Annotated in this window: 50 protein-coding genes, 1 tRNA gene, 1 pseudogene and 1 riboswitch; of the genes and pseudogenes, 26 read left to right on the plus strand and 26 right to left on the minus strand. The window is 71.2% G+C overall.

Annotated elements, in window-relative coordinates; translation table 11 throughout:
* Positions 1 to 178 precede the first annotated feature (178 nt).
* Positions 179 to 1,012, minus strand: coding sequence for a helix-turn-helix transcriptional regulator (locus tag ACZ6S4_RS08790; RefSeq protein ID WP_465474325.1), 834 nt, complete (start codon positions 1,010 to 1,012; stop codon positions 179 to 181).
* 84 nt (positions 1,013 to 1,096) lie between these two features.
* Between ACZ6S4_RS08790 and ACZ6S4_RS08795 the strand changes: the two genes are divergently transcribed.
* Positions 1,097 to 2,713, plus strand: a complete 1,617-nt coding sequence (locus ACZ6S4_RS08795; RefSeq protein WP_465474326.1) for an AMP-binding protein — start codon at positions 1,097 to 1,099, stop codon at positions 2,711 to 2,713.
* A 61-nt stretch (positions 2,714 to 2,774) separates the two neighbouring features.
* Here the strand turns inward: ACZ6S4_RS08795 and ACZ6S4_RS08800 are convergent, their stop codons facing one another.
* The 4 genes from ACZ6S4_RS08800 to ACZ6S4_RS08815 all read right to left on the minus strand — a co-directional run bounded on the left by ACZ6S4_RS08800 (position 2,775) and on the right by ACZ6S4_RS08815 (position 7,585).
* Complete coding sequence (locus tag ACZ6S4_RS08800; RefSeq protein WP_465474327.1) at positions 2,775 to 4,463, minus strand: AMP-binding protein; 1,689 nt, start codon at positions 4,461 to 4,463, stop codon at positions 2,775 to 2,777.
* Between the two features lie 81 nt (positions 4,464 to 4,544).
* Positions 4,545 to 6,047, minus strand: a complete 1,503-nt coding sequence (locus tag ACZ6S4_RS08805) for an alpha/beta hydrolase (RefSeq protein WP_465474328.1) — start codon at positions 6,045 to 6,047, stop codon at positions 4,545 to 4,547.
* 45 nt (positions 6,048 to 6,092) lie between these two features.
* Entirely contained in the window at positions 6,093 to 6,845 is a 753-nt protein-coding gene (locus tag ACZ6S4_RS08810; RefSeq protein ID WP_465474329.1) for an ABC transporter permease, read from the minus strand.
* Positions 6,842 to 7,585, minus strand: coding sequence for an ABC transporter ATP-binding protein (locus ACZ6S4_RS08815; RefSeq protein ID WP_465474330.1), 744 nt, complete (start codon positions 7,583 to 7,585; stop codon positions 6,842 to 6,844). The genes ACZ6S4_RS08810 and ACZ6S4_RS08815 overlap by 4 nt, the downstream gene beginning before the upstream one ends.
* A 13-nt stretch (positions 7,586 to 7,598) precedes the next feature.
* Between ACZ6S4_RS08815 and ACZ6S4_RS08820 the strand changes: the two genes are divergently transcribed.
* The 3 genes from ACZ6S4_RS08820 to ACZ6S4_RS08830 are packed head-to-tail and all read left to right on the plus strand — an operon-like array spanning position 7,599 to position 10,426.
* Entirely contained in the window at positions 7,599 to 8,834 is a 1,236-nt protein-coding gene (locus tag ACZ6S4_RS08820; protein WP_465474331.1) for a sensor histidine kinase, read from the plus strand.
* Complete coding sequence (locus tag ACZ6S4_RS08825) at positions 8,825 to 9,469, plus strand: response regulator transcription factor (protein ID WP_465474332.1); 645 nt, start codon at positions 8,825 to 8,827, stop codon at positions 9,467 to 9,469. The genes ACZ6S4_RS08820 and ACZ6S4_RS08825 overlap by 10 nt, the downstream gene beginning before the upstream one ends.
* A gap of 9 nt (positions 9,470 to 9,478) precedes the next feature.
* Positions 9,479 to 10,426: a hypothetical protein gene (locus ACZ6S4_RS08830; RefSeq protein WP_465474333.1), complete on the plus strand. Its 948-nt coding sequence runs from the start codon at positions 9,479 to 9,481 to the stop codon at positions 10,424 to 10,426.
* A 36-nt stretch (positions 10,427 to 10,462) separates the two neighbouring features.
* Here the strand turns inward: ACZ6S4_RS08830 and ACZ6S4_RS08835 are convergent, their stop codons facing one another.
* A complete protein-coding gene (locus ACZ6S4_RS08835; protein ID WP_465474334.1) occupies positions 10,463 to 11,341 on the minus strand; it encodes a CDP-alcohol phosphatidyltransferase family protein in 879 nt (292 codons plus the stop codon).
* 132 nt (positions 11,342 to 11,473) lie between these two features.
* Here ACZ6S4_RS08835 and ACZ6S4_RS08840 point away from each other — a divergent pair, with 132 nt between their 5' ends.
* The 3 genes from ACZ6S4_RS08840 (at position 11,474) to ACZ6S4_RS08850 (ending at position 15,353) form a co-directional block, all read left to right on the plus strand.
* Positions 11,474 to 13,636: a TRAP transporter permease gene (locus ACZ6S4_RS08840; RefSeq protein WP_465474335.1), complete on the plus strand. Its 2,163-nt coding sequence runs from the start codon at positions 11,474 to 11,476 to the stop codon at positions 13,634 to 13,636.
* Complete coding sequence (locus ACZ6S4_RS08845; RefSeq protein ID WP_465474336.1) at positions 13,633 to 14,637, plus strand: TAXI family TRAP transporter solute-binding subunit; 1,005 nt, start codon at positions 13,633 to 13,635, stop codon at positions 14,635 to 14,637. Before ACZ6S4_RS08840 ends, ACZ6S4_RS08845 begins: the two co-directional genes overlap by 4 nt.
* Before the next feature lie 643 nt (positions 14,638 to 15,280).
* Positions 15,281 to 15,353: transfer RNA gene (locus tag ACZ6S4_RS08850), tRNA-Lys, on the plus strand.
* Between the two features lie 88 nt (positions 15,354 to 15,441).
* On the opposite strand, the gene ACZ6S4_RS08855 is transcribed toward ACZ6S4_RS08850, so the two are convergent.
* The 3 genes from ACZ6S4_RS08855 to ACZ6S4_RS08865 are packed head-to-tail and all read right to left on the minus strand — an operon-like array spanning position 15,442 to position 18,109.
* On the minus strand, positions 15,442 to 16,233 hold the full coding sequence (locus ACZ6S4_RS08855) for an SAM-dependent methyltransferase (RefSeq protein WP_465474337.1): 792 nt from the start codon (positions 16,231 to 16,233) through the stop codon (positions 15,442 to 15,444).
* A gap of 23 nt (positions 16,234 to 16,256) precedes the next feature.
* Positions 16,257 to 17,051: an SDR family NAD(P)-dependent oxidoreductase gene (locus ACZ6S4_RS08860; RefSeq protein ID WP_465474338.1), complete on the minus strand. Its 795-nt coding sequence runs from the start codon at positions 17,049 to 17,051 to the stop codon at positions 16,257 to 16,259.
* A gap of 29 nt (positions 17,052 to 17,080) precedes the next feature.
* Positions 17,081 to 18,109 carry a fatty acid desaturase family protein gene (locus ACZ6S4_RS08865; protein WP_465474339.1) on the minus strand — a complete coding sequence of 343 codons (1,029 nt, stop codon included), beginning with the start codon at positions 18,107 to 18,109 and terminating at the stop codon, positions 17,081 to 17,083.
* Between the two features lie 150 nt (positions 18,110 to 18,259).
* Between ACZ6S4_RS08865 and ACZ6S4_RS08870 the strand changes: the two genes are divergently transcribed.
* The gene (locus ACZ6S4_RS08870) at positions 18,260 to 19,546 is read left to right on the plus strand and encodes a sensor histidine kinase (RefSeq protein WP_465474340.1); all 1,287 of its coding nucleotides are present in this window, start codon (positions 18,260 to 18,262) and stop codon (positions 19,544 to 19,546) included.
* On the plus strand, positions 19,498 to 20,133 hold the full coding sequence (locus ACZ6S4_RS08875; protein WP_465474341.1) for a LuxR C-terminal-related transcriptional regulator: 636 nt from the start codon (positions 19,498 to 19,500) through the stop codon (positions 20,131 to 20,133). The genes ACZ6S4_RS08870 and ACZ6S4_RS08875 overlap by 49 nt, the downstream gene beginning before the upstream one ends.
* Here ACZ6S4_RS08875 and ACZ6S4_RS08880 read toward each other — a convergent pair.
* A complete protein-coding gene (locus ACZ6S4_RS08880) occupies positions 20,130 to 21,185 on the minus strand; it encodes a WD40/YVTN/BNR-like repeat-containing protein (protein WP_465474342.1) in 1,056 nt (351 codons plus the stop codon). The two genes, ACZ6S4_RS08875 and ACZ6S4_RS08880, sit on opposite strands and share 4 nt — an antisense overlap.
* Before the next feature lie 111 nt (positions 21,186 to 21,296).
* Positions 21,297 to 21,398, plus strand: a riboswitch (guanidine-I (ykkC/yxkD leader).
* A gap of 53 nt (positions 21,399 to 21,451) precedes the next feature.
* Here ACZ6S4_RS08880 and ACZ6S4_RS08885 point away from each other — a divergent pair.
* Genes ACZ6S4_RS08885 through ACZ6S4_RS08910 form a run of 6 tightly spaced genes read left to right on the plus strand, consistent with a single transcriptional unit; the run spans position 21,452 to position 27,181 of the window.
* Complete coding sequence (locus ACZ6S4_RS08885; RefSeq protein ID WP_465474343.1) at positions 21,452 to 22,618, plus strand: agmatinase family protein; 1,167 nt, start codon at positions 21,452 to 21,454, stop codon at positions 22,616 to 22,618.
* Complete coding sequence (locus ACZ6S4_RS08890) at positions 22,615 to 23,607, plus strand: ABC transporter substrate-binding protein (protein ID WP_465474344.1); 993 nt, start codon at positions 22,615 to 22,617, stop codon at positions 23,605 to 23,607. The genes ACZ6S4_RS08885 and ACZ6S4_RS08890 overlap by 4 nt, the downstream gene beginning before the upstream one ends.
* The gene (locus tag ACZ6S4_RS08895; protein ID WP_465474345.1) at positions 23,604 to 24,449 is read left to right on the plus strand and encodes an ABC transporter permease; all 846 of its coding nucleotides are present in this window, start codon (positions 23,604 to 23,606) and stop codon (positions 24,447 to 24,449) included. The genes ACZ6S4_RS08890 and ACZ6S4_RS08895 overlap by 4 nt, the downstream gene beginning before the upstream one ends.
* Positions 24,449 to 25,228, plus strand: a complete 780-nt coding sequence (locus tag ACZ6S4_RS08900) for an ABC transporter ATP-binding protein (RefSeq protein WP_465474346.1) — start codon at positions 24,449 to 24,451, stop codon at positions 25,226 to 25,228. The genes ACZ6S4_RS08895 and ACZ6S4_RS08900 overlap by 1 nt, the downstream gene beginning before the upstream one ends.
* Positions 25,229 to 25,252: 24 nt before the next feature.
* On the plus strand, positions 25,253 to 25,846 hold the full coding sequence (locus ACZ6S4_RS08905) for an antibiotic biosynthesis monooxygenase (protein WP_465474347.1): 594 nt from the start codon (positions 25,253 to 25,255) through the stop codon (positions 25,844 to 25,846).
* Between the two features lie 42 nt (positions 25,847 to 25,888).
* The gene (locus tag ACZ6S4_RS08910; RefSeq protein WP_465474348.1) at positions 25,889 to 27,181 is read left to right on the plus strand and encodes an MFS transporter; all 1,293 of its coding nucleotides are present in this window, start codon (positions 25,889 to 25,891) and stop codon (positions 27,179 to 27,181) included.
* Here the strand turns inward: ACZ6S4_RS08910 and ACZ6S4_RS08915 are convergent.
* Positions 27,092 to 27,733 carry a TetR/AcrR family transcriptional regulator gene (locus ACZ6S4_RS08915; RefSeq protein WP_465474349.1) on the minus strand — a complete coding sequence of 214 codons (642 nt, stop codon included), beginning with the start codon at positions 27,731 to 27,733 and terminating at the stop codon, positions 27,092 to 27,094. The two genes, ACZ6S4_RS08910 and ACZ6S4_RS08915, sit on opposite strands and share 90 nt — an antisense overlap.
* Positions 27,734 to 27,862: 129 nt before the next feature.
* On the opposite strand from ACZ6S4_RS08915, the gene ACZ6S4_RS08920 reads away from it, so the two are divergent.
* Together ACZ6S4_RS08920 and ACZ6S4_RS08925 are read left to right on the plus strand one after the other, a co-directional pair.
* Entirely contained in the window at positions 27,863 to 28,456 is a 594-nt protein-coding gene (locus tag ACZ6S4_RS08920; protein WP_465474350.1) for a TIGR03086 family metal-binding protein, read from the plus strand.
* A 75-nt stretch (positions 28,457 to 28,531) separates the two neighbouring features.
* Entirely contained in the window at positions 28,532 to 30,364 is a 1,833-nt protein-coding gene (locus ACZ6S4_RS08925; RefSeq protein WP_465474351.1) for a diguanylate cyclase domain-containing protein, read from the plus strand.
* A gap of 71 nt (positions 30,365 to 30,435) precedes the next feature.
* Here the strand turns inward: ACZ6S4_RS08925 and ACZ6S4_RS08930 are convergent, their stop codons facing one another.
* Entirely contained in the window at positions 30,436 to 31,293 is an 858-nt protein-coding gene (locus ACZ6S4_RS08930; protein ID WP_465474352.1) for an SMP-30/gluconolactonase/LRE family protein, read from the minus strand.
* A 39-nt stretch (positions 31,294 to 31,332) separates the two neighbouring features.
* Between ACZ6S4_RS08930 and ACZ6S4_RS08935 the strand changes: the two are divergent.
* Positions 31,333 to 31,635: pseudogene (locus ACZ6S4_RS08935) on the plus strand (IS481 family transposase); the annotation flags it as partial.
* Positions 31,636 to 31,770: 135 nt separating this feature from the next.
* Here the strand turns inward: ACZ6S4_RS08935 and ACZ6S4_RS08940 are convergent.
* A complete protein-coding gene (locus ACZ6S4_RS08940; RefSeq protein ID WP_465474353.1) occupies positions 31,771 to 32,697 on the minus strand; it encodes a 5,10-methylenetetrahydrofolate reductase in 927 nt (308 codons plus the stop codon).
* A 52-nt stretch (positions 32,698 to 32,749) separates the two neighbouring features.
* On the opposite strand from ACZ6S4_RS08940, the gene ligD reads away from it, so the two are divergent.
* Entirely contained in the window at positions 32,750 to 33,706 is a 957-nt protein-coding gene (gene ligD, locus ACZ6S4_RS08945) for a non-homologous end-joining DNA ligase (protein ID WP_465474354.1), read from the plus strand.
* Between the two features lie 109 nt (positions 33,707 to 33,815).
* Positions 33,816 to 37,316 (plus strand): S8 family serine peptidase, encoded by a 3,501-nt coding sequence (locus tag ACZ6S4_RS08950; RefSeq protein WP_465474355.1) that lies wholly within the window; start codon positions 33,816 to 33,818, stop codon positions 37,314 to 37,316.
* Here the strand turns inward: ACZ6S4_RS08950 and ACZ6S4_RS08955 are convergent.
* Complete coding sequence (locus ACZ6S4_RS08955; RefSeq protein WP_465474356.1) at positions 37,301 to 38,293, minus strand: TrmB family transcriptional regulator; 993 nt, start codon at positions 38,291 to 38,293, stop codon at positions 37,301 to 37,303. The two genes, ACZ6S4_RS08950 and ACZ6S4_RS08955, sit on opposite strands and share 16 nt — an antisense overlap.
* A 130-nt stretch (positions 38,294 to 38,423) precedes the next feature.
* On the opposite strand from ACZ6S4_RS08955, the gene ACZ6S4_RS08960 reads away from it, so the two are divergent.
* The 3 genes from ACZ6S4_RS08960 to ACZ6S4_RS08970 all read left to right on the plus strand — a co-directional run bounded on the left by ACZ6S4_RS08960 (position 38,424) and on the right by ACZ6S4_RS08970 (position 41,837).
* Complete coding sequence (locus tag ACZ6S4_RS08960) at positions 38,424 to 39,152, plus strand: NUDIX hydrolase (RefSeq protein WP_465474357.1); 729 nt, start codon at positions 38,424 to 38,426, stop codon at positions 39,150 to 39,152.
* A 128-nt stretch (positions 39,153 to 39,280) separates the two neighbouring features.
* On the plus strand, positions 39,281 to 41,368 hold the full coding sequence (locus tag ACZ6S4_RS08965; protein ID WP_465474358.1) for an MMPL family transporter: 2,088 nt from the start codon (positions 39,281 to 39,283) through the stop codon (positions 41,366 to 41,368).
* Positions 41,369 to 41,387: 19 nt separating this feature from the next.
* A complete protein-coding gene (locus tag ACZ6S4_RS08970) occupies positions 41,388 to 41,837 on the plus strand; it encodes a YdeI/OmpD-associated family protein (RefSeq protein WP_465474359.1) in 450 nt (149 codons plus the stop codon).
* A gap of 3 nt (positions 41,838 to 41,840) precedes the next feature.
* Here ACZ6S4_RS08970 and ACZ6S4_RS08975 read toward each other — a convergent pair whose 3' ends face one another.
* The 4 genes from ACZ6S4_RS08975 to ACZ6S4_RS08990 all read right to left on the minus strand — a co-directional run bounded on the left by ACZ6S4_RS08975 (position 41,841) and on the right by ACZ6S4_RS08990 (position 46,302).
* Positions 41,841 to 42,533 (minus strand): hypothetical protein, encoded by a 693-nt coding sequence (locus tag ACZ6S4_RS08975; RefSeq protein WP_465474360.1) that lies wholly within the window; start codon positions 42,531 to 42,533, stop codon positions 41,841 to 41,843.
* A 133-nt stretch (positions 42,534 to 42,666) separates the two neighbouring features.
* On the minus strand, positions 42,667 to 44,391 hold the full coding sequence (locus ACZ6S4_RS08980) for a peroxidase family protein (RefSeq protein WP_465474361.1): 1,725 nt from the start codon (positions 44,389 to 44,391) through the stop codon (positions 42,667 to 42,669).
* Positions 44,392 to 44,539: 148 nt separating this feature from the next.
* Positions 44,540 to 45,412 carry a MerR family transcriptional regulator gene (locus ACZ6S4_RS08985; protein ID WP_465474362.1) on the minus strand — a complete coding sequence of 291 codons (873 nt, stop codon included), beginning with the start codon at positions 45,410 to 45,412 and terminating at the stop codon, positions 44,540 to 44,542.
* A gap of 41 nt (positions 45,413 to 45,453) precedes the next feature.
* Positions 45,454 to 46,302, minus strand: coding sequence for a LysR family transcriptional regulator (locus tag ACZ6S4_RS08990; RefSeq protein WP_465474363.1), 849 nt, complete (start codon positions 46,300 to 46,302; stop codon positions 45,454 to 45,456).
* A gap of 92 nt (positions 46,303 to 46,394) precedes the next feature.
* On the opposite strand from ACZ6S4_RS08990, the gene ACZ6S4_RS08995 reads away from it, so the two are divergent.
* Entirely contained in the window at positions 46,395 to 47,126 is a 732-nt protein-coding gene (locus ACZ6S4_RS08995; RefSeq protein WP_465474364.1) for an SDR family oxidoreductase, read from the plus strand.
* Between the two features lie 6 nt (positions 47,127 to 47,132).
* Here the strand turns inward: ACZ6S4_RS08995 and ACZ6S4_RS09000 are convergent, their stop codons facing one another.
* On the minus strand, positions 47,133 to 48,797 hold the full coding sequence (locus ACZ6S4_RS09000) for a GGDEF domain-containing protein (RefSeq protein ID WP_465474365.1): 1,665 nt from the start codon (positions 48,795 to 48,797) through the stop codon (positions 47,133 to 47,135).
* A 187-nt stretch (positions 48,798 to 48,984) separates the two neighbouring features.
* Here ACZ6S4_RS09000 and ACZ6S4_RS09005 point away from each other — a divergent pair, with 187 nt between their 5' ends.
* The gene (locus ACZ6S4_RS09005; protein WP_465474366.1) at positions 48,985 to 49,560 is read left to right on the plus strand and encodes a hypothetical protein; all 576 of its coding nucleotides are present in this window, start codon (positions 48,985 to 48,987) and stop codon (positions 49,558 to 49,560) included.
* Here the strand turns inward: ACZ6S4_RS09005 and ACZ6S4_RS09010 are convergent.
* The 4 genes from ACZ6S4_RS09010 to ACZ6S4_RS09025 are packed head-to-tail and all read right to left on the minus strand — an operon-like array spanning position 49,557 to position 51,859.
* Positions 49,557 to 49,901 carry a thioredoxin family protein gene (locus ACZ6S4_RS09010; protein WP_360821440.1) on the minus strand — a complete coding sequence of 115 codons (345 nt, stop codon included), beginning with the start codon at positions 49,899 to 49,901 and terminating at the stop codon, positions 49,557 to 49,559. The genes ACZ6S4_RS09005 and ACZ6S4_RS09010 overlap by 4 nt on opposite strands.
* Positions 49,883 to 50,263, minus strand: coding sequence for a MerR family transcriptional regulator (locus ACZ6S4_RS09015; protein ID WP_465474367.1), 381 nt, complete (start codon positions 50,261 to 50,263; stop codon positions 49,883 to 49,885). Before ACZ6S4_RS09015 ends, ACZ6S4_RS09010 begins: the two co-directional genes overlap by 19 nt.
* Positions 50,264 to 50,316: 53 nt before the next feature.
* Positions 50,317 to 50,847, minus strand: coding sequence for a GNAT family N-acetyltransferase (locus tag ACZ6S4_RS09020; RefSeq protein ID WP_465474368.1), 531 nt, complete (start codon positions 50,845 to 50,847; stop codon positions 50,317 to 50,319).
* A 22-nt stretch (positions 50,848 to 50,869) separates the two neighbouring features.
* The gene (locus ACZ6S4_RS09025) at positions 50,870 to 51,859 is read right to left on the minus strand and encodes an aldo/keto reductase (RefSeq protein WP_465474369.1); all 990 of its coding nucleotides are present in this window, start codon (positions 51,857 to 51,859) and stop codon (positions 50,870 to 50,872) included.
* 86 nt (positions 51,860 to 51,945) lie between these two features.
* On the opposite strand from ACZ6S4_RS09025, the gene ACZ6S4_RS09030 reads away from it, so the two are divergent.
* Positions 51,946 to 52,869, plus strand: a complete 924-nt coding sequence (locus tag ACZ6S4_RS09030) for an AraC family transcriptional regulator (protein WP_465474370.1) — start codon at positions 51,946 to 51,948, stop codon at positions 52,867 to 52,869.
* Here the strand turns inward: ACZ6S4_RS09030 and ACZ6S4_RS09035 are convergent.
* Genes ACZ6S4_RS09035 through ACZ6S4_RS09045 form a run of 3 tightly spaced genes read right to left on the minus strand, consistent with a single transcriptional unit; the run spans position 52,827 to position 54,797 of the window.
* Complete coding sequence (locus tag ACZ6S4_RS09035) at positions 52,827 to 53,981, minus strand: serine hydrolase domain-containing protein (protein WP_465474371.1); 1,155 nt, start codon at positions 53,979 to 53,981, stop codon at positions 52,827 to 52,829. The two genes, ACZ6S4_RS09030 and ACZ6S4_RS09035, sit on opposite strands and share 43 nt — an antisense overlap.
* A gap of 9 nt (positions 53,982 to 53,990) precedes the next feature.
* Positions 53,991 to 54,365 (minus strand): DUF427 domain-containing protein, encoded by a 375-nt coding sequence (locus tag ACZ6S4_RS09040; RefSeq protein ID WP_465474372.1) that lies wholly within the window; start codon positions 54,363 to 54,365, stop codon positions 53,991 to 53,993.
* A gap of 60 nt (positions 54,366 to 54,425) precedes the next feature.
* The gene (locus tag ACZ6S4_RS09045; protein ID WP_465474373.1) at positions 54,426 to 54,797 is read right to left on the minus strand and encodes an AtzH-like domain-containing protein; all 372 of its coding nucleotides are present in this window, start codon (positions 54,795 to 54,797) and stop codon (positions 54,426 to 54,428) included.
* Positions 54,798 to 54,914: the final 117 nt, after the last annotated feature.

Genomic DNA, 54,914 nt, shown 5'->3' on the forward strand with positions numbered 1-54,914 from the left:
CAGGAGGCCAAGGCACCGGGCCGTCACGACTTGCCGCCGGTCACGGCAGGAGGCCAAGGCGCCGGGCCGTCACGACTTGCCGCCGGTCACGGCAGGAGGCCAAGGCACCGGGCCGTCACGACTTGCCGCCGGTCACGGCAGGAGGCCAAGGCGCCGGGCCGTCACGACTTGCCGCCGGTCACGGCAGGAAGCCGAGCCGCCGGGCCGTCACGACTGTCTCCATCCGGCCGTGCGTGCCCAGCTTGCGCATCGCGTTGCGCAGATAGCTCTTGACCGTCTCCGGCAGGAGCCCGAGCCGCCGGGCAGCCTCCGCATTGCCGCAGCCCACCGCGACCATGGCCAGCACGTCGAGCTCCCGCGGCGACAACGGATTGGGCGACCGCGCCGAGCCGCCGGACTGGGCGAGCAGCGTGCACACGTCCTGGAGCCGGGACCGCAGCGCAGGGTCGTCGACCTCTTGAGCGATCGTGCGGAGGTCGGCGTGCGCCTGCCGGACGTCCTCCCACTCCGGGGCTGTCGGCGCCGCCCGGGTCAGGGCCGCGGTCGTCTCCAGCTCCGCGATCCGGCGCTGCACTTCCCGGCGTACGGTCACCTCGGCGCCGACGCGCACCGCCACCTGGCTCATCGCGTCAAGCGCGCGGGTCCCCACCGACAGCGGCTCCCGCGTGCCGGCGTACAGCACCGCCAGCACGGAACCGCCCATCGCGACCGGCACCGCGGCGATCGCCCGCAGCCCCTCGGCGGTGACCGGTTTGTCGTACTCGTGGGTGATCCGCGGGTCGGTGGCGTAGTCCTCGACCCGGCCCGGCCGCGCCGTGCTGACGACCCACCCGCCGAGACCGTTGCCGGCGCCGACCACCAGCCCATGCAGCGCGCCGGTCACCGTGCCCGCGAAGTCGGTCAGCCGCATGGCCCGGCCGTCGGCGGCGACCGTCCCGCCGAACGCGACCGGCAGCCCGGTCACCCGCCGGACCCGGCCCAGCGCGGCGGACAGATCGGCTGTTTCGAGCACGTCACCAGCATGTCGCGGACCGGGTTCGCGGTCCACCCCTGAACGGGGGTGGCGCCGCCACGTGGACCGGCTCATGCTGCAGAAATGCTCTCCTACGCTTCCGGGACCTCCGACGTGCCGCTGCTCGGCGAGACTATCGGCGCGAATCTCGAACGCACGGTCGCGACCCACGGCGACCGCGAGGCGCTGGTGGACGTGGCCGCCGGCCGCCGCTGGACGTACGCGGAATTCGACGCCGCGGTGAACGAGGCCGCCCGTGGCCTGCTGGCCCGCGGCATCGACAAGGGCGACCGGGTGGGAATCTGGGCGCCGAACTGCGCGGAGTGGGTCATCACGCAGTACGCGACCGCGAAGATCGGCGCGATCCTGGTGAACATCAACCCGGCGTACCGCACCCACGAACTGGCCTATGTGATCCGGCAGGCGGGCGTGCGCCTGCTGGTCAGCGCGGTCGCGTTCAAGACGAGCGACTACCGCGGCATGATCGCCGAGATCGGCTTCATCGAGACGATCTTCATAGGCACCCAGGACTGGGACGACCTGATCGCCGCCGGCCAGGGCCGCTCGCTGGAGGAACGCGCCGCATTGCTGGCCTTCGACGACCCGATCAACATCCAGTACACGTCCGGTACGACGGGTTTCCCGAAGGGCGCGACGCTGTCGCACCACAACATCCTCAACAACGGCTTCTTCGTCGGCGAGCTGGTCGGCTACACCGAGCAGGACCGGATCTGCATCCCGGTGCCGCTCTACCACTGCTTCGGGATGGTGATGGGCAACCTGGCGGCGACCTCGCACGGTGCGTGCATGGTGCTGCCGGCTCAGGGCTTCGACCCTGCGGCCTCTCTGAGAGCGGTCACCCAGGAGAAGTGCACTTCCCTGTACGGCGTACCGACAATGTTCATCGCCGAACTGGGGCTGCGCGACTTCGCCACGTACGACCTGTCGTCGCTGCGTACCGGGATCATGGCGGGCTCGCCGTGCCCGGTGGAGATTATGAAGCGGGTGGTGGCCGAGATGCACATGACCGAGGTGGCGATCTGTTACGGCATGACCGAGACCTCGCCGGTCTCGACGATGACCCGCCGCGACGACGGCCTGGACCGCCGTACGGAAACGGTGGGCCGCGTAATGCCGCACCTGGAGTCGAAGGTGGTCGACCCGGCGACGGGCCTGCCGACGCCACGCGGCGAGGCGGGGGAGCTGTGCACACGTGGCTACTCGGTGATGCTCGGCTACTGGGACCAGGCGGAGGCGACCGCGGAAGCGATCGACGAGGCCCGCTGGATGCACACGGGCGACCTGGCCACGATGGACGAACACGGTTACGTGAACATTGTCGGCCGGATCAAGGATCTGGTGATCCGTGGCGGCGAGAACGTGTACCCGAGGGAGGTGGAGGAGTTCCTCTACTCCCACCCGGACGTGTCGGACGTCCAGGTGATCGGCGTCCCGGACCAGAGGTACGGCGAGGAACTGATGGCCTGGGTGGTGATGCGCCCGGGAGCGACGCCGCTGACCACCGAAGCGGTACGCGACTTCTGCAAGGGAAAGCTCGCGCATTACAAAGTGCCGCGGTATGTGCATGTGGTGGATGGCTTCCCGATGACGGTGACCGGGAAAGTGCGAAAGGTGGAGATGCGAGAGCGGGCAGTGGAGATCCTGAACCTCCATGACGCCGCGGGCATCCGCAACGCCTGACTCCATTCGCAGTTCATTCCGTTCCCCGTCGTCCCTCCGCATCTCGTCCGAGTCCACGGAGTCAGCCGCGGTCCAGGTATTCGCCGTCGGGCGTTGCGTCCGCGGACGCATGCTTGGTGCGTTCGGCCTCGCGGAGCTGGACCCGCCGGATCTTGCCGGAGATCGTCTTCGGCAGCTCGGTGAACTCCATCCGTCGCACCCGCTGGTAGGGCGACAGGTGTGCGCGGCAGTGCGCGAAGATCGCCTGGGCGGTCTCGTCGTTGGCCGGCCATCCCTCGGCCAGGACCACATAGGCCTTCGGCACGTTGAGTCGCAGTGCGTCCGGTGACGGCACGATGGCGGCCTCCACGACCGCCTCGTGCTCGATCAGCACACTCTCCAGCTCGAACGGCGAAATGCGGTAGTCCGACGCCTTGAACACGTCATCGGTGCGGCCGACGTAGGTGATGTAGCCCTCCTCGTCGCGGGAGCCGATGTCACCCGTGTGGTAATAGCCGTTCGCCATGGCCTGCGCCGTGAGCTCGGCGTCGCCGTGATAGCCGACCATCAGGCCCAGTGGGCGCGGCTCGAGCTGCAGGCAGATCTCACCCTCGTCTGCGTGTTCACCCGTCAGCGGGTCGATCAGCGCCACCTGGTAACCGGGCACAGGCCGGCCCATCGAGCCCGGCCGTACCTTCTGGCCGGGTGTGTTCGCGATCTGGACCGTCGTCTCGGTCTGGCCGAAGCCGTCGCGGATCGTGACGCCCCAGGCCTTCTGCACCTGCTCGATGACCTCGGGATTCAGTGGTTCGCCGGCACCGACCACCAACCGTGGCGGGTTCTTCAGCGCCGTGAGGTCGGACTGGATCAGCATCCGCCACACCGTCGGCGGCGCGCAGAAGCTCGTGACCCCGCAGCGCTGCATCTCACGCAGCAGGCGCGGCGCGTCGAACCGCGTGTAGTTGTGGATGAACACGCATGCCTGGGCATTCCATGGGGCGAAGACGTTGCTCCACGCGTGTTTCGCCCAGCCCGGTGACGAGATGTTGAGGTGGACGTCGCCGGGCTGCAGTCCGATCCAGTACATCGTGGACAGATGGCCGGCTGGGTACGACGCGTGCGTGTGCTCGACCAGCTTGGGACGCGCAGTCGTGCCGGAGGTGAAGTAGAGCAGCAGTGTGTCGCTGGCCTGCGTGACTCCGTCCGGCGTGAACTCGGTGGAGCCGGCGTAGGCGTCGGAGAAGTCATGCCAGCCGTCGGTGGGCGAGCCGACCGCGATGCGTGTGACCTCCGCACCGACGTCGGCGAACCGCTCGGCTGCCGAGGCGAGGGCGATGACGTGCTGCGCACCGCCGCGAGTCACCCTGTCCCGGACGTCGGCCGCACCGAGCAGCGGCGTCGCCGGGATGATGACGGCGCCGAGCTTCATGACCGCGAGAATGGTGTCCCAGAGCTCCACCTGGTTGCCGAGCATCATCACGATCCGGTCGCCGCGGGCGACGCCACGCTCTCGCAACCAGTTGGCGACCTGGTTGGAGCGGTCGGCCATCTCGGCGAACGAGTAGCGTTGCTCCGAGCCGTCCTCCTCGACGATCCACAGGGCGGGGCTGTCGTTGCCTTCGGCGATCACGTCGAACCAGTCGAGCGCCCAGTTGAACGCGCTGAGCTGCGGCCAGCCGAACTGCGCGTACGCCTCGGCGTAGTCGTCGCGATGCTCCAGCAGGAAGTCCCGGGCCTCGCGGAACGCCGTCGTACCGTCAGTCGCCGCCATTTCTCCTCCTCAGGCTGATCTGGGTCAGACTGCCCCGCCGCCGGGTAGCCCGCCACCCCCGCGCGGGGGTGGCGGACGTGGTCACTCGGAACAGGTCATGTCGCCGGCAGGCAGGCGGCCGCTGCCCAGGTAGGCGTCGACTGCCTGGTCAACGCAGCTCGCGCTCCGGAACAGATACACACCGTGGGTACGCGCCCCGGCCAGCACGATCATCCGCGAGCCGGTCAGTGCCCGGTGCAACGCCCGTGCGCCGGGAAGCTGGGAGTTGACGTCCTTCTCGGCCTGGACGATCAGCGCCGGCGTGCTGTTGTGCACGTCGATCGGTCGCTCCGCCGGCGCGTACGGCCAGAAGGAACAGGGAGTGATCGTGCGAGCGAGTGGCTCGAACAGCGGTGCTGAGGCTCGGTGCCGCTGAATGTCACGCCAGTAGACCTCCGGGTCCCGCGCGACAGCGGCGTCACCGCAGAGGATCGCGGTCTGAGCGGTGTGCGTCGCCGATCCCGCGCCGTCGACAAGGCTCGTGAGCGTCTCGGTCATGCCCTCGGTGGGCTCGGCGGGCAGTCCGTCGGCTGCCCGCGCGAGGATTCGCACCACGGTGGCCAGCTCACCGTTCTCCGTGTCGTCGGTGAGCGGCGTGACGATCAACGCCGGCAGCAGCGTGTCATCCACCCGGTACGCGCCAACAATCAGCGGACGCCGGGCTGAGGCGGCGTAGACCCGGCGCACGGTGCCGAGGACCGCGTCGGCTGTCTTGCCCAGGTGATGGTCGGCGTCACGCGCCGCAGCCCATGTGGCCCACTCCCGCAGCGCAGCCTCGCGTCCCGCAGCGCCATTCCGCAGCACGCGCGTTCCGGACAACGCCGGATCGATAGCGCTGTCCAGGACCATCCGATCGGCTCGACGGGGGAACAGCTGGGTGTAGACCGCGCCGAGATAGGAGCCCTGCGAGTAGCCCAGGTAGGAGAGCTTCGGCGCGCCGAGCGCGGCCCGGATCTGATCCATGTCGCGGGCCATGGTGGCGGTGAACGCGTGCCGGAGCAGCTTCCGCTCCGCGTCCCCACAGCGCCCGGCGAGGTCACGGTCCAGGGCCACCGTCGCGTCGAATCCCGCTCGGTCGGCGCCGGCTGAGCGCGGCAGCCAATAGGCGGGCCATTCGCAGTCGACCGGAGTGCTGCGACCGGCAAAGCGCGGGTCCATGCCGATCAGGTCGAAGCGTTCACCCATCGCGCCCATCGCAGCCCGGGCAAGCGGAACGCTGTCCAACACGGGCGACGCCGGGCCACCCAAGTTGATGATCATGGGACCGATGTGGTGCGCGGTGTCGCTGCCGCGGCTGCGGGCGATCGCCACGGTGATGGTGCGGCCGTGCGGCTCGGCGTAGTCCAGCGGCACAGTCACGTCCCCGCACTCGACGCCGGAATCGTCCAGGGCCTGTCCCTCAGTATCGTCCGGCCCGACAGCACAGGGATGCCAGGAAAGTTGTGGGTGATTGCTCGGGTTGATCTGCGGCTCAGTGGGGAGGGCGGTCCCCGAGAGGCCGGCGGTCAGGGACAGCGCGGTGATGATGGTGGCGACGGTCAGCATCTGTGGACTCCTGGCGTTAGCAGGTGGTGGGGGTGGGGTGAGAGATCAGGCATCGCTGCGTCGGAGGCGCCATGCGGCCACTGCGAGCAGACCGGCGGCGTAGAGCATGAAGACGGCGAACCCGGCCCAGGGGGACAACAGCGTCGAGTCGGGGCGCGTCGTGGTGATCGCCAGACCGGCCGGGGAGGGCAGCCAGCGGTAGACGTCGTCGGCCAGCTCCGACGGCAGGAAGCCGGCCAGCATCTGCGGTCCGAACAGAATCCCGATGACCGCCGCGACACCGCCGGCCGTACGACGCAGGATCGCGCCGAGCCCGAGCCCGATAACCGCGACCACCGTCAGATAGAGCGCTGCGCCGACGACGGCTCGCGTCACTCCAGGCCCGCTGAGTGAGACGTCGAGGTGCTCGGCCGACAGCACCGACTGACCGGTCAGGAAAGCTCCGAACACGGCCGGCAGACACAGCGCGAAGATCGCGATGGCGAGCACTGCGGCCTTGCCCCACAGCACCCGGCTGCGCCTGGGGACGGCCGCGAAGGTGGTGCGGATCAAGCCGCTCGTGTATTCGTTCGTGATCACCAGGACCCCGAGGACTCCCACGGCGAGCTGGGCCACTTGGACTCCGGAGAGGCTCACGCTGACCGCGTCGAAACCGGTGGGATCGGCCGGTGGGCGGGTGACACGGACCATCGCGTACAGGACGCCGAAGCCGATGATCAGGGCGAGGGCGCTGAGCAGGGACCAGGCGGTGGAGGAGACCGAGCGGAACTTGGTCAGCTCGGCGCGCATGACGCTCATCGGTGGCTCCCGTTCCGGGCGGCGGAGGGGAACTCGATGGCCGAGCTCGTGAGGTCGACGAACGCGTCCTCGAGCGAGCTGTGACCCGAATCGGCCACGAGGCTCGCCAGACTCGTGTCGGCGACCAGGCGCCCCTTGCCGATCACCACCACGTGATCCGCGGTCAGCGCCATCTCGGTCATGAGGTGGGAGGAGACGAACACCGTGCGACCCCGCGCGGCGAGGTCGCGCAACAGGCCGCGCACCCAGCGGATGCCCTCGGTGTCCAGGCCGTTCAGCGGCTCGTCGAGGATGAGCGTGTGCGGGTCGCCCAGGAGCGCGGTCGCGATGCCGAGCCGCTGCTCCATGCCGAGGGAGAACCGGCCCGCGCGGCGTTTGGCGATGTCGGCCAGGCCGACCGCGTCGATCACGTCCAGCACCCGCGCTCGCGGCAGACCGTTGGACTGCGCCAGAGCGAGCAGGTGGTGGTACGGGCTGCGCTCCGGATGCACAGCTCGCGCGTCCAGCAGTGCCCCGACCTCCCGCAGCGGCGTGCGATGGGCCGCGTACGGCTTACCGTTGACCGTCACCGAGCCGCGGGTCGGCCGGTCCAGCCCCAGCATCATGCGCATCGTCGTGGACTTGCCGGCGCCGTTGGGCCCCAGGAAGCCCGTGACGACGCCCGGCCGCACCGTGAAGGTCAGGTCCTCCACCGCGCACTTGGCGCCGTACCGCTTGGTCAGGCTCTTTGCCTCGATCATGATGGCTCCTTCCGTGGTCGCCTTCCAGGTTTCCGGCACGACGGTTCTGCGTCAGTGGGGTGTGCGCGCTGCCGAGGGTGGGGTTTTCCTCACCCCATGCCCGCGGTTTTCCGGATGGTCAGGCCGGTCTCCGATCCCTACCGTCGACGGCGTGGACATCCGCTTCTTCCCGACGGACCGCGTGACGACCGGGCGATCGATCTGCCATCTCCTGGCCGGCGCCGCGCTGTCGATGCTGGCTGCCGGTCTGTTCGGGTTGCTGGTGACCCTGTGGGGTGCCGCGCTTCTCAGCCTGGTCACCGGGCCGACCGGCGGCGTGTTCCTCCTCGTCCTCTACGTCGTGGCCGTGCTGGCCTTGCCTCTGGTCTTCGCCTGGTTCGTGCACGAGGTGGCCGTGCTGCACCGGTTGCGATTCCGCCGGCTGCTGGAGATCCCCATCCCCGAGCCGGCCTGGACGCTGCGCAGCACCGGACGCCAGCTGATGTATCACGCCTGGGCACTCCTGATAGCCGTCCCGGCGACCGTGCTGATCGTTGCGCCGCCCGCGGCCCGGCGCTTCGTGCGCCACGATCGGCAGACCGCCGACCGCCTGCTCGGGCCCACCAACGTCGAGATCCTCAAGCAGCGGGTGGACTGGCTGCGCAACAGCCGGGCGGCGATCGTCCTCGCCACCGATGAGGAACGCCGGCGCATCGAACGCGATCTGCACGACGGCGCCCAGCAGCGGCTGCTGTCCCTGGCGCTGAATCTCGGCATGGCCCGGGAGGCGATCACGGCGCCCTCACCAGAGGCCGATGCGATCGTGGCGGCGCACGACGAGGCGCTCACAGCGCTCAGCGAGCTACGGCAGTTCGTACGGGGTCTGCACCCCGCTGTGCTCAATGACCGTGGTCTGGACGCCGCCATCTCCGGACTGGCCGCCCGGGCCAAGATTCCGATCCACGTCTCCGTGCAGGTGCAGCCGCGCTGCCCGGCGTCGATCGAGGCGGTCGCCTACTTCGTCGTCTCGGAGGCTCTGACGAACGTGGCCAAGCACTCCTCAGCGTCGACCGCCTCCGTGACATTGACTCGCCTAGGGAGCGAATTGCATATCGAGGTTGCCGACGAGGGCCGCGGTGGCGCTACCGCGAAGCCCGGTGGTGGGATAGCGGGACTCATCCAACGAACCGCGTCCGTCGACGGGCAGCTCTCCTTGAGCAGCCCGGTCGGTGGGCCGACCATCCTCAAGGTGGTTCTGCCGTGCGGCTGATCCTCGCGGAGGATTCGGTGCTGCTGCGCGCCGGCCTGACGAAATTGCTCAGCGACGGTGGCTTCGACGTGCTGGCCGCCGTGGGCGACGGCGAGGAGCTGCTGCGTGCGGTTGCGGAGCACGAGCCTGAGGTGGTGGTCGTCGACGTGCGGATGCCGCCGACCCATACCGACGAGGGCATCCGTGCAGCTCTGACGATCCGCCACCGATATCCGAAGATCGCCATTCTGGTGCTGTCACAGTACGTCGAGGAGCGGTACGCCAACGATCTGCTGTCGGCGGCCACGAGTTCGGTCGGCTACCTGCTCAAGGACAGGGTTGCCCGGGTCCGTGACTTCCTTGACGCGCTGCGCCGGATCGCCGAGGGCGGCACGGCCCTGGACCCCGAGGTGGTCGCCCAGCTCATGGTGCGCCGGCGGCCGGATTTCCGGGAGCGGCTCACGCCACGCGAGCTGGAGGTGCTGCGGTTGATGGCTGAGGGGCGTTCCAACAACGGCATCGTCGACTCGCTGGGGGTCAGTCATAGTGCGGTCGAGAAGTACGTCAGCAACATCTTCGCGAAGCTCGACCTGCCGCCGACCGACACAGACCACCGCCGCGTCCTGGCGGTGCTCAAGTACCTCGGCGATAGCTAGGATCCGCCGATGATCACACTCATCGCCCGTGCCGCCAACGACGATTGGGAGGCGGTGGACGAGCTGGAGCAGATCGCCAAGGCCGACCCCGCGGTTCTGCGCCCGCATCTGCGGGAGCTGTTGGACCGCGGGCTGCTCTGGCCCTCTGTGCTGTTCGCGGCGGCGGATGAGGAGACGGTGCACGAGGTCATCATGCGGATCGACCGCGGTGACGAGCGCCTGGGTCATCTATTGCTGATCTTGTCCGAGGTTCGCAGCGCGTCGGCCGCAGCGGCGTTCCGGCGGTGGCAGGAGAGCCCGCCACCGGGGATGGACCGACTGCACATCGACGCCTTGGCGTACGCGCGCCAGGGCGGCTGGGACCTCCGCCCGGACGGTACGAACCACGAGCTCCACGGCCCGATCGCCTACGAGCTCCACATGGTGGACAAGGAAGAGGCAGAGACCGAGACCGACGGCGACGGGATCTGTCCGTGGTGTGCGTCGCCGATCTGGACCGTTCTTGATCTCGATACGGCGGATCCGGATGTCGCCCGGGCGCTGGCGCATACCGGCTGGTCGGGCCGGCTGCGCGTCACCACCTGCTTCCTCTGCACCAACTACACGACGCTGTTCACCGACGTCACCCCTGACGGCGGCGCGGTCTGGTCGGCTTGCAACGAGCGCCCCGACTATCTCCGCATCTCCGCGGAAGAGCCGCCCCCGGTGCTCCCCGAGCTGGGTCCGATCCGCGCGAGTCCGCGGCTGGCCAGCGCCTGGGGTGAGGGCGGCTCGACGCTGGGTGGCGCCCCGGACTGGATCCAGGACGCGGAGTATCCGCAGTGCCCAAGCTGCGCCATGACCATGGACTACGTCGGCTTGGTGGGTGGCGCCGACCTGGGCTGGGGAGAGGGGGCGGACTACATCTTCCTGCACACCAGCTGCGGCATTGCGGCCGTCACCTACCAACAGAGCTGACCGGCCCGGTGATCGGTAGGGGCAATCCTGCGGCGCCTAGCGCGACGACGTGGTCTCGCTGAGCTCGAGTTCCTCATCCCGGCTCTCCGGCCGAACCGGCGGCTGCCTGCGCAGCTTCGCCGTCGCCTCAGCCTTGGCCAACGCCACCGGGAAACTCCGAGTAGCCCGCCAGAGCTTCACGATCAACAGCAGCTCGAAGCCGACCAGCAGCGTCCCGGCCACCACCGACGTGGCGATGACCTGACCGGTCAGCGGGCCGATGATGAACACGGTCATCTCGAACTCGATGCCGCTGAACAGGTGAGTCCGGATCCGGCGCTGCAGCAGAGCCTCCCGGAAGCGGGCACGTGGCCCCTGCGGCGGCATCGGCGTACCCGTAATCGGCTCCTGTGGCACCGGGCCGCGGGCCTCCTCCAGCATGTCCCGCATGCTCTGCCGGGTCTTCGCCATCTGCTGCGAGTTCAGGTAGCGGAACAGGTCCAGGAACGTCACCACGACCAGCGTCCACAGGAACGCCACGTGGCCGGTTCGTGCGTACTGGCCGCCGAACAGGGCCGCCGCGCACATGAAGACCCGGAGGCGGTCGAACATGAAGTCGAACCAGGCTCCGAACAGGGAACCTGTTCCGTTGAGCCGGGCCACCTTCCCGTCCATGCAGTCAACCACGAAGCTCAGGTGGAACAGCACGGCACCGGCGATCAGCCACCAGCGGTCCTGGGCCAGGAAGCAGGCCGCCGACGCCGCTCCCAGCAGCATCGCCACCACGGTCAACAGGTTCGGGGTGATCCACCGGTAGGGCGCGACCAGGCGGACCAGCCTGGCCGCGAGCGGATCGACGAGCAGGACGGTCCACCACGCGTCACGGACCTTGTAGGTCTGTTCGCGGATGTCCTGCAGTGAAGAGCGACGCACCATAACCGGTATCAACGGTCCGGGACCGAAGCGGAAACTACTTTTGCCCGATTTGTGACGAGACGGTGTCCTAGGTTATCCACAGTCACGTCAATGACAGGTTACAAGCCGCACGGTGCATAGTACGGTCCGTTCATGGTCGACGGTCGATATCGGACCGGCCGGACGGCAGCCGATGAAGGCCCCGACGGTCCGCCCTCCGCGGTGGCCGCGGACCGGCCTCCGGACAGCCCGCTCGCCGATCCCGCGGCTGTCCACTTCGACGACGAGGAGCGTCCCGCCCGGGCTCTGACCGGTCCCGTCGGCATCGCCGTCGCGGTTGTCGCCTTCGCCGCCGCGCTGCTCGTGCTCTGGCAGGTGTTCCGGCCGCTCGCCCAGGGCAGCCAGTTCTACTTGATCATCTTCCTCGCCGGCACCCTGCCACTCGTCTTCCTCGTCTACCGCTCCGGTTTCCCGCCCAGAAAGACAGACAAGCCCGGTCTCAAGACCGACGGTCCCGATCGGAGGCTGGATCAGCCCGATCTCGGTGCGGATGAGCCAGATCTCAAGACGACCAAGTCCGATCGCCGCGACCTACCGTCCCCGCTCGACTGGGCGCTGGCCATCATCACCCTCCTGGTCTGCCTGTACCCGGTGAACCCCTTCGGCGGCGGCTACAACGAGTTCCTCAACCGCCAAGGCCTCCTGGAACCCCCCGACGTCATCGCCGGCGCCATCATGCTCGTGCTTGTCGTCGAGGCCTGCCGCCGTACCACCGGGCTTGCCCTGCCGATTGTCTGCCTGGCTTTCCTGGCCTACGGCTATTACGGCGGCCTGCTCCCGCAGAACTGGTCCATCGCCCACTCCGGGCTGGACTTCGCCCAGATCGTCGACGCTCTCTACAACTCCGGCAGCGGCTTCTACGGCACCCCGCTCGACGTGGCCGCCACGTACATCGTGCTGTTCACCATCTACGGTGCCGTGCTTGATCTGTCCGGGGCGAGCCGCTTCTTCGTCGACCTGTCCGTCGCGGCCTTCCGCAAGTCGCGCAGCGCCGCTGGGCGTACGGCAGTCGCCGCCGGCTTCCTGCTCGGCACCGTTTCCGGGTCCGGCACCGCGACCGCCGTCAGCGTCGGCGCCGTCACCTGGCCGATGTTGCGCCGGGCCGGCTATCCGGCCGAGCAGGCCGGCGGCATGCTGGCCGCCGCTGGTGTCGGGGCGATCCTCTCCCCGCCGACCCTGGGCGCCGCCGCGTTCATCGTGGCCGAGTACCTCGACGTCTCCTACCTGACCGTGCTCGGCTGGGCGATGATCCCGACCGTTCTCTACTACCTGGGCATTCTGCTCGCGGTGGAGATCGACGTGCGGCGCTTCCAGGTACGGCCGATCGATGCTCCGGCGACCAGCGCGTGGCGGCTGCTGGGCCGCTTCGGCTATCACTTCTCGTCGCTGGTGCTCATTGTTCTCCTGCTCGCCGTCGGGCAGAGCGCCACCCGTGCCGTGGTCTATGCGACCTTGCTGGCCGCGGTGCTCTCCTTCCTGGACCGGCGTGCCTGGCTCACCCCTCGACGGCTCTTCGCCGCGCTGTCGGCCGGTGTCCGCGGTGTGCTGCCGGTCGTCGCGGTCTGCGCCGCCGCCGGCATCATCACGGCGACCACCACCAAGACCGGTCTCGGTGCTCAGCTCGCGTCTCTGCTGATCGACGGCGCCCGCGCGGTCAGCGACAACCCGACCGTGGTGCTCGCGCTGACGGTTGTGCTGGCGGCGATCGCGCTGGCGGTGCTCGGTCTGGCCGTGCCGGTCACCGCCAGCTTCATCATCGGCTGGGTGATCATCGGGCCGGCCCTGCTCGGGCTCGGCGTCTCGCCGCCCGCCGCCGCGATGTTCGTCTTCTACTACTCCGTGCTGTCCGAGGTCACCCCGCCGACGGCCCTCGCCGCGGTCGGCGCCAGCGCGATCACCGGCGGCCGCACCGTGCCCACGATGTGGCAGGCGCTGAAGTACGCGTTGCCCGCCTTCCTGGCCCCGATCGCCTTCGTGCTGACCGATCCCGGCGAATACCTGCTGGCTCGCGGGCCCGTCACCGGCGTCGTCTGGGCCACGGTAGTCGCCGCCTTCGCGGTCGTCGGCCTGGCCGTCGCCACCGGTGGCTGGGTGCCCGGCATCGGTGCGGCCGGGCCGGCCAGCCGCGTCCTCGGCGGAGTCGCCGGCCTGCTCCTGCTCTACCTGGCGCCGCTGACCATCGCGGCCGGCGCCGTCGCGCTCGCCCTGGCTGCGGGAATCGCCATCATCCATCGAACGGGGAGGACCACCTTATGAGGAAGGCATTCGCATTGGCCGCGGCCGGCACGCTCACCGCGGCCGCGCTCACCGGCTGCGGCGGCAAGCAGGACGCGGCCACGGTCGACGCCGGCGGCGACGTGACCTGCAACGTCGCCGACGACACCCGGATCGGCATCGCGACCGGCAACGCGACCGGCGTCTACTTCGCCCTCGGCAACGCCTACGCCGAGCAGATCGCCGCGACGGGCGGCAAGGTCAAGGCAACGGCGGCGGAGACCGGCGCCTCGGTGCAGAACATCCAGCAGCTCGTCGCGGGTGAGTTCGACGTCGCGTTCTCGCTGGCCGACAGCGCGGCCGACGCGGTCAACGGCACCAACAGTTTCACCGCGAAGCAGCCGATCCAGGCCCTGGCCCGGATTCACACCAACTACACCCAGGTGATCGTGCGCAAGGCCGCGGGCATCAAGGACGTGGCGGGCATGAAGGGCAAGCGGGTCTCGACCGGCTCGCCCAAGTCCGGCACGGAGGTCATCGCCAAGCGGGTGCTGACCGCGGCGGGCCTCAACCCCGACAAGGACGTCCAGGCCCAGCGGCTGGACCTGGTCAAGACCGTCGACGGCATGAAGGACGGCTCGATCGACGCGCTGTTCTGGTCCGGTGGCCTGCCCACCCCGGGCATCACCGACCTGCTGACCACGTCGGCGGACCAGGTCGAGTTCCTGGACATCACCGGACTGCTGCCGGAGCTCCAGAAGATCAACCCGGTCTACGAGACGGGAATGATCCCGGCGGCCACCTACAAGACCGCGGCGGACGTGCCGACCATCGTCGTGCCGAACTTCCTGCTGGTCCGGGAGAACCTCGACGCCAACGTGGCCTGCGTGCTGACGAAGACGCTCTTCGACCGCAAGCCGCAGCTCGAGCAGGCGAACGCGGCGGCCAAGCAGATCACCCTGGACCAGGCCCGCAAGACCGACCCGGTGGTCCTGCACCGCGGCGCGGTCACGGCCCTGGACGGGCTCAACGCGCCGAAGTAGGCCCGGAGCGAAAACCGAAGATCAAGAGCTCGATCTCGTGCGTGGGTGCATGGTGCTGACCGTCGCTCACGCCGAGGTCGGGCCCGGGCGCCCACTCGCCTGGCGGCTCGTGACCGGGCACCCGGACCCTGCCGGCTGCGTGCTCCCCATAACCCGCGCACCGGCCGCCCGGCCGCATCGGCCGCCCGGCCGCTTGGGCCGCCTGGGCCGCCCGGCCGCTTGGGCCGCCTGGGCCGCCCGGCCGCCTGGGCCGCCCGGCCGCATGGGCCGCCCGGCCGCATGGGCCGCCCGGCCGCATGGGCCGCCCGGCCGCATGGGCCGCCCGGCCGCATGGGCCGCCCGGCCGCATCGGCCGCCCGGCCGCACCGGCGGCGGAGTCGAGCAGGCGAGCACGGCGAGCCGGCCGCGGCGCCCTGACCGCGCGAAAGCGGCCCGGGTAAATGCGTTGAGGGCTCGCCCCGTGATCTTTACTGTGGGAATCACACCGCACGAAGCGACCGGCCGAAGGGGGTTCGAAGATGCTCCGCACCATGAACGGTCGGATGAAGCGCCCCGGACTGGGCCGGCGACGCGGCTGACGCTGCGTTCAGCGTGCCGCCCATCCCGGTTCGGGAGGGCGGTTTTTTCATCTCCGGAAACACCAGTGCCGCTAGCTCAACAGGTAGAGCATCCGTCTCTTAAACGGAGGGTTCGGGGTTCGATTCCCCGGCGGCGCACGCTGCAACCGCAGGCGGAGCGTTGGCTGCTCATCCGCCCCTCATAAGGGCGGCCGGCCCGGTTCGACACCGGGGCCTGCGACCACGATCAGGGTTTGCGGCCCACCGCGCCGTAGCCCATCCGGGCCAGGTCCGGGTCCATCTCCGGCGGCGGCTGCTGGTACGGCCACACGTTGACCAGGCCCGGCGGCTCCAGCTCGAAGTCACCGAAGAACGCCTCGATCTCCGCCCTCGGCCGGGGCGTGAACGGTGCGTTGGCGCCCTTGTAGATGGCGCTGATCCGGGCCATGTAGTCCGGCCGGGCGTCGTTGGCCGCGTGCGAGATCGCCAGGAAGCTGCCCGGTGCCAGCGCCTCCCGGTACGCCGCCACCACGTCGTGCGGCTTGTCCTCGTCCGGCATCAGGTGCAGCAGGAACATCATCAGCACTGCCACCGGCTGGTCCAGGTCGAGCAGATCGCGCAGCTCCGGATCCTCGAGGACCGTCTTCGGCTCGCGGACGTCGCGGCGCAGGATGATCGCGTGTTCCGGGTCGCACAGCAGGGCCCGGCCGTGGATGCAGACGACGCCGTCGTAGTCGACGTAGGCCACGCGGACCGACGGGTCGATCGCGCGGGCGATCTCGTGCACGTTCTCGGCCGCCGGCAGGCCGGAGCCCAGGTCCAGGATCTGCCGGACGCCACGGTCGCGGACCAGGTGCTCGACCACCCGCTTGATCAGCGCCCGGCCCGAGCGGGCGGCCTCGCGCATCTCCGGCGCCACGGCCAGCACCGCCTCGGCGGCAGCCCGGTCGGCGGCGTAGTTGTCCTTGCCGCCCAGCCAGTAGTCGTACATGCGGGCGGCGTTCGGGACGGTGGCGTCGATTCCGGCGGGCACGGTCACGATCGTCACTATAGGGCCAGTTGCTACGTCGTCGTGCGTAACCAGCCGCCGTCGATGTAGTACGTCGAGCCGACCGTGTAGCTCGCCCGCGGGGAGCAGAGGAAGACGAACAGGTCGGCGATCTCGGCCGGGTCCGCGAACCGGCCGATCGGGGCGTTGTCGGTCGCGATCTGCTGCAGGTGCTCCTGCCAGGAGCGGTCCGTGCCGGCGGTCAGCGCCTTCGCGGTCTTCTCCCAGTCCGGCGTCATGACCAGCCCCGGGTTCACCGCGTTGACCCGGATGTTGTCGCCGATCAGCTCGTTGGCCAGGCACTTGGAGAACATCACCAGCGCCGCCTTGGTGACGTTGTAGATCGGCTCGTAGCCCAGCGGCTGGGTCGCGCAGATCGACGCGTTGTGCAGGATCACCCCACCACCGCGGGCCTTCATCAGCGGTGCGAAGAGGCGGGCCAGCCGGACGGCGGCCATCACGTGCAGTTCCCAGTACGCCTGCCAGCGCTCGTCACCGGCGGAGAGGATGGTTTCCTCGCTGCCGGTGCCGGCGTTGTTGATCAGAATGTCCGCGCCGCCGAACTCGTCGACGACCGCGCGCTCCAGCAGAGCCGGGCCATCGAGTCCTCCGACGTCGGCGGCCACCCCGATGACGCGTACCTTGAATTCTTGGCGCAGCTGCTCCACGACGGCCCGCAGCCGTTGCTCGTCGCGGGCGCAGAGGGCCAGGTGAGCGCCCTCGGCCGCAAGGCCGCGGGCGATCGCCAGGCCGATGCCGACCGTGCCGCCGGTGATGACCGCGACCTTGCCGGTGAGCTGTAGGTCCATGCCCTCACGCTCTCACAGAGCGGGAGTTGCTACCTGGCCCTGGCCTCGCGCAGCGGGGCGCCGACCTCGTGCAGGTGCCGCAGCGCCTGCCGGTACGAGTTGATCAGGCTGGTCGACTCGTAGGAGACACCGATCTCGGCGCAGTACGCCTCGACGATCGGCTGCACCTTGCGCAGGTTCGGCGTCGGCATGGCCGGGAACAGGTGGTGCTCGATCTGGTAGTTCAGGCCGCCCATGGCCGCGTCGGTCAGCCAGCCACCGGTCACGTTGCGGGAGGTCAGCACCTGCTTGCGCAGGTAGTCCTCGGTGCCGTCCGGGTGCGGCATGCCCTTGTGGTTCGGGGCGAACGTCATGCCCAGGTAGACACCGAACAGCGCCTGGTGCACCAGGAGGAAGGCGACGGCCTGCAGCGGCGAGAGGATCACGAACAGCGCGGTGAGGTAGCAGACCGCGTGGATGATCAGCAGGCCGGCCTCGAGGTTGCGGCGCTTCATGTCGCCGCGGATCAGCGCCTTGACGCTGGAGATCTTCAGGTCGATGCCGAGCAGCGTGAGCAGCGGGAAGAACAGGCCCGCCTGGTGCCGGGTCACGAAACCCTTCAGCCCGCGGCGGCCCCAGGCCGACTTGGTCGCCCAGATGAGCACCTCGGGGGCGACGTCGGGGTCGAGGTCGTCGTGATTGGGGTTGTTGTGGTGGCGGGTGTGCTTGTCCATCCACCAGCCGTAGCTCATGCCTACGCCGAGGTTGCCGGCGATCCGGCCGGTGATCTCACCGGGGCGCTTGGTGCGGAAGACCTGCCGGTGGGCGAGGTCGTGCGCCACCAGCGCCACCTGGGTGAAGGCCACCGCGAGGAACACGGCCGTGGCCAGGTTCCACCAGGAGGCGCCGATCAGGAAGAACGCGGTCCAGCCGCCGATGAGCATCAGGGAGACCGCGGTCAGCCTGATGGCGTAGTACGCCGGTTTGCGCTCGAGCAGGCCCGCGCGAGTGACCCGGCGGTTCAACTCGGCGAAGTCACTACCGGCCGTGGAACGCGGCCGCTCCGTCGTTGTCGTCATGCCTTCAGGCTCCTGCATAGGGGCCGAACGGTCAGGAGTGTCAGATCCCCGGCGATGGTGGTGTTAGCACCCCCGTGAAACGTGGGGGATTGTGCACATGGTGGAGCGGGAGCACCGGCTGTGCCGGGACCGCCGAGCAGAATGAGAGCCATGGAGACGCGCTCGTGGGTACGCGACGGCCTACGGGCTATCGCAGGTGGCGTCTTCGCCGTCGGTCTGGCCATCACCAACCTGCCGCTGCTGGCGATGTCGATCGTGGCGCTCGCCCTCACCCCGGTGCCGTTCCTCGGCCTGGCCCTGCTGCCCTGGGCCACCAACCTGGTCCGGATGCGGGCCAACCTGGAACGCCGGCTGGCGGCGCGGGCCGGCATCGCGATCGCCCGCCCGTACGAGCCACCGCCGGCGCGGGCCCTGCCCGGCGGCTGGAAACGCTTCCGGTGGATCGCCACCGACCCGGCGACCTGGCGTGACCTCGCCTGGCTGCTCCCCGGCGCGATCGTCGCCTTCGTGCTCGGCCTGCTCGCGGTGGTCATCCCGCTGTACGGCCTGGAAGGCATCTCGCTGCTGCCGCTCTGGCTCTACCTGAGCATCGACTGGTACGGCTACGGCGTCTTCTGGCCGATCGCGAACTTCAGCGAGGCCATGCTCTCGATGCCGCAGGGCGTGCTGTTCCTCGCCCTGGGCCTGGGCGCGGCCCCGTGGCTGCTCGAGGTCAACGCCCAGTTCGCCAAGCTGTTCCTGGCCCCGACCAAGGCCGCCGGGCTGCGGCTGCGGGTCGCCCAGCTGACCGTCACCCGGGCCGACACCGTGGACGCGCAGGCCGCCGAGCTGCGCCGGATCGAGCGCGACCTGCACGACGGGGCGCAGGCCCGGCTGGTCTCGCTGGGCATGACCATCGGGCTGGCCGAGGAGATGATCGAGCGCGATCCGGCCGCGGCTCGCAAGCTGCTCGCCGAGGCCCGCGAGGCCAGCGGTACGGCGCTGCTCGAACTGCGCAACCTGGTGCGCGGCATCCACCCGCCGGTGCTGGCCGAGCGTGGCCTCGACGGCGCCGTACGCGCCCTGGCCATGAGCCTGCCGTTGCGGGTGACCGTCGAGATGGACCTGCCCGGCCGGCCGCAGACGCCGGTGGAGTCCGCCGCCTACTTCGCCACGGCTGAGGCGCTGGCCAACGTGGTGCGGCACAGCCGGGCCCGGACCGTGCAGATCTACGTCCAGCACGTCGACGACCTGCTGTTGCTGACCGTCAGCGACGACGGGGTGGGCGGCGCCGATCCGGCCCACGGCACCGGACTGCGTGGCATCGCCCGCCGCCTGGCCGCATTCGATGGCACCATGTCGGTGTCCTCCCCGCCGGGCGGACCGACGGTCGTATCGATGGAGTTGCCGTGCGCGTTGTCCTCGCTGAAGACCTCGCCCTCCTCCGCGACGGGCTGACCCGTCTGCTCGAGGCGTTCGAATTCGAGGTGGTCGAGGCCGTGGACAACGGTCCGGCGTTGCTGCCCGCGCTGATCAAGCACCGGCCGGACGTGGCCGTGGTCGACGTGCGGCTGCCGCCCACCTTCACCGACGAGGGCCTGCAGGCGGCCATCGCGGCCCGCACCGAGATCCCCGGCCTGCCGGTTCTGGTGCTCTCCCAGCACGTCGAGCCGCTGTACGCCCGCGAGCTGCTGAGCGACCGCAAGGGCGGCGTGGGCTATCTGCTCAAGGACCGCATCTCGAACGTGGCGCAGTTCGTCGACGCGGTCCGCCGGGTCGCCGACGGCGGCACGGCGATGGACCCGGAGGTGGTGTCCCAGCTGCTCGCCCGCAGGGAGCCGCTGGCGGTGCTGACCACACGCGAGCGGGAGGTGCTGGGGGAGATGGCCGAGGGCCGGTCCAACGCGGCGATCGCGGCGAAGCTGTTCGTCACCGAGAAGGCGGTCAGCAAGCACATCAACAACATCTTCACCAAGCTGGGCATGCCGCCGTCGGACGACGACAACCGCCGGGTGCTGGCCGTGCTCACCTACCTCAACGGCTAGCGACGCCAGGTCAGTCTGGCCACCCGGCCCTGCTCGCCGGAGGCCCAGCAGGCGCCGGACACGCACAGCACCGCGTCGAAGCTGCCCGCGTCGAACTCGGTCCACGTCCGACCGCCGTCGCGGCTGATGTCGCTGCCGGTCGGCCCGACCGCGAGCGCCGTGCTGCGGCCCAGCCAGGTCGCGCCGGACCGGTATTCGCCCGGCTCGGCCTGCGCGGTCTGCCAGGTGCGGCCGCCGTCCCGGGTTGTCGCCGCGGCGTCCGGAGCCGTCTCCGGCACGGCGTAGTCGCCGCCGACCGCGATGCCGTGCCACGGGTCGCGAAAGGCCAGGCTGTAGACGCCGGCGCTGGGGCCGCTCGGGATCGTGCTGTCCGTGACCCGCCAGGACCGGCCACCGTTCACGGTCGTGAAGACCCGGGCGCGCTCGCCGCCGCCGGTGGCGAACCAGGCCCGGCCGGCGCCGAGGTGATCGGCGGAGACCAGGCACGTGCCGCTCGCCGCGAAGGCGAACTCGCCGGCCAGCGCCTCGGGCATACCGGCCGTGGGCTGCACCCGCCAGGAGCGGCCACCGTCGGCGGTGGCCAGGATGCGGAACTTGCCGCCCACCGGGTCGGAGAGCGCGAGACCGTGCCGGCGGTCCAGGAAGGTCACGCAGTCGTAGAACGCCGCCGGGTCGGCGTTGCGGAACGTCTCGGTCCACGTGCGACCGCCGTCGGCCGTCCTGTACAGCCGGGACTGGTCGCCCTCGCCGATGGTCAGCGCCACCGCGTGGTCGGCGTCGAACGCCTCGATGTCGCGGAACTGGAGCTCGGCGGTGCCCGGCGGATCGACCCGCTGCCAGCTGCGCCCGCCGTCGACCGTCCGCAGGATCGTGCCCGCGGAACCGGCGACCCAGGCCACTTTGTCACTGACCGGGGCCAGGCCCCGGAAGCGGGCGGTGACCCCGGTGTCGGACAGCCGCCAGGACGGCGTGGGGTGCCCGGAGGTGAAACCCGCGGTGGCGGCCAGCGTGACGAGGGCGAGAGCAGCCATCGAGATCCTTCGCAGCGTCATGGCTCAGGAACATACTCCGGACCCCGACAGAACGCCCGACACGCACCGGTAACGACCGGGTCATGCCGGGGCAACGTCGCGGGTCTCTACTGCCAGGTGACTCACCACCTGGTGAGGCGCGCCTAGGGTTCCGCCGCATCCGGTGCGGGCTGGTCCGAGAGGTGCAGGCGCTCGTCCGCGAGCGTTCCACGGCGGGACAAAAGCCCGGGAGGACAGCCAAGGGTTCTGGCTGCTCTCCGGCCAGGCCTCTCCATCCGGAGGCGCCCGTGGGATTCCAGCACGATCACCAGCACGAGCACGGCGAGCAGACCGACACCGAGCCGACCCTGCACGACCGGTACGGCCCGGAGGCGGCGTACGCGGTCGCGGCGGAGGCCAAGCTGCCCACCACCAAGTGGCAGGAGGAGATCGCCCGCGGCCTCGAGTACGGCCTGCCGGGCGCCGACTCCATCAAGGACCGCACCATCCCGACGTTCTCCCGAGGCGAGCTGCCCCACTTCGCGGGCATCAACACGTTCCTCAAGGCCCCGTACGTCGAGGACGTGCGGCGCTGCGGCGAGTACGACGTCGCCGTACTCGGTGCCCCGTTCGACGGCGGGACCACGTACCGGTCGGGCACCCGCTTCGGCCCGCAGGGGATCCGCAAGATCTCCGCGCTGTACGGCCCGTACTCCTTCGAGCTCGGGGTCGACCTGCGCGAGTCGATCACGATCGCCGACCTGGGTGACATCTTCACCATCCCGGCGAACATCGAGAAGACCTTCGACCAGATCTCCAAGGCAGTGGGCCATGTCTTCGAGTCCGGGGCGTTCCCGGTGGTGCTCGGCGGCGACCACTCCATCGGGTATCCGACCGTGCGCGGCGTCGCCCAGCACCTGCAGGGCAACCTCGGCATCATCCACTTCGACCGGCACGTCGACACCCAGGAGACGGACCTCGACGAGCGGATGCACACCACCCCGTGGTTCCACGCCACGGACATCCCCAACGTGCCGCCGAAGAATCTGGTGCAGATCGGCATCGGCGGCTGGCAGGCGCCGCGGCCCGGCGTGAAGGTCGGCCGGGAGCGGGGCACCACGATCATGACCGTCACCGACTGCGTCGAGATGGGCATCGAGCAGGCCGCCGAGCGCGCCCTCGAGGTGGCCTGGGACGGCGCCGAGGCGGTGTGGCTGTCGTTCGACGTGGACTGCCTCGACGCTGCCTTCGTACCCGGGACCGGCTGGCCGGAGCCCGGCGGCTTCCTGCCGCGCGAGGTCCTGAAGTTCATCCAGATCATCGCGGACGCCCGGCCGCTGGCCGGGATCGAGGTCGTGGAGTGCGCGCCGGCCTACGACACCGCCGAGATCACCGCCCTGCTGGCCACCCGGGTCATCTGCGACACCCTCGGTTGCCTGGTCCGCTCCGGTCACCTTCCCCAGGAGAAACGATGAGACGAATCGTCGCGGCGGCCACCGCCGCCGTGCTCTTGATATCCGGCTGCGGCGGCAACGACGACAGCGCCGGCGCGGGTGAGAAAACCACCGTACGGCTGGGCTTCTCGGCCTGGCCCGGCTGGTTCCCCTGGCAGGTGGCCCAGGAGCAGGGGCTGTTCGCCAAGAACGGGGTGACCGTCGACCTGAAGTACTTCGAGAGCTACACCGACAGCCTCACCGCGCTGAGCACCGGAAACCTGGACGCCAACAGCCAGACCCTCAACGACACGCTCTCCTCGGTCAGCGGCGGCGCGAAGCAGACCGTGGTGCTGACCAACGACAACTCGACCGGCAACGACCAGATCATCGCCCGGCCCGGGATCAACTCCGTGGCCGACCTCAAGGGCAAGAAGGTCGCGGCCGAACAGGGCACGGTCGACCACTATCTGCTGCTGCTGGCTCTGCGGCAGGCCGGGCTGACCGAGAAGGACGTGCAGTTCACCCCGCTGCTGACCGACGCGGCGGCCGCCGCTTTCGTGGCCGGCAAGGTCGACGCGGTCGGCGTCTTCGCACCGTTCACCACCACGGCCCTCGGGCTCAAGGGCAGCAAGGCGATCGCGACGTCGGCGGACTTCCCCGGAGCCATCCCGGACCACCTGGTCTTCGGCGCGGACTTCGTCCGGGAGCACCCGGCCGAGGTGCAGGCCGTGGTGCAGACCTGGTTCGACACCACGGCGTGGATCAAGGCCAACCCCGACGCGGCCATTGCGATCATGGCCGAGCGCGGCGGCGTCACCCCCGCCGATTACCAAGGCTACGACGCCGGTACGACGATTTTCACGCGGCAGCAGAACCTGGACGCCTTCGCCCCGGGCAGTTCCCCGGCGAACCTGGAGTACCAGGCGCAACAGATCAGCGACTTCCTCGTCTCCACCGGCCTGGCCGACGAGAAGCCGCCGCTGGACGGGCTGCTCGAGCCCAAGTTCGTGCAGGCCGCGCGGCCATGAGCACCGCCACCGCCCCCGCGCGACCCGCTTCGGTGAAGCTGCCCCGCCGTAAGCCGGTCCGCCCGGCCCGGCTCTGGGCACTGCGGGCGCCGATCTCGCGCCGGGCCCGCCTCGCCCTGATGGTGTGCTCGGTGCTCGTGCCGCTGGCCGCGTGGGTGGCGGTGGCTGCCACCGGCACCGTCCAGGAGTCGTTCCTGCCGTCACCGGGTGCCGTGCTGTCGGCCGGCTGGGAGATGGCCCGCTCGGGTCAGCTGGCCACCGACACGTGGGCCAGCGTGCAGCGCATCCTGATCGGCTTCGGGCTGGCGATCCTGGTGTCCGTACCGCTGGGGCTGGTGATCGGCGGTTTCCAGGCCGGGCAGGCGTTGTTCGAGCCGGTCCTGGGGCTGCTGCGCTACCTGCCGGCCAGCGCGTTCATCCCGTTGCTGACCATCTGGCTGGGCATCGGCGAGCCGTCCAAGTGGATGCTGCTGTTCATCGGCACGGTCTTCTTCAACACTCTGATGACCGCGGACGCGGTACGGCAGGTGCCGCGGGCACTGATCGACGTGTCGTACACGCTCGGGGCCCGGCGCGGCGAGGTGCTGCGCAAGGTGGTCGTGCCGCACGCGCTGCCCGGCATGATCGATGCCGTACGCGTGAACGCGGCCGCCGCCTGGAACTTCGTGGTCGTCGCCGAGCTGATCAACTCCACCGACGGGCTCGGCTACCGGATCGCCCGCAGTCAGCGCTTCCTGGCCAGTGACCGGATCTTCGCCGTGCTCATCGTGATCGCGGTCCTCGGGCTGGCGATCGACATCCTGCTCCGGATGCTGCGCGACCGGATCGGCCGGTGGGTGTGATGACGTTGCTGTCCCTGACCGGCGTCGGCATGCGCTACGGCGGGTTCACCGCCCTCGACGACATCTCGCTGGAGGTCGCCGCCGGTGAGTTCGTCTGCCTGGTGGGCGCCAGCGGTTCCGGCAAGTCCACGCTGCTGTCCCTGATCGCCGGCCTGACCCGGCCGACCGCCGGAGTCATCACGCTGTCCGGCACCCCGGTGGCCGGCCCCGGCCCGGACCGCGGCCTCGTCCTGCAGTCCGGCGCGGTCTACCCGTTCCGCACGGTCGAGCGCAACGTCGGATTCGGGCTGGAACTGCTCGGCCTGCCCAAGCGGGAGCAGCAGCGGCGGGTCGACTGGTACCTCGCCGAGACCGGCCTGACGGCACTGCGCGACAAGCTGCCCAGACAGCTCTCCGGCGGCCAGCGGCAACGGGTGGCGATCGCCCGGGCGCTGGCCTGCGAGCCGGAGATCCTGCTGCTCGACGAGCCGTTCGGCGCCCTCGACGTGCAGACGAAAGAGGACATGCAGCTCTTCATCCGCCGGGTCTGGCAGGACACGGGCACCACTGTGCTGATGGTCACCCACGACGTGGAGGAGGCCGTCTTCCTCGGCGGCCGGGTCGTCGTACTGGCCTGCGACCCGGGCCGGGTGGCCACCGATCTCAGCGTTGACCTGCCCACGGACCGGGACCTGACGGTCAAGCGGACCGCATCCTTCCTCGCGCTGCGGGCCCGGGTCGAGGACCAGGTACGCGCGTTTCATCACAGCTCGGCGGAGCCGTTCGCCGCCCAGCCGTGACCCCGGGCATGAATCATCGAGGGTATGGAAACCGCAACGCCGCAGCTCGCCGTCACCGTGGCGATCACCCGCCGGGCCGATCCGTCCCGCAACGCGGAGATGCTGGCCTGGGTCCGGGCCGGCGCCACCCTGGCCGAGGACTTCCCCGGCTTCCTCGGGGTGGGCTGGATGCGGCCGGTGCTGGGCTCGACGGAGTGGCACATGCTGTACCGCTTCGCCGACGCCACCGCCCTGCGCGCGTGGGAGGAGTCCCCGCAGCGGCAGTGGTGGCTGTCGTCGGCGCAGGGCATGGTCGAGCACACCCGGGTGGAGCGGCGTACCGGCATCGAGGGCTGGTTCGACCCGCCGCAGGAGCACGAGGTCGACGACCTGACCGCGCCGGCGCCGGGTCCGCCGCCGCGCTGGAAGCAGGCGGTGATCATCTGGCTGGGCTTCTTCCCGGTCAGCCTGCTCGCGGCGGTGACGCTGGGGCACCTGCTGGCCGGGCAGCACGTGCTGGTGCGCACGCTGGTGACCACGTTGTGCCTGACGCCGCTGATGACGTACCTCGTGCTGCCGCAGGTCACGAAGGCGCTGCAATGGTGGCTGCACAAGCAGCCGCCGCCGTGGCGCCGCTGAGGATTTGACCCTCGACCAACTCGAGGCACCAGGCTCCCACCCGTGCGGAGATACGGGATCTGGCTGGCGGCCGCGACGGTGTCACTGCTCGGCACGCAGGTGCTGGGCTTCGCGATGGCCTGGGTGGCGGCTGGGCGCGGCGGGGCGTTCGCCGGCCTGGTGCTGACGGCGATCAACCTGCCGCGGGTGCTGTTGCTGCTGGCGGGCGGGGCGGTGGCCGACCGGGTCGGCGCCTGGCGCGTGATGATCGTGGCCGACGTCGTGATGACGGCCGTGATGCTGGCGGTCGCGGGCGCGGCGCTGGCGTGGGGTGAGCAGCCGTGGTTGCTGGTGGGCGCGGCGCTGGCGGTCGGGGTGGTGGACGCCTTCTATCTGCCCAGCTCGGGGTCGCTGCCGCGGTTGCTGGTGAGTGGTCCCGGCCTGGCCCGGGCGTTGTCGGCCCGCCACCTCGCGGGGCAGCTCGTTGCCGCTGCCGGGCCGCCGCTGGGCGCGGTGGTGGTGGCTGCCGCGGGCATCGCCGCCGCGGCTCTGGGCAACGCGGCGACGTTCGCCCTGATGGCCTTGGTGCTGCTGGTACTGCGGCGAAGTCTGCCGGACCTGGGTCGTCCCGCGGGTGCGGCATCGGCGCGGGCCGGTGGTTTCCGGCGGCAGGCGGTTGACGGCTTGCGTACGGCCGGGCGGGACAAGGTGTTGCGGCCGGCGCTGTTGCTGACCGGGGCTGCGGCAGCCTCTCTGCTGCCGGTTTCGGGGCTGCTGGTGCCGTTGCTGGCTCGTCAGCGGCACTGGCCTGCCGCTGCGGGTGGGGCGGTTGTGGGTGCCGTGGCTCTCGGGACGGCAGTTGTGGCGAGCGTCGTGCTGGCGCGGGGTGCGGCCCGGCGGCCAGGTGCGGCGGCGATCACCGGGCTGCTGATCGCGGCGGGGGCGGTGGCGGCGCTGGCGGTGGCGCCCGGCGTGGCGATGGCGGTCGGTGCCGGGCTGGTGGTCGGGGTGGGTGCTGGGCTGTTCAGTGCGCACATCGCGCCGCTGGTCCTGGGGGCGGCGCCGGCAACGCACCTGGCTCGGATCCAGGCGGTGCTGGTGCTCGTGCAGAGTGTGCCGCTGCTGGTCACCACCAACGTGCTGGGCGGGTTGACCGACGCCGGCTCGGCGTCGGTGGTGCTGCTGGTCTGCGCTTCGGCGCTGGGCCTGGCGGCGATGGTGACCGCCGTGGGCAGCGAGTTGCCCGCGGCCGGCGTGGGGGATGGGTCAGCTGGGGCGGTGCCAGCGGGCGCCGAGGGCGGTGCCGGTAGGGGCGGCGCCGACCAGGCTGCCGTAGGAGGTCGCGGCGGCGCGTAGGCCGGCGAGATGGATGTCCAGGTAGCGGCGGCGTAGTTCGCGGATCTGGTCCGGGGTGCCGAGACGGATGGCGGCGAGCTGTTCGTAGATCATCGGCAGGTCGGTGCTCTCCAGGTCGGCCCGGACGGCACCCGCCTGCTGGGCGCGGTGCAGGATGCCGTGCGCGAGCACCCTGGCCTGCGCGGCCAGGTCGCGGTGCTCCGGCGTGGTCGGGAAACGGCCGGCCAGATACACGGTCAGCGAGTGCACGTCGGCCTCGACGACGCCGCGCAGGAACGTCACGAACGCCTCCCATGGATCAGCCACCTCACCCGCCGCCTCCGCAACAGCGACGAACTGCCGCAGGCCGTCCAGGCAGAGCGTCGCCAGCAATGCCTCCTTGCTGGGGTAACGCCGGTACAGCGCGCTGATGCCCACCCCGGCGGCCCGGGCGACCGCGCCGATCGGGGCGTCCGGGTCGGCGAGGAAGACGTTCCGGGCCGCGGTGAGGATCGCGCCGTCGTTGCGGACGGCCCGGGCGCGGCGGCCGTTCAGGACCTCGGGTTCCGTCATGGTCGACCTCGTTTCCGGACGGCGTGGAGACGTCCGGACCAGGCTAACACTTGTGCGGAACGGATCGTTCCGCTACTTTCAGAGGTAGCGGAACGTTTCATTCCGTTCCGGAAGCGGCGAGGAGAGATCATGAACGCGACGACCACCTGGACCGTCCTGGACCGCGCCCACGCAGCCCTGCGCGACGCGACCGCGGCGCTGACCGACGCCGACCTCGGCCGGCCCACACCCTGCACGGAGTGGACCGTGGCTCAGGTCCTCCAGCACGCCGCGGGCGACCAGCTCGCCTACGTCGCCGCCATCACCGGGCACGGCGGCCCGGCCGACGACCCGTTCACGCCGTCCGGCTCCCTGACCGGCAGCCCGGCCGAGCTCGTCGAGCCCACCCTCGCCGCGGCCGCGGCCGCCTTCGCCACCGTCGACCCCTCCGGCACGGCGCCGACCCCGCTGCCGCACGGTGCCCTGCCCGCCGCCACGGCCGTCGGGGCCGCCGCGCTCGACGCCGCCGTCCACGCCTGGGACATCGCGGTCGCGACCGGCCGGCCCGCGCGGCTCGACGACGACCTCGCCGCCGAGCTGCTGCCGGTGGCCCGGGCGATCGTCGAGCCGCTGCGTCAGTACGGCGCGTACGCACCCGCGCTGGCGGCCGGTGAGCAGGACGGCGCCGCCGCGCAGCTGCTGCGTTACTTGGGCCGTGACCCCGAGTGGTCCGCGGTGAGCTGACAGCCGCAACTTCCGGGCGATTTCGTTCAGCTCGCCCGCTCCGCGCCCGATCGTTGGCGGCGAGGAGGCAATCAGATGCGGCTGCGCAACTGGCTCGCCGTGGTCGTCAGCGTTCTGCTGCTGGTGGCTGTCGGCATCGTGGGCGTGATGGTGAACCGGTCGGCGCTGCGTGCCGCCGACACGGTGCACCGTTCCGACTCGCTGGCGCTCGCGGTCAACAACGCGACCCTGGCCGGGCAGATGCAGCAGCTCTCCGCCAAGGAGCTCAAGGCCTTCGCCGACAGCTACCCCTTCCACCTCGGCGCCGGCTACGTCGGGGACCGGGAGGCGCTCGAGGCGTACGTCGCGAAGTCCACCTCCTTCCCGTACGGGGCGGCGATCACCGGGCTCGACGGCACCGTGCTGAACGCGTCCCGGGGGAACCCGCTGCCGCCGGGCTCCGACACCGGTTACCAGCCGATGCGCGCGTTGCTGGCCGCGGGCAAGCTCGGCGTCTCCTCGGTCATGCAGGTCAAGGACGCGGGCGGGAACACCGTCGCGGTCGAGGCTTTCGCTGTGCCGATCAAGGCCGGGGGCGCCACCGCGGCGTTGCTGGTCGGCTACCACAAGTTCGCGGCTACGACTCTGCAGGCGTACACCGCGCGGTTGAAGTCGGCGGCGCATCTGACCTCGATCGTCGACACCGCCGGGCAGGTCGGTTTCACCAGCCAGGCCGAGCGGATCGGCACCCGGATCGACCCCGCCGTGGTCACCGCCGCGGCCCGGCTGACCGACGGGTCGGTGTTCGTCGAGTACCGCGCGGCCGGCACCGAGATGATCTCCATCGTCGTGAAGAACGAGTCGCTGCCGGGCGGCTGGGCGTACGTGCGCACCCAGACGCTGGCGTCCTTCGACGGCGCGGTGCACAGCCGCAGCCAGACCATCAACGTGACGCTGCTGGCGATGCTTCTGATCGGCGCCGTCGGCATCTCCGCCCTCGGCTACCGCACCCAGGTCCAGCGGCGCCGCGCCGACGAGCGGTTCCAGGCCTTGTTCCTGCACGCCCCGGACATGGTGGCCGTGCTCGACGCCGAGGGCCGGGTCGCGTACTCCAGCCCCAGCGCCGCGTCGGTGCTGCACTTCCCGGCGGGCTCGCTGCAGGGTTCCAGCGTCTTCGAGCTGGTGCACCCGGAGGACCGGCCGCGGATGCGGGAGGCCTTCGCCGCGCTGCTCAGCGGGCGGGACTCGGTGCTGCGGTTGCAGACCCGGATCCTCAACCGGGCCGGCAACGCCACCTGGTTCGAGTTCACCGCCTCCAACCAGATGCAGAACCCGGCGCTGACCGGCATCGTCATCAACGCCCGCGACATCTCCGAGAACCGGGCGTTCCAGGAGCGGCTGCACCACGAGGCCACCCACGACGCGCTCACCGGACTGCCGAATCGCCGGCGCATGCAGGACGCGCTGGGCACCTCGCTGCGCGACGAGGCGGTGGCCGTGCTCTTCGTCGACCTCGACGGCTTCAAGCCGGTCAACGACGCGCACGGGCACGAGGCCGGCGACGAGTTGCTGCGCCAGGTCGCCGAGCGGCTCAGCGCCTGCGTCCGCGAGGGTGACGTGCTGGCCCGGGTCGGCGGCGACGAGTTCGTGGTGCTGATGCCGGGGGTCACCGCGCAGGCCGACGCCGACGCGATGAGCCAGCGGGTCCGGCTCGCGGTGGAGCGCCCGTTCCAGGTGTTCGGCGCCGAGATCACCATCGGGGCCAGCGTCGGCGTGCACCTGGCCACCCCGAGCGACGACCCGGACCAGGCCCTGCGCGCCGCCGACCACGCCATGTACGCGGTCAAGCACCTCGGCGGCGGCCGGCGCGCGAACGGCGTACCGGAACAACGGGAACCGGCCCGCGTGGGCCGGCACCGCGCCGACTAGGTGTGCTGCCCAGGGAGGTTGGTCACCGGGATCGTGTGACGCGCGGTTCTGTCTGGACGGTCCGCGTGCTGTCAAACTGGCAGGTGAAGAACTTTGCCTGTGCGGTTGGCGAGCGCCTCATCGATGCGTTCGAAGCCCAGCCAGTCAGCAACCAACAGGAAGAGGATGTCTTCGTTCGGTCCTCCGAGCGCGCAGGCAAAGCCGGCTTGATCGGTGTCCACCCGCTTCAGCACCTCCCCACCTTCGCGTACCAGAACGCAAGCCCCATGTGGACCCGGGCCAACGTCGGCCTGGGCCTCGACATCTGCGGCGTGCGTCCAGATCGCGCCGGTGGCGTCGAGGCAGATTCCGTCGGGTCCGATACCCTCGGCCCATGTCCGGCGGCTGGACAAGCTCCCGTCGGACCCGATGTCGAAGGCGGTCAGCCGGCCAGCAAATGACTCGGCCACGATCAGCGTGCTGTTGTCGGGCGTGACAACCATGCCATTGGGGAAGGCCAGACCTTCGGCCACCTTCCGAACTTGGCCCTCGTTGGAGACCATCGCGATCACTCCCTCCTCAGGAGCCGCGAAGTCGAATCCGTTGACGTAGACGTTGTCTCGCCCGTCGACGACTATCTCGTTCCAACCATGGGAGGCTATGGCGCCGAGGTCGGCGTGTGGCACCGTTCTTCCATCGGATTCATGACGCATGAGGCGGTCACCAGTCACGAGCAATCGGCCGTCAGAAAGCCAACCCAGCGACCAGCCGAGCCCGGTCGGACCGGTACCGACTACCTCGCTGGTGCCGGCGAGGTTGGTGGCGACGATCTCTCCGGTGCCCCAATGGGCGAACCAGAGCCGTCCTTTGTGCCACCGAGGTGACTCGGGGTAGGCAAGCCCCGACAGCAGTACTTGTGGCGATGCGGATGCAGTCTCAGTACTTGACATGAGTTGACACGGTAGCGAAGGTGTCCTACCGGACCGCGAAAACGGTGGGCCGAGCGGTACGCCGCGATGGGTGAGGCCGGCATGCAGGACCGCTCGAGCCGGCCGCACCGTCAGCCTTCCCGCACGCCGCGGCCGGTGGTCAAGCGGATCGTCCGTCTTCGCTGGAGCAAGCGGCTCGGACCGGTGGCGATCGGCGCCCGACTCGACATGCCGCCTCGACCTGTGCACGCGGTCCTGACCCGGTGCCGGGTGAACCGGCTCTCCCACATTGATCGGCATACCGGCGAACGAGTCCGCCGGTATGAGCACGAGACCCCCGGTGCGCTGATCCACGTGGATGTGCGCCCAGGGCCACAAGCACCGCGCAGCGACCGCACCGCACCCTGGCCGACGGGTGGGCATTCGGCGGCCTATCCCCGGTCACCCGGTTGACCAACCTCCCTGGGCAGCACAACGAGGACAGGCCCTGGGCCGGGATCAACCCCGGTCGAGCAGCTTCCGCAGCTCGACGGCCAGCGCGATGGACGCGTCGATCTCCACCTTGCGGATCGACACGCTCTCCACGTTGAAGCCGAACGGCATCCCGAGCCGCCGGCAGAAGGTGATCAGGTCGCGGGCGTTGCGCACGCACTGGTCGAACGACTCGGCCAGCGGATCCGGCGAGTGCCGCAGGGTGTTCTCCAGCCATGGCGGCACGTTCACGCCCAGCCACTTGAGGAACGCCAGGGTCTTCAGCGACCCGCACACCGACATCGTCAGGATGACCGGGCGCGGCGCGATGCCGCGGTCGCGGCAGGCGTAGTAGTAGTCCGAGAGCATGCTCTTGGTGGCGTCGACGTCGTAGACCACCTGGGAGACGAAGTACGCGCAGCCACGCTCCTGTTTGGACACCATCCGCAGGTGCTCGTCGCGGCCCCGGATGTACCGCTCGGTGATCGCGACGCCGCCCACCAGCAGGTCCGGGCGCACCTCGCGGCGCAGCTCGTGGGCTGTGCGCAGGTCCGTGCGCACTGCCTTGTCGCTCGACGACGGGCCGACGAAGACGGTCATGACCTGGTCGGTGTCCACCGCCCGCAACCAGGACGACAGCTCGTCGCGCGGATACTTGCCGACGCACCGGTAGATGACCACCGGCTTACCGAAGCCGCCGAGGTGACCGGCGTGGAAGTCCGCCGGGTCCATCGTCGGCAGGAACGGGAACGGCCGGTCGTCCGGGTTACGGTCGCTCTCGTCGTCGATGTCGTAGAGGACGAGCCCGTCCAGGTCCACGTCGGCGAGCCGGGCCGTGGTGACGGCCGCGATCTCGTCGGCCCGGGCGGCGGCGCTCTGCCGGGGTGGGGTGACGCTGACGAGCAGCATCCCGCTGTGGGCCTCTTGCAGTTTCACGCGCAGCGGAGTCGGCATGCCGCTCAGAGTAAGGGGCTCGCGCGGCGGACCGAGCGGCTAGGTTGGCCCTATGGCCACCAAGTCACCCGCGATCGAGGTCGATGCCGGGGAGCACACCGTCCGTGTCTCGAACCCGGACCGGGTGTACTTCCCGGAGCTCGGCCTGACCAAGCTCGACCTGGTCAACTACTACCTGAGCGTCGGCGACGGCATCGTGCGGGCGCTGCGCGAGCGGCCGTGCATGCTGCACCGCTTCCCGGACGGCCTGGCCGGGGAGAAGGTGCACCAGAAGAGGGTGCCGCACGGCGCCCCGCCCTGGTTGCAGACGGTCCGGGTGGAGTTCCCCCGCTACAAGCGGCACGCCGACGAGTTGTGCGTGACCCAGCTGGGCGAGGTGATCTGGGCAGTGCAGATGTCGACGGTCGAGTTCCACCCGTGGAATTCCCGGCGCGCCGACACCGAGAAGCCCGACGAGTGGCGCATCGACCTCGACCCGATGCCCGACTGCGGGTTCGACACCGTACGCCGGGTCGCGCACGTGGCCCACGAGGTCCTCGACGAGCTGGGCATCACCGGCTATCCCAAGACCTCCGGCGGCCGGGGCCTGCACATCTACGTCCGGATCGCGCCCGAGCACGGGTTCCCCGACGTACGGCGGGCGGCGCTGGCCTTCGCCCGGGAGGTCGAGCGGCGCTCGCCCGAGGTGACCACCACCTGGTGGCGCAAGGACCGCGACCCGGAGAAGCTGTTCGTCGACTACAACCAGAACGCCCGCGACCACACCATCGCCAGCGCGTACTCGGTGCGGGGCAACCAGCGGGGGACGGTCTCCACGCCGATCCGCTGGGACGAGGTCGACGCCGTGGAGCCCGACGACTTCACCCTGCAGACCGTGCCGGCCCGCTTCGCCGAGCTGGGTGACCTGCACGCGAGCATCGACGATACGGCCTTCAGCCTCACCACGCTGCTGGAGTGGGCCGAGCGCGACGAGCGAGCGGGTCTGGCCGGACCGGCCGACCCGGAGTGACGCCTGTCCACATCACGCCATGTCCGCTCTGCGGCAGCCTCACGTAACACGACGGTGAATATCCGGACTCCATGATGCGTGCAGCGAATCACGCTGCGAAGGAGTCCCCATGCTGAGTCGTCTGCTCGTCGGCGTCCTGATCGGAGCCACGGCGATACCCGGCCCCGCGGCGGCCGCCCCGGCCGCACCGGCACCGGCCCGGGCCGAGCCCGGCGCCGCGACCATCACCCTGATCACCGGCGACACGGTCGCACTCACCAAGACCGGCCAGCGGTACGCGGCCACGGTCCGTCCCGCCCCCGGCCGCGAGGGCGTCACGTTCCACACCCTGGAGACCGACGGCGGCCTGCGGGTGCTGCCGGCCGACGCGATCCCGCTGGTCGACGCGGGCCGCCTCGACGCCGAGCTGTTCGACGTCGAGCACCTGGTGGCCCAGGGCTACGGCGACGCGGCCTCACCGACCCTGCCGCTCATCGTCCAGGGTGGCGGCGCTGCCTTCCGTACCGCCGACGCGCGCGCCCTGACCAGCATCGACGCGACCGCGATCAAGCCGGCCAAGGACAGCCTGGCCGCCTTCTGGAAGGCGCGGAACGCGACCGCCCGGACCGCGGGTGAGACCCACATCTGGCTGGACGGCAAGGTCAAGCCGGTGCTGGACCGCAGCACCGCGCAGATCGGCGCCCCCACCGCCTGGCAGGCCGGGCTCGACGGCCGCGGCGTCAAGGTCGCCGTGCTCGACACCGGCGTCGACGCCGGCCACCCCGATCTGGCCGGCCGGATCGCCGAGGCGCGCAACTTCAGCGCGAGCGAGGACACCGTCGACCGCTTCGGCCACGGCACCCACGTCGCGGCCACGGTCGCCGGCAGCGGCGCGGCCTCCGGCGGCAGCCGCAAGGGTGTCGCGTACGGCGCCCAGCTGCTGATCGGCAAGGTGCTCGACGACAGTGGCTCCGGCTACGAGTCCGAGATCATCCAGGGCATGCAGTGGGCTGTGGCGCAGGGGGCCAAGGTCGTCAACATGAGCCTCGGCGGCTCGGCCACCGACGGCACCGACCCGATGAGCGTCGCGGTCGACGAGATCAGCGCGGCCAGCGGCGCCCTGTTCGTCATCGCGGCGGGTAACGAGGGCGCGGACTCCACGGTCGGCACCCCCGGTGCCGCCCCCAGCGCGCTGACGGTCGGCGCGGTCGACCGGGCCGACCAGCTCGCCGACTTCTCCAGCCGCGGCCCGCGCCTCGGCGACCTCGGTCTCAAGCCCGAGATCACCGCGCCGGGCGTCGCCATCGTGGCGGCCCGCGCGGCCGGCACGACCATGGGCGACCCGGTCGACGAGCATTACACCGCGGCCTCCGGCACCTCGATGGCGACGCCGCACATCGCCGGTTCGGCGGCCCTGCTGGCCCAGCAGCACCCGGACTGGACCGGCCCCAGAATCAAGGAAGCGCTGGTCAGCACCGCGAAGACCGCCGCCGGCCAGTCCGTGTACGCCCAGGGCGCCGGCCGCGTCGACCTCACCCGGGCCACCACCCAGCCGGTGACCGGCACGGCCGTCGCGGACTTCGGCCTGCACGCGGTCGGCGAGACGCCGAGCATCGCCACCAAGACCGTGACCTACACGAACGCGGGCAGCACGCCGGTGACCCTGGCCCTGGCCGCACCGGCCGGCTTCACCACGGACAAGCCCAGCGTCACCGTGCCGGCCGCCGGCTCCGCGTCCGTCGTGCTCAGCGTCGACTTCGCGCAGCAGGACCAGGGCCAGTTCAGCGGCTGGCTCAAGGCCACCGCCGCCGGCACCGTGGTCACCACCGCGATCGGCGCGACCCTGGACGGCCCCCGGCACACCGTCACGGTCAAGGCCGTCGACCGCAGCGGTACGCCCGCAGCCGTGCCCGCACTGACCATCCACGGCGACGACAGCCGCTTCGACGTGCTCGGCTGGTTCGGCACCGGTGGCCGTACGTGGGAGGTGCAGGAGGGGACGTACCTGCTCGACGCGCTGCTCGAGGACGGTGCGCCGCTCGACGAGCAGGCCACCTACGTGAGCATCCCGGAGCTGCGGGTCGACCGGGACATCGAGGTGCTGATCGACGCCCGCAAGGGCACGCCGATCCGGATCGAGACGCCCAAGCCCTCGGAGCAGCAGGCGGTGCTCAGCTACTACGTGCACCGGGTCACCGGCACGGGCCGCGGCATCTCTCACGGCGTCATGCACTTCAGCACAATCGAGCAGGTCAACGTCGTACCGACGCGGAAGGTGGCCAAGGGCAGCTTCGAGTTCTCGTCGCGGTGGCAGCTCGTGGCGCCGATGGTGCAGACCCGGGTGCCCGGCGTCAGCGGTCCGCTCGACCTCAACCTGTTGGGCAACTCACCGGCCTACGCCGGCACCAAGCGGTTCCCGTTGACCACGTGGGGTGCCGGCCCCGTACGAGGGAAAGCTGTGCTGATCCCGGCGACCGACGCTGACGAGCTGGACCAGATCGACGCGGCGGCGCGAGCCGGCGCGGCGGCAGCCCTGCTGGTGCGGCCGGCCGACCGTTCCGCGTGGACGGTGTTCGCACCGGACGCCGAACAGCTGCCGGTGACCTCGCTGGCCGTGGCGTACGACGACGGGCAGAAGCTGCTCGCCCGGGCCGCCCGTCCGGGCGCGGTGATCGACCTGACCCTGACCCGGTCGAGCCCGTACCTCTACGACGTCTTCCAGGTGTCCGAGGACCGCATCCCGGAGCGCGTCGTGCACCGGGTGACAGCCGCCAACAGCCGGCGGATCAGCACGACCTACGCCGACAACGGCGGTTTCGACTGGGTGAAGGAGCAGCGGTTCGGATGGCGCCCCTGGCAGACGTATTCGTGGAACGACACCTCGCGCGTGGTGCACACCCCGTCGACCCGCGAGGAGTGGGTGTCGGCCGGCGACTCGGTGTGGCAGCACCGGGTGCACAGCCTCTACCCGTGGAGCAGCTTCGGGCCGTTGCAGGGTGGCTTCACCGAGCTGCCGCGGAGCTACAGCGCGGGCAAGGAGGCGGAGAGCTGGGCCGCCCCGGTGGTACGGCCCGCGGCGCCGGCCGGCATCGCGTCGACCCGCGTCGGTGACGTGCTGAAACTGCGCGTCGCGGAGTTCGTGGACAGCGACGGTCACTACGAGGCCGAGGCGCTCGACCCCGTGGCCGCCACGCTCTGGCGGGACGGCGAGGTGCTTGCCGAGCTGCCGAACGCCTGGCAGAACGTGGCCACGAGCAAGGGGACGGCGGCGTACAAGCTGCGCCTCACCACGCAACGCGGTGGCGAGGACTGGCTGTACGGCACGAGGACCGAAACCGAGTGGACGTTCCGCTCCGGGGCCGACGGCACCCTGCCGCTGCTGCACGTCGGCTACGACGCGCCGCGCACGACCCGGGCGCACCTGCTGAAGCTGACCTTCTCGGCCAAGGTGACCAGCCTGAAGGTGGAGGTGTCGGCCGACGACGGCGCCACGTTCCAGCGGGCCGTGACCGTCGGCAGCACGGCCCTGATCCCGGGCGGGCGTACGCCGGTCTCGCTGCGGGTCACCGCGAAGGACAAGGCGGGCAACACCGTGACGCAGACGGTGGTCCGCGCCTACCCGCGCGGCTGACCGGCCGGGTCCGCCGGGGCTGTCAGCCAGCCCCGGCGGGCCGCCTGGAACGCCAGGCCGGTGCGGGTGTCCACTCCGGCCAGGGCCATCAGCCGGTCCAGCCGGCGCTGCACGGTGCGCTTGCTGACCCCGAGATGGGTGGCGATCGACTTGTCCGGCATCCCAGAGACGAACAGCGAAAGCAGCAGCACCTCGGGCGCCGGCAGGTCCCCACGCGGGGCGTCGGCGAGCACCGGCGTGGCCCGCTCCCAGTAGCTCTCGAAGAGCGCCACCAGCGCGTCGAGCAGCTCACTGGAGCGGATCAGCGCGGCGGTGGGCTCGCCGACCCCGCGGGACTCGTCCGGCACCAGCGGGCAGATGGCCAGGGAGCGGTCGGCGATCGCCAGCCGTACGGGCAGAGCAGGCAAAGTGCGCGACTCCTCACCCGCTTTGATCGATTCGACGATGCTCGCCAGCTCGCCGGGCTTCTCCAGCAGCTCCCGCTCGTAGATGGCGCGGTACCTCACGCCCCGGGCCAGCGCCGAGCCCTCCTCCTCGTTCTCCGGTCCCTGCATGGCGATCGGGTTGGCCCGGCAGAACCAGAGGATCTCCTCCCGGGCGGTGTCCTGCATCTCGAACAACCGCCGTCGCAGCGCCTGCGCACCGACGACGATCTCGACCAGGTGCTCGGCGCTGCGCCGCCGGTTGCTGCTGCGGTAGTCCTCACTGAGCGCGGCGACGACCTGTCGCGCCGACTCCAGCGACTGTTGTTGACGCAGCAGCGTGTCACCCAGAGCAACATCCGGTGGCAGGGCGTGAAAGGTCGGGCCGGGGGTGACGAGGCCCTTGGCGCGCAACGACTCCAGCACGTCAGCGGCCTGCCGCGCGGACGTGCCGGCGAGCCGCGCCAGCTCGTCCGGGCCGGCACCGGCGAGCCGCACCAGCAAGCGGTAAGCCTCCTGCTCAGCGGTGGTGAGCAGCTCGGGGTCGGGATGCATGCGGCCACTCTACGAGCGTCCCGCAGCCCCGGCGGCCGGCCGGTTTCGGTCGGGACGTCGACAGGTTCTTCTGCACCGGGGCCGGCCCCGGCAGACTGGCCCTGATGAACGGCCGTCGAGCGGAGGCTACGTGAGTTCGGAAAGCATGTCGCGGGATCAGCGCCGGGCGCAGCGGCTGGCCCGCTACGACGAGCTGCGGGCCGAGCGCCCGCACCTGTTCGTCAACCCGCCGGACGCGGCCTACGAGATCGTCTTCGACGAGGCCGGGCAGAGCCTGGTCGCCGACGAGTCCGCCGCGAAACTGCGGGCGGTGGGCAAGCCCGAGGAGTACGGCGACATCGGCGTGATCTATGAGGACTCGTTCGTGATCGGGGTGCGCGACGCGGTCCGGTTCCGTGACGGGGGACTGGGGCCGTTCATCCGCATCATGGGTGCCGTGGTCGGTACCGGCGCGGCGGTCCTGCCCGTGCTCCCGGACGGCCGGATCGTGTTGATCCGGCATTTCCGGCACGACTCCCGGAGCTGGCACTGGGAGATCCCGCGCGGTTTCGCCGAGCCGGGTGCGGACGGCGCCACCACCGCGGGCCGGGAGCTCACCGAGGAGCTGGGCGTCCCGGTCGGCAAGGTCGAGCTGCTCGGCCGCTTCGCCAACGACGCCGAGTTCGACGAGATCTTCCTGGCCCGCCTCGACGTCCCGGAGCTGCCCGCCGAAGGCACCCGGGACGCGTTCCTGGAAGGCATCGACGACGTCCGGCTGGTCACCCGCGAGCAGCTGGAGGCGATGATGGTGGCGGGGGAGATGACCGACAGTTACACGCTGGCCGCGTACGGGTTCGCCGTCGCCCGCGGCGCGCTGTAAGGACCGGGCGGCGTAGCCGATCATCCGATATCGACCCCGAGAAAACCCTGAGCTGTCGTTTTTCTGCTTGGTGCGGTCATCGGGCGGGCCTACGCTCCGGCCCATCGGATGACACGGGGGGTTCCGAGATGGCCAGGCTGGTGTGCGGACGCTGGAGCAAATGGGTGGTGCTCGGCCTCTGGGTCGTGGTGCTCATGATCGCGGCGCCGATGGCGGGCAAGCTGACCGACGTCCAGAAGAACGACAATGCCGCCTGGCTGCCCGGTGGGGCGGAAGCCACCCAGGTCTCCGAGCTGCAGGGCACCTTCCAGGCCGACGACATCGCACCGGCCGTCATCGTCTACGAGCGGGCCGCCGGCATCACCCCGGCCGACACCGCCAAGGCCACTCAGGACGCTGCCGCGATGGGCCGGGTCGCCGGGGTCACCGGTGACGTCACCGGGCCCGTGCCGGCCAAGGACGGTCAGGCGCTGCAGACCATCGTGCCGATCAAGGTGGACGCGGACGGCTGGGACAAGATCGTCGACACGGTCGACCAGCTGAAGGCCACCACCGGCGCCGGGAGCGGCGGGCTCAGCATCCAGTACGCCGGGCCGGCCGCCACCGCCGCGGACAGCGCCGAGGCGTTCGAGGGGATCGACGGCACCCTGCTCTACACGACGCTGGCGATCGTGGCGATCATCCTGCTGATCACGTACCGCAGTCCGGTGCTCTGGCTGTTGCCCATCATCTCCGCCGGGGTCGCGCTGACCACCTCGCAGGCGGTCATCTACCTGCTGGCCAAGCACGCCGGGCTGGTGGTGAACGCGCAGAGCGCGGGCATCCTGACGGTGCTCGTCTTCGGCGCGGGCACCGACTACGCCCTGCTGCTCGTCGCCCGCTACCGCGAGGAGCTGCGCCGGCACGACGACCGGCACGAGGCGATGGCGCTCGCGTTGCACCGGGCCGGGCCGGCCATCATCGCCAGCGCCGCCACCGTGGCCGTGGGCATGTCCTGCCTGACGCTGGCCGAGGTCAACTCGACCAGCGGCCTGGGCCCGGTCTCCGCGCTCGGCATCGTGGTCGGGCTGCTCGCGATGATCACCCTGCTGCCCGCGCTGCTGGTCATCTTCGGCCGCTGGCTGTTCTGGCCGGTGCGCCCGGCGATGGGCACAGCCGAGCCGACCGCCACCGGTATCTACGCCCGGCTCGGCACGCGGATCGCCCGCCGGCCCCGCCTGGTCTGGGTCACCACCGCGGCCGTGCTCGGCGCGATGTCGCTGGGCCTGCTCCAGCTCGAGGCCAACGGCCTGACCCAGGCCGACCAGTTCGTCGACAAGCCGTCGTCGGTCTCCGGCGAGGAGGCGCTGGCCCGGCACTTCGCGGCCGGCCAGGGCCAGCCGGTCGTCGTGATCGGCCAGGCGGCCGCGGCCGCCCAGATCCGGTCGGCGGTCGCCGCCACACCCGGCATCAGCTCCGCCGGTGAGCCCGTGGTCAAGGGCGACCTGGTGCTGATCGAGGGCCTGCTGGCCGACCCGCCGGACAGCGACGCCGCGATGGCCACCATCAAGCGGGTCCGCGCCGCCGTGCATCCGGTCGGCGACGCGCAGGTGGGCGGCATGACCGCCATGACGCTGGACATCAACGAGGCCAACGAGCACGACAACCGGCTGATCATCCCGCTGGTCCTGCTCGTGGTGCTGGTGATCCTGGGCCTGCTGCTGCGCGCGATCGTCGCCCCGCTGGTGCTGATCGCCACGGTCGTGCTGTCCTTCGGCGCGGCGCTGGGCGTCAGCGCGCTGGTCTTCCGGCACGTGTTCGGCTTCGCCGGCGAGGACACCTCGTTCCCGCTGTACGTGTTCGTCTTCCTGGTCGCCCTGGGCATCGACTACAACATCTTCCTGATGACCCGGGTCCGCGAGGAGGCCCACACGCACGGCACCCGCCGTGGCGCGCTGATCGGCCTGGCCGCCACCGGTGGGGTGATCACCTCGGCCGGGATCGTGCTGGCGGGCACCTTCGCCGCGCTCGGCAGCCTGCCGCTGGTGGCGTTCGCCGAGATCGGTTTCGCGGTCGCGTTCGGCGTGCTGCTGGACACCCTGATCGTGCGGTCGGTGCTGGTGACCGCGCTCAACCTGGACCTGGGACGGTGGATGTGGTGGCCGGGGCGGCTGACCCGGGTCCGCGACGAGCCGGCCCCGCGCGAGCCGGAACGTGACCTCGCACCCGTGCCCTGAGCGGGTAGATTCCCTGCTCATGAGGTTTCGCGCGGAGCTGCAGCCGACCGGCGGGAACACAGCCGGGTTCCCGGTCGACGACGAGGTGGTGGCCGCGCTGGACGGCGGTGGCCGGCCCAAGGTGGTCGTGACCGTCAACGGCTTCGAGTGGCGCAGCTCGATCGCGCGGATGAGCGGCTCCTACTGGCTGGGCGTCAGCGCGGAACGCCGGGCCGCCGCCGGGATCGCGCCCGGCGAGGTGCTCGACGTGGACGTCGTGCTGGACCGGGCCGTACGCGAGGTGGAGGTGCCGGCGGATCTCGCGGCGGCGCTCGACGCCGAGCCGGCCGCGAAGGCGTTCTGGGACGGCCTGTCCTACAGCAACAAGAGCTGGCACGTCCTGCAGGTCACCGGCGCGAAGGCGGCGGAGACGAGGGCCCGGCGGGTGGCCCGGTCGGTGGCGATGATGCTCGAGGGCCGGGCCCGCTGACCGTCACTGGCCGCCGATCCGCTTGACGGTCGTGCCGACCAGCTTCTGCCAGTCGGCCGAGAACTGGGGGTTGGCGCTCGCGTCCGACTTGCCCAGGCGGTAGATCGCGTACTGGTCGACGAGCACCACGTTGCCCCGGGCCAGCGCGGCCACGGCCACGTCGGCGGTGGCGGGGTGCGCTTTGTCGTACTGCTTCTGGCGGGTGGTGACGAAGCCGATCCAGCCGCCCTCCTCCAGCGGGGCCGTCGCGGCCGTCTCCGTGTACGCCGGTTCCTCGCGCTCGCCGGACTTCGCCGGCCGTGACACCGTGGGTGCGCAGGCGTCGGCGACCGTACGCAGCGTGGCGAGCGCGGTCGCGGCGGAGACGGCGTCCTCGTAGACCAGGCCCAGCTGGGTCAGGCTCTGCACGCCCTCGGTGCCTTCGTCGGAGAGCGGCGCGGCGACCAGCTGTGGTTTGCCCGGGATGCCGGCCGGGGCGGTGTCGGCGCCGCAGATGCTGACGAGCTGGTTCGGCGCCGCCGACTCCGGCGGGGCCTTCCAGGTCGGGCCGACCTCGGCGGGCTTGAGCAGAGCGTTGCGCACGGTGTCGACGGTGATCGTGCCGTCGGGGTCGGGGGAGTCGTCCGACGAGCAGCCGGCGAAAGCGGCGACGGCACACACGGCCAGGGCGGCACGGACGACTCTGGTCACAACCATCCGGCCATGATGGCAGACGTCCGGCGGTCACCCGCAGTCACCAGCAGGCGGTGCCCCGGCGGTGACGTGACGTGACGAACTCGCGGGCCGGGATCCGCGATGATCCCGGTCCGCGAGCAGCGGTCGGTGCACCTCAGGCCGTCGGGGCCACCGGCGGCGCTGCCGGATCGGCCGGCGGTGCGGCGGGGTCGGTGTCGCCGAGCGGCGCGAGCAGCTCGGCGCGGCCCTCGAAGGCGAACAGCAGCAGATCGACCATCCGGAACGTGTCGGCGTCCGGGCCCAGGCTCGGGTGCCACGACGGGTCGCGCACGATCGAGATGCGGCTGCCCTCCATCGCGCGGTGGAAGACCTCCGCCACGATCCGGCCGCCGACGCCGGTGAGCCGTCCGCCGTTGAGCTCCGCCTCCCGCAGGATGTAGAACCACAGCGGCGTCCGGGCGGCGAACGCGTCCCGCTCGTCGTCGCTGAGCGTGGTGAGCACCGCGCCGGCGTCCGTACCGTCGATGATCTGCTCCGCGGTGAGCGGCGCGACGCCGAGGAACTCCGCCGCCTGCTGGCCGCTGGCCAGCTCGACCATGTTCGCCCGGACCAGGTTGCGGAACGCCAGGTTCAGCTGGATCTCCGGCGGGCTGGTGCCGTTGCCGCCGAACGTGCCCTTGGGCATCCCGGCCAGCGGGTTGACCAGCAGCGTGTCGATGCGCTGGGCGATGTTGACGCCGGCCGGCGCGGCCAGGTCGGGGCGGGAGGCCTCCGCGGCGAAGTCGTACATCCGCCGCCAGTCGACCGCCCAGTTGGTCGGGAGCCGTTCGAAGAGCCCCGACTCCTGGTCGTTGACGTCCGGGTTGGCCGGGTCGAAGTTGCCGCTGGTGCCGCTGAAGGTGAACAGCAACCGCAGGCTGCCCCGGGTGCCGGAGAAGATCCGGTTCCAGTCGTACGCGGCCCGCACCATGCTGTGCCCGAGCCGGTACGCCGCCACCGAGAACTCGATCGGCATCGTCGGGGTGTCGCCGGCCTTGGCGTACCGCTGATGACCGTTGGTGTGGCCGTCGCCGGGCACCTCGAAGAACCGTCGGCCGGTGGTGAACACGTCCTCGACGATCTCCCGGTCGACGATCCGCGGCAGGAAGTCGGTGCGCAGCATCCACTGGTAGTGCCGCACGACGGTTTCCCGGGCCCGCTCGAACAGGATCGCGCTGGGCACGCCGTTGTCGGCCAGCTGGTCGACGACCCGGTTGTGGAAGCGGATGAACGCCAGGTGGGTCTGCGCCACGATGAGGTTCTCGTCGTTGCGGTGGTCCGGGATCAGCGCGCGCTGCCGCTCCGCCTTGGTCGAGCCCTGGGTGACCCGCGGCAGGTCGTAGCCGTTGAGGTTGACGTTGGTGCCGCCGGTGCCGATCGCGGCCGTGATGCCGACGCGCAGCTTCAGCTTGTCCGGGGCGTAGAAGCGGTCGTCGTCGCGGTCGCCGGGGCCGCGGCCGTACACCGAGTCCAGGTCCAGGGCCGGCGACCGGCCCTGCAGCAGCTCGTTGACGGTGACGTGCTCGCCCAGTGCGCGGGCCGTGTTGTCCAGGGTCAGGTCGTGGTCGACGAACTGGCCCAGGTAGGTGAAGCCGGCCGGCACCGGCGGATCGGCGGACTCCGGCTGCACCGCCGGGGCCGTGGGTGCCACGGTCATCGCCGTCGCGACCTTCTCCAGGACGGTCGCGTCGATGGTCCCGCCCTTGGGCAGCAGCCGGGAGAACCGGAACTTGCGCAGGGACGCCTCGGTGGACGGCCGTTCACACACTCCGCTCTTGCCGTCCGTGGTCAGGATCCCCTCGCCGACGACGTAGTAGTTCTCGCGCATGTGACGTTTCACGAGTGCGTACACCTTTCGCCCGAGTGAGTCGCCGCCCGCCCGGGGAGGGACGGGCGGCGAGGACACGTCCCCCTCGGCCGCATCCGTAGGATGCAGAGCTGCCAGCCGGTGCCCCTGATACCGAAGTGGCGGCGGTGTCGGGTAGCTGTCAGCGATGCCGCAGGGCGGTGAGGAACCAGCCGAGCACCGGGCCGAGACGCTCCGGGGCCGGCCAGCCGTTGACCACCGACAGCAGCTCCAGGTAGCGCTCCCGGCGCGGGTCCCGGGCCGCCTCCAGCTGGGCCTCGAGCCGGTCGCGCACCGGATAGCGGGTCAGCACCGCGGTCACCACCCGCCCGGCCGGTGGCGAGGCCGGGTCGACGCCGGCCGCCAGCGCCGGTCCGGCCTCGTCGCGCACCAGCGCGACCGGGTCCCGGCGGAGCAGCACCGGATCGCGGTCGGCGGCGTGCCGCTCGGCCAGCTGCCGCATGAGCTCCCGGAACGCCGGCTGCCGGGCCAGCCCGGCCAGTTCGATCCATGCCTCCAGCTGCGCGGGCTCCGGGTCGTCGGGCAGTTCCGGGGTCAGCGAGCGGGCGATGCCGGCGAAACCGTCCAGGCCGCTGAAGACCTGCCCGAGGAAGTCGTCGATCAGAGCGCGGCGTTCCCGCTCGCCGAGCCCGGCCAGTTCGCGCATGTGCTGGACCTCCTGCGGGGTGGATCCGTACCGCGCCGCGGCCGACAGCACCGCGCGGCGCAGTCGCAGGGTGCGGATCTGGATGTCGAGAGCTTCGGTGTGGGCGGCCGCCACCTCGGCCAGGGTGGCCTCGCGATCCACCACCCGGCGGATGGTGGCCAGGTCGAGCCCCAGCTCACGCAGGGTGCGGACCAGTTCGAGGCGGGCCACCGCGGTGGCGTCGTAGCGGCGGTGACCGGCCACGCTGCGGCCGGCCGGCGGCACGATCCCGCGATCGGCGTAGAACCGGACGGTCTTGACCGTCAGCCCGGTCCGCCGGGCCAGCTCACCGATCGACAGGAATGCCATGACCCCACTCTGCGACCTCCCCCGGTGGGAGAGGCAAGGGCTCAGCGGCGGGTCGCGGTCCGGACCAGGCCGGCCAGGGCCCGGGAACGGCTGTGCGGCGGCCAGGCGAGCACCGTCGTCACGGCCGGGGCGTCGGACACCGGTACGACGGTGAGGCCGGGGTTCAGCTGGGCCCGGGCCGACTCCGGCAGGACCGCCGAGGCCCGGCCCAGCGCGATCAGCTGGTAGAGCTGGGCGCTGTCGCGTACCTGGGGGCCGGGTCCGTCCGGGTAGGTGCCGTCGGGGCGGGGCCGGCGTGGCTCCGGCAGGCCGGGCAGCGCGGTGACCTCGGCCAGCCGCACCTCGGACCGGGTGCTGAGGGGATGCCCGGCCGGCAGGACCACGACCTGCCCTTCCGTGCACAGTTCCTCGGTGTCCAGCCCCGCGGTGGAGTCGAACGGCAGGTGCAGCAGGGCCACGTCGGCCCGTCCGTCGCGCAGCATCCGTTCCTGCTCGCCGATGCCGCACAGCAGCACGTCGACGGTCACCGCACCGGGCTCGGCAGCGTACGCGTCGAGCAGCTTGGCCAGCAGCTCGCTGGCCGCCCCGGCCTTCGTGACCAGCACCAGGCCGGGGTCGCCGGTCCCGGACAGAGCGGCCCGGCGGGTACGGCGGTCAGCGGCATCAACCGCATCGAGGGCAGCCCGGCCCTCAGCCAGCAGCACCGACCCCGCCTCGGTCAACGTGACGCTGCGGCTGGTGCGTTCCAGCAGCGTCACCCCGAGCCGCCGTTCGAGCTGCGCGACCGCCCGGGACAACGGCGGTTGCGCCATGCCGAGCCGGCGTGCGGCCCGCCCGAAGTGCAGCTCCTCGGCGACGGCCACGAAGTACCGCAGCTCCCGCGTCTCCATCCCCGCACGGTACCCGGAATCGATACCCGCGCGGTATCGATGGTGCCTCGAACGGTGTTGGTGGCCGGTCGGAGCGCGGACACCATCGAGGCATGACGGAGACGACGATCGCGCTGGTGACCGGCGCGAACAAGGGAATCGGGTACGAGATCGCGGCCGGGCTGGGCGCGCTGGGCTGGAGTGTCGGTGTCGGCGCCCGCGACGACCAGCGCCGGGAAGCCGCGGTGGAGAAGCTTCGGGCGGCCGGCGTCGACGCTTTCGGCGTACCGCTGGACGTGACCGACGACGCGAGCGTGACGGCCGCCGCCGAGCTGATCGAGCAGCGGGCCGGGCGCCTCGACGTCCTGGTCAACAACGCCGGGATCACCGGGGGCCGGCCGCAGGAGCCGAGCAGCGTGGACCTCGCGATCATCCGGACGGTCGTGGAGACCAACGTGATCGGCGTCGTCCGGGTCACCAACGCCATGCTGCCGCTGCTGCGCCGCTCGACCGCGCCGCGGATCGTGAACATGTCCAGCAGCGTCGGCTCGCTCACCCGGCAGTCCGGCCCGGCCGACGACCTCACGACGGGTCCGGTGGCCGTCGCCTACTCGCCGTCGAAGACGTTCCTCAACGGCGTGACCGTCCAGTACGCCCGGGAGCTGCGCGGCACCAACATCCTGATCAACGCCGCCTGCCCCGGCTTCGTGGCCACCGACCTCAACGGGTTCCGCGGGGTTCGTACCCCACAGCAGGGTGCGGCCACCGCGATCCGGCTGGCCACACTGCCCGACGACGGCCCGACCGGCGGGTTCTTCGAGGACGCCGGGGTAGTGCCCTGGTGATGGGCGTCAGCCCGCGACGACCTGGTTGCGGCCCTGGTGCTTGGCGGCGTACAGGCGCTCGTCGGCCAGGGCCTTCGCGGCCGGCAGGTCACCACCGGCCGGCACCACCGCGACGCCGAGGCTGATCGTCACGGCCAGCCCGGGCTGCAGCAGCTCCCACGGGTAGCCGGCCACCTGGGCCCGGAGCAGCTCGCAGCGCGCCTGCGCGTCCGGCAGGCTCAGCCCGTCCAGCGCGATCAGGAACTCCTCGCCGCCGAACCGGGCGACCAGGTCGTTGTCGCGGACGTTGTCGCGCAGCACCGCGGCGATCTGCCGGAGCACCTCGTCGCCGACGAAGTGCCCGAAGCGGTCGTTGACCCCCTTGAACAGGTCGACGTCGGCGATCGCGACGCACAGCGGCCCGGCCGCGGCGGCGAGCTCCGGCAGTCGCAGCTCCGCGAAGCGCCGGTTGGGCAGGCCGGTCAGCGCGTCCTCGGACGCCTGCCGCTGCCAGCTCAGGTTGTCCGCCTCCAGCTCGGCGCTGCGGACCCGGTGCAGCTCCGCCTCGAGCCGGGCCTTCTCCGCCTCCAGCCGCGCGTTGTCGAGCTCGAAGTGGTGCACCGCCATCCGGGCCCGGGCGACGGCAACGTGGTTGTGCGCCTCCCGTTCCAAGGCGTGGAACGAGCGGTAGTGGTCCAGCGCCGCGGCCAGGTCGCCGACCTGCTCGTACGCGTCCGACAGCTCCCGGTGGATCTCCATGGCCATCGGCTTCTCGCCGGCCTCGACGGCCCGCTCCAACGCCTCCAGCAGGCCCTCGACCGCCGCCTCGCACTCGCCGCGCATCAGCCGTACGTGCGCCTGGTGCTGCAGCGCCGCCGACTCCAGCGACCGGTAGCCGTGGATGACGGCGATGGCCCGCGAGTCCTCGATCATCCGGGCCGCCCCGGCGAAGTCACCGGCCAGCGCCAGCAGCATCCCGTAGTTGTCCAGGCAGATCGACTCGCGGAACGGGTGGCGGGCGGCCCGGGCCAGCCCGAGCGCCTCGTCGACGTGACCGAGCGCGCCCCGCAGCGTCTGCTCGGCCCGCTCCTCCTCGCCGGCGGCCCGCAGCCGGTTGACCTCGTGGACGGCGTTGTCGCCGACGTTGTTGAGGATGCAGAACCGGGCCTCGGCGTCCATGCCGTCGGCCATGGTGAGCGCGCGCATCAGGTATTCGGTGCTCAGGTTGCGGTCGCCCATGCTGCCGTGCACGACGCCGGTCCGGTTGTGCACCCAGTAGAGCAGCTCGCGGTCGCCGAGCCGCTGGGCGATGTCGCGGCCGCGGGCCAGCACGTCGAGCGCCTCGTCGTGCATGCCGAGGTCGTTGAGCGGCAGCGCCTGCAGGGTCAGGATCTCGCAGATGCCGGCCTCGTCACCGGTCGCCTCCAGCGCCGCGACCGCTTCGCGGCAGGCGGTGACCGCGTTCTCCTGCTCACCGAGGCGCAGCAGCTGGGTCGCGAGCGAGCGCAGCGCCCGGGCCTGACCGGCCGGATCACCCGAGGCCTCGGCCAGCTTCGTGGCCTGCCGGGCCACCTCGGAACCGCTGCGGTAGTCACCGGCGAGCCGGTACTCCTCGGCCGTGTCGAGCAGGACGGCGACCTGGACGACCGCGGGTCCGGCCGGGCGTTGCTCCACGAGACTCGTTCCGGTCATACCGCGCCTCCTCCCGGGTCCGTGGCCACGGAGACCTCATCGCCGCGCCGGGTCCCGGCTTGAGCGATTCGGTACGCCGATCTGCCGCGGCACGCCTCGGCACGTTTCCGGGATTACTGCGGATCACCGCTTTCCTACTGTGAGTGGCACGCCCGATCCGGGCGCTCGAACAGCCAGGAGGCCGAGCATGAAGCTCCACCCCACCGCCCTTGTCGTGGCCGCCACCGTGATGGCCGGGCTCACCGGCTGCGGTGCGATCGACGGCACGGCCGCCCCGACGGCCAGCAGCATCCCCGCCGGCATGGGGTCCTCAGAGAAAGCCGCCCCCGTTTCCTCGGCCAAGAAGAAGACGCCGAAACACGAGAGCAGCCCGAAGCACAAGAGCAGCCCGAAGCACGAGAGCGCCCCGACGCACGCGCCCAAGCCGCACGGCCCGCGCATCGTCTCGTTCAAGGTGGTGCAGAAGCCCAAGTGCGCGGAGGGTACGGCGGTCTTCCGCGCCGAGGCGGTCCCGCTGATCATCAAGTGGAAGATCACCGGAGCCGACTCGGCCGCGCTGTCGGTGGACGACCCGACCGGTACGCCCGGCACGTACGGCCCCGTCGAGCTGCACGGCACGCAGGAGTTCACCTTCTCCTGCAGCGGCCCGGTCGGCTCGACGGAGACCCACACGTACGCGATCTACACCGTCGGCGGCGGCAACCAGAAGCACAAGACCCTCAAGGTCTCGGCGAAGGTGCTGGACCAGGGCATCGAGCCCTAACGGTTCGCGTACGGCTCGAAAGCCCCGCCCAGCGCCTGGCGCAGCACGGACTTCGGCCGGGCACCCACGATGGTGTGCACGACCACGCCGTCGCGGAAGAACAACAGTGTCGGCATGGACAGCACCCGGTAGGTCCGCATCGTGACGGGGTTCTCGTCCGCGTTGAGCTGGGCGATGACCACGCCGGGGAAGTCGCCGGCCAGCTCGGCCAGGGTGCGGGCGACCGGCCCGCACGGCGGGCACCACTCGGCCCAGAAGTCCACCAGCACCGGCCGCGGGTTGCCGAGCACCAGCTCGGCGAAGGTGTCGTCGGTGACCTCGGTCAGCGAATCCGCAAGCATTGCTTCTCCCGTTCCTCGATGGCCTGGGCGAGCTGCCCGCGCAACCGGTCCCGGACGCCGGCGAGCTGGTCCAGACAGTTCTCGACCTCGGCGAGCTTGCGGCGCAGCACCGCCACGGAATCGGGGCAGACGTGCCCGGCGGCGTTGCCGGCCCGCAGGCAGGCGACGAACGGCCGGATGTCGTCGAGGCCGAACCCGACGGCCAGCAACGCCCGGATCTCGTGCACGACCCGCAGTTCGGCCTCGTCGTACCGGCGGTAGCCGTTGGCGTCGCGCTGCGGCTCGACCAGCCCGTGGTGCTCGTAGTAGCGCAGCGTGCGGGCGCTCGTGCCGGCCCGTTCGGCCAGCTCCCCGATCAGCATCCGACTCACCTCGTTCGTTGGTCCGCACCGCACGCTAGGCCTTGCCACCGGCGTCAAGGCAAGTGTTTGCGCATCCGGACCAGCGGTACAGAGATGCCGCCCGAGGTCTCCGTCACGTGCTCGACGACGGTGAAGCCGGCGGCCTCGTACAGCGGGCGGCCGGCGAGAGTGCCCATCAGCTCCAGGGTGGTGAAGCCCTCCGCGGCGGCGGCCGACTCACACCGGTCCAGGATCAGCCGCCCGACGCCGCGGCGGGTGAAGCCGGGACGGGTGTACATCGCCCGTACCTTGGCCGGCTCCCGGGCGGGATCCAGCAGCGCCGGATCCCGCCCGCCGGAGTGGTCGCCGCCGTAGAGGGTGGCCCGCCGGCTCCAGCCGCCGCAGCCGGCGAGCTGCCCGTCGGCCTCCACCACGAAGTACGTGCCGTCGTCGATGAGCTGGGTGTCCAGGCCCATGATGGCGTGGCTGGCGGCGATCTGCGCGGGGTCGAGGAAGCCCCGCTGCAGTTCTTCGATCGCGGCGTCGATCAACGGACGCAACTGCGGCAGATCGGCGTGCGCGGCCACCCGGCTGGTCAAGGTCATGCGGCTCAGTCTGCCCGCGGGGTCACCAGGACGGCATCATCGCGGCCGGGTAGCGGGAGCCGGCCGCGCCGTGCGGCACGATCTCCTGGATCCGGTCCAGGTCGGCCGGGGTCAGCGTCACCTCGGCCGCGGCGATGTTCTCGGCCAGGCGCTGCGGGCTGCGGGTGCCCGGGATCGGCACCACGTCGTCGCCCTGGGCCAGCAGCCAGGCCAGCGCGAGCTGGGTGACCCCCACACCCTTGGCGGTGGCCAGCTCGGTGAGCGCCCGTACGGCGGCCACGTTCGCCTCGTAGTTGCCCGGCTGCCAGCGGTCGTCCCACCGCCGCATGTCGTCCTCGGCGTAGCTGTCCGCCGGCCGCACGTCCCCGGTCAGGAAGCCCCGCCCCAGCGGCGAGTACGGCACGAAGCCGATCCCCAGCTCGCGCAGCACCGGCAGCACGTCGGTCTCGACGGCCCGTTCGAACAGCGAATACTCGGTCTGCAGCACGGACACGGGCTGGACGGCGTGGGCCCGCCGGATGACCTCGGGGCCGGCCTCACTGAGCCCGAACCACCGCACCTTGCCCTCGCGGATCAGCTCGCCGACGGTGCCCGCGACGTCCTCGATCGGCACGGCCGGGTCGACCCGGTGCTGGTAGAGCACGTCGATGTGGTCGGTGCCGAGGTAGCGCAGGCTGTTCTCGGTCACCTCGCGGATGTGCGCGGGCCGGCTGTCCAGCGCGACGCCGTAGCGGGCCGGGTCGGTGAGGTCGAAACCGAACTTGGTGGCGATGACGATCTCGTCGCGGAAGCCCTGGACGGCCCGGCCCAGCAGGCGCTCACCGTCGCCCTGGCCGTACAGCTCGGCGGTGTCGAAGTGGGTGACGCCGAGCTCGTGCGCGCGGCGGATGGTCGCGATGCTGCTCTCGTCGTCCCCGGCGCCGTACGCGATGGTCATGCCCATGGTGCCCAGGCCGATGGCCGAGCTCGTCAGGCCCTGCCGGCCCAGCCTGCGGATCTCCAGCTTTGTCATGCCTCGACGCTAGGTCGGCCGGGGGCGGCCGGCATGGGCCGGCAACCGCATAGTCTTGCCTGATCCGCTCACCGGAAGGACGGCCGATGCTGGACGAGCTCGCCCGCGCGATCGCCGGCCACTGCCCGCGGTTCTTCGTCGAATCCGCGGTGCCCCGGCTCGCGCTGGTGGCGGCCGACGAGGCACCCGCCGCGGTCGACATGATGTACACGCCGATGCTCTGCTTCGTGGCCAGCGGCGCCAAGCGCGCCACCGCCGGCGAGCACAGTGTGCTGGTCGAGGCGGGGCACATGTTCGTCAGCTCGCTGGAGGTGCCGGTCACCGCGACCTTCGAACGGCTGCCGTACCGCTCGGTGGTGCTCACGCTCGACGAGCGGGTGCTGGCTGATCTGCTGCTGGAGCTGGGCGCGGAGGCGGACCTGCCGGCGCCGGACCCGGGCGGGGTGGTCAGCACGCCGATGAGCCCCGAACTGGTGGACGCGGTGACCCGCTGGGTCCGTCTGCTCGACGCCCCGCGCGACATCGGGCCGCTGGCCGGCCGGATCGAGGGCGAGATCCTGTACCGGCTGCTCGGCGGCCCGCTCGGCCCGGTGCTGCGGCAGTTCGCGCTGGCCGACTCGCACGTGACCCAGGTGCGCCGGGCCGCCGGCTGGATCCGCGAGAACCACGCCCGCCCGCTGCGGGTCGAGGCCGTGGCCGCGATGGCCAACATGAGCACGGCGACCCTGCACCGGCACTTCCGGCGCGCGACCGGGATGAGCCCGCTGCAGTACCAGAAGGTCGTCCGGCTCCAGGAGGCCCGCCGCCTGCTGGTCGCCGGCGACACGACCGCGGCGATCGTCGGCGAACGGGTCGGCTATGTCAGCGCGACCCAGTTCAACCGCGAGTACCGCCGGGCGTACGGCGTCCCACCGGCCCAGGACGCCGTACGCCTGCGAGCGCAACTGCTGCGGACCTCGGCGCGACGTCACGCCCCTGCGGTGACGGCGGTCCAGAACGCGTCGGCGTAGGGCTCCGGAACCGGGGAGGTCATCTCGCGCTGGGTCAGCAGCACGTTGACCCGGTCACCGGCCAGGTCGGTGTAGGCCGCGGTGCCGAGCCCGCCGGTCCAGCCGTAGCTGCCGGCAGCGGGCCCCGGCACCTCCCGGCCGGTGGCGACGGCCCCGCCGAATCCCCACCCCCACCCGTCCCAGAAGCCGGGCAGCCAGAGCGCCCCGGCCTTCTCGGCCGGGGTGAGCTGATTGGTGGTGAGCTGGGCGACCGACTCCTTCGACAGCACCGCGCCGCCCCCGTCGAGCAACATCCGGCCGAAGGCCAGGCAGTCGTCGACGGTGGAGACCAGGCCGGTGGCGCCGGAGACCCGCAGCGGCGGCGACCAACGGCCGGCCGGCTCCTCGCGTACCTTCAGCCGGCCGGGTCCCGCCGGCCGGTAGGTCTGGGCGAGCCGGTCGGCTGCGGTCACACCGTACGACGTGTCGGTCATCCCGAGCGGGGCGAACAGCCGGGTGCGCAGCAGTGTCTCGAGGTCTTGACCCGTGGCGCGGTGCAGCAGGATTCCGAGGATCTCGCCGCCGCCGTGGTAACTCCAACCCTCGCCGGGCTGGTGCAGCATCGGCAGAGTGCCCAGGCGGGCCATCCACTCGTCCCGGGAGAACGGCTCCGGGTCCGCTCCGGGCCCCAGCGCCAGCTCGTCGATCCGCTGCTGGATCGGGAACGAGCCGGGCGGGGCCATCACCACGCCGTACCCGTGCGTGTACGTCAGCACGTGCCGTACGGTGATCGGCCGGGCCTGCGGCACGACGTCGTCCAGCGGCGCGTCGAGCGAGCGCAGTACGGGCCGGCCGGCCAGCTCCGGCAGCCAGCCGTCGACCGCCTCGTCCAGCCGCAGCGTGCCGTCCTCGACCAGGGTCAGGGCGACGGCCGCCGCCATCGGCTTGACCAGTGAGGCGATCCGGAACAGCGTGTCACGGGTCATCGGCGTGCCGGTGGCCAGGTCGCGTACGCCCAGGCAGACCACCTCGGCGTCGGTATCCGTACCACCGGCGCTGACGGCGACCGCACCGGCCAGCTCGCCGCTGTCCACGTGCGGCCGCAGCGCCGCCTCGATCACGTTCGGGCTCATGCCCCCTGTTTAGCCCTGGACCTCGATGCTGTCGACCCGGTCCGGGTAGAACGCGACGTGGTCCTTGATCTCCTTGACCGCGTCGTGCGGGTGCTCGTAGACCCAGATCGCGTCGGTCGACCGCTCCCCGCCGGCGGGGATGGAGTAGTAGCTCGCGTCACCCTTGTAGGGGCAGTGCGTGCTCGTCTCGGTGCGCTCGAGCAGCGACCGGTCGACGTCCTCGATCGGGATGTACTGCACGGCAGGGTAGGTGGACTCCTGCAACGTCAGCGCCCGGGTGGTGTCGGCGACGACCTTGCCGGCCACGGTGACGACGATCCGCGCCGGGTTCGGCGTGACCGTGATGGGGTGGCTCGGTCCGGGCTGCAACACAGTCTTGGCCATGGCGATGCCTTTCCGTCTTCGTCGAAGGACTCGCCATGGTGCAAGTCATCGCGGCCCTGATTATTCCGCCGGGTGGCTGACGTGGGCGGTGACGATGCGCCAGCCCTGCGGCAGCCGGATCCAGGTCTGCGACTGCCGGCCCAGCACGTCCGAGCCCGGATAGCCGAACAGCGTCGTGACCACCGCCACGTCGGCGCCGTACGCGGTCACGATCGTGTCCTTCAGCCGGCGGCCCGGCGGCAGTGCTGGCTGGGCCCGCCGCCAGGCGAGTTGTTCCTCGAGGCCGACCTGCTGGTCCGCGATCCCGAAGCGGACCGCGCCCGGGGCGAAGAAGCCCACCACGCGGTCCGCCTCGTCGGCCGTCAGCGCCTCCTCGTAGGCCGTGAACGCCGCCGTGACCTCGGCGACCACGTCCGGGCGGTCGATCTGCATGGCGTCTCCTCATCGGGCGAGCGGGGGGGGGGGGGGGGGGGGGGGGGGGGAGGGGGGGGGGGGGGGGGGGGGGGGGGGGGGGGGGGGGGGGGGGGGGGGGGGGGGGGAGGTGGAGGG

The organism is Actinoplanes sp. NPDC051405 (assembly GCF_055586185.1).

Bases quoted from the DNA above. Each gene is read 5' to 3' on its own strand.
- ACZ6S4_RS08795 (WP_465474326.1), top strand. From the start codon at position 1,097: ATGCTCTCCTACGCTTCCGGGACCTCCGACGTGCCGCTGCTCGGCGAG.
- ACZ6S4_RS08800 (WP_465474327.1), bottom strand. From the start codon at position 4,463: ATGGCGGCGACTGACGGTACGACGGCGTTCCGCGAGGCCCGGGACTTC.
- ACZ6S4_RS08805 (WP_465474328.1), bottom strand. From the start codon at position 6,047: ATGCTGACCGTCGCCACCATCATCACCGCGCTGTCCCTGACCGCCGGC.
- ACZ6S4_RS08810 (WP_465474329.1), bottom strand. From the start codon at position 6,845: ATGAGCGTCATGCGCGCCGAGCTGACCAAGTTCCGCTCGGTCTCCTCC.
- ACZ6S4_RS08815 (WP_465474330.1), bottom strand. From the start codon at position 7,585: ATGATCGAGGCAAAGAGCCTGACCAAGCGGTACGGCGCCAAGTGCGCG.
- ACZ6S4_RS08830 (WP_465474333.1), top strand. From the start codon at position 9,479: ATGATCACACTCATCGCCCGTGCCGCCAACGACGATTGGGAGGCGGTG.
- ACZ6S4_RS08835 (WP_465474334.1), bottom strand. From the start codon at position 11,341: ATGGTGCGTCGCTCTTCACTGCAGGACATCCGCGAACAGACCTACAAG.
- ACZ6S4_RS08840 (WP_465474335.1), top strand. From the start codon at position 11,474: ATGGTCGACGGTCGATATCGGACCGGCCGGACGGCAGCCGATGAAGGC.
- ACZ6S4_RS08845 (WP_465474336.1), top strand. From the start codon at position 13,633: ATGAGGAAGGCATTCGCATTGGCCGCGGCCGGCACGCTCACCGCGGCC.
- ACZ6S4_RS08860 (WP_465474338.1), bottom strand. From the start codon at position 17,051: ATGGACCTACAGCTCACCGGCAAGGTCGCGGTCATCACCGGCGGCACG.
- ACZ6S4_RS08865 (WP_465474339.1), bottom strand. From the start codon at position 18,109: ATGACGACAACGACGGAGCGGCCGCGTTCCACGGCCGGTAGTGACTTC.
- ACZ6S4_RS08870 (WP_465474340.1), top strand. From the start codon at position 18,260: ATGGAGACGCGCTCGTGGGTACGCGACGGCCTACGGGCTATCGCAGGT.
- ACZ6S4_RS08880 (WP_465474342.1), bottom strand. From the start codon at position 21,185: ATGACGCTGCGAAGGATCTCGATGGCTGCTCTCGCCCTCGTCACGCTG.
- ACZ6S4_RS08890 (WP_465474344.1), top strand. From the start codon at position 22,615: ATGAGACGAATCGTCGCGGCGGCCACCGCCGCCGTGCTCTTGATATCC.
- ACZ6S4_RS08895 (WP_465474345.1), top strand. From the start codon at position 23,604: ATGAGCACCGCCACCGCCCCCGCGCGACCCGCTTCGGTGAAGCTGCCC.
- ACZ6S4_RS08900 (WP_465474346.1), top strand. From the start codon at position 24,449: ATGACGTTGCTGTCCCTGACCGGCGTCGGCATGCGCTACGGCGGGTTC.
- ACZ6S4_RS08905 (WP_465474347.1), top strand. From the start codon at position 25,253: ATGGAAACCGCAACGCCGCAGCTCGCCGTCACCGTGGCGATCACCCGC.
- ACZ6S4_RS08915 (WP_465474349.1), bottom strand. From the start codon at position 27,733: ATGACGGAACCCGAGGTCCTGAACGGCCGCCGCGCCCGGGCCGTCCGC.
- ACZ6S4_RS08920 (WP_465474350.1), top strand. From the start codon at position 27,863: ATGAACGCGACGACCACCTGGACCGTCCTGGACCGCGCCCACGCAGCC.
- ACZ6S4_RS08925 (WP_465474351.1), top strand. From the start codon at position 28,532: ATGCGGCTGCGCAACTGGCTCGCCGTGGTCGTCAGCGTTCTGCTGCTG.
- ACZ6S4_RS08930 (WP_465474352.1), bottom strand. From the start codon at position 31,293: ATGTCAAGTACTGAGACTGCATCCGCATCGCCACAAGTACTGCTGTCG.
- ACZ6S4_RS08940 (WP_465474353.1), bottom strand. From the start codon at position 32,697: ATGCCGACTCCGCTGCGCGTGAAACTGCAAGAGGCCCACAGCGGGATG.
- ligD (WP_465474354.1), top strand. From the start codon at position 32,750: ATGGCCACCAAGTCACCCGCGATCGAGGTCGATGCCGGGGAGCACACC.
- ACZ6S4_RS08950 (WP_465474355.1), top strand. From the start codon at position 33,816: ATGCTGAGTCGTCTGCTCGTCGGCGTCCTGATCGGAGCCACGGCGATA.
- ACZ6S4_RS08955 (WP_465474356.1), bottom strand. From the start codon at position 38,293: ATGCATCCCGACCCCGAGCTGCTCACCACCGCTGAGCAGGAGGCTTAC.
- ACZ6S4_RS08965 (WP_465474358.1), top strand. From the start codon at position 39,281: ATGGCCAGGCTGGTGTGCGGACGCTGGAGCAAATGGGTGGTGCTCGGC.
- ACZ6S4_RS08970 (WP_465474359.1), top strand. From the start codon at position 41,388: ATGAGGTTTCGCGCGGAGCTGCAGCCGACCGGCGGGAACACAGCCGGG.
- ACZ6S4_RS08975 (WP_465474360.1), bottom strand. From the start codon at position 42,533: ATGGTTGTGACCAGAGTCGTCCGTGCCGCCCTGGCCGTGTGTGCCGTC.
- ACZ6S4_RS08985 (WP_465474362.1), bottom strand. From the start codon at position 45,412: ATGGCATTCCTGTCGATCGGTGAGCTGGCCCGGCGGACCGGGCTGACG.
- ACZ6S4_RS08990 (WP_465474363.1), bottom strand. From the start codon at position 46,302: ATGGAGACGCGGGAGCTGCGGTACTTCGTGGCCGTCGCCGAGGAGCTG.
- ACZ6S4_RS08995 (WP_465474364.1), top strand. From the start codon at position 46,395: ATGACGGAGACGACGATCGCGCTGGTGACCGGCGCGAACAAGGGAATC.
- ACZ6S4_RS09000 (WP_465474365.1), bottom strand. From the start codon at position 48,797: ATGACCGGAACGAGTCTCGTGGAGCAACGCCCGGCCGGACCCGCGGTC.
- ACZ6S4_RS09005 (WP_465474366.1), top strand. From the start codon at position 48,985: ATGAAGCTCCACCCCACCGCCCTTGTCGTGGCCGCCACCGTGATGGCC.
- ACZ6S4_RS09010 (WP_360821440.1), bottom strand. From the start codon at position 49,901: ATGCTTGCGGATTCGCTGACCGAGGTCACCGACGACACCTTCGCCGAG.
- ACZ6S4_RS09015 (WP_465474367.1), bottom strand. From the start codon at position 50,263: ATGCTGATCGGGGAGCTGGCCGAACGGGCCGGCACGAGCGCCCGCACG.
- ACZ6S4_RS09020 (WP_465474368.1), bottom strand. From the start codon at position 50,847: ATGACCTTGACCAGCCGGGTGGCCGCGCACGCCGATCTGCCGCAGTTG.
- ACZ6S4_RS09025 (WP_465474369.1), bottom strand. From the start codon at position 51,859: ATGACAAAGCTGGAGATCCGCAGGCTGGGCCGGCAGGGCCTGACGAGC.
- ACZ6S4_RS09030 (WP_465474370.1), top strand. From the start codon at position 51,946: ATGCTGGACGAGCTCGCCCGCGCGATCGCCGGCCACTGCCCGCGGTTC.
- ACZ6S4_RS09035 (WP_465474371.1), bottom strand. From the start codon at position 53,981: ATGAGCCCGAACGTGATCGAGGCGGCGCTGCGGCCGCACGTGGACAGC.
- ACZ6S4_RS09040 (WP_465474372.1), bottom strand. From the start codon at position 54,365: ATGGCCAAGACTGTGTTGCAGCCCGGACCGAGCCACCCCATCACGGTC.
- ACZ6S4_RS09045 (WP_465474373.1), bottom strand. From the start codon at position 54,797: ATGCAGATCGACCGCCCGGACGTGGTCGCCGAGGTCACGGCGGCGTTC.